The 57,671-nt window shown below is 62.9% G+C and carries 45 protein-coding genes and 2 pseudogenes (1 of these 47 running past the window's edge); 16 read left to right on the forward strand and 31 right to left on the reverse strand.

The annotated features are described in order from the left end of the window. The 3 genes from AWC14_RS00265 to AWC14_RS00275 form a co-directional block, all read right to left on the reverse strand. A partial coding sequence (locus tag AWC14_RS00265; protein ID WP_249026292.1) for a condensation domain-containing protein occupies positions 1-1,310 on the reverse strand: 1,310 nt, incomplete at its 3' end. A 23-nt stretch (positions 1,311-1,333) separates the two neighbouring features. Continuing rightward, positions 1,334-1,564, reverse strand: a complete 231-nt coding sequence (locus tag AWC14_RS00270; RefSeq protein ID WP_045384039.1) for an MbtH family protein — start codon at positions 1,562-1,564, stop codon at positions 1,334-1,336. Between the two features lie 487 nt (positions 1,565-2,051). Then, the gene (locus AWC14_RS00275) at positions 2,052-3,152 is read right to left on the reverse strand and encodes a class I SAM-dependent methyltransferase (RefSeq protein WP_045383994.1); all 1,101 of its coding nucleotides are present in this window, start codon (positions 3,150-3,152) and stop codon (positions 2,052-2,054) included. Positions 3,153-3,755: 603 nt separating this feature from the next. Between AWC14_RS00275 and AWC14_RS00280 the strand changes: the two genes are divergently transcribed. After that, complete coding sequence (locus AWC14_RS00280; RefSeq protein ID WP_045384041.1) at positions 3,756-5,933, forward strand: acyltransferase family protein; 2,178 nt, start codon at positions 3,756-3,758, stop codon at positions 5,931-5,933. Between the two features lie 45 nt (positions 5,934-5,978). Here AWC14_RS00280 and AWC14_RS00285 read toward each other — a convergent pair whose 3' ends face one another. Beyond that, positions 5,979-7,139 (reverse strand): acyltransferase family protein, encoded by a 1,161-nt coding sequence (locus tag AWC14_RS00285; RefSeq protein ID WP_045384043.1) that lies wholly within the window; start codon positions 7,137-7,139, stop codon positions 5,979-5,981. A gap of 293 nt (positions 7,140-7,432) precedes the next feature. On the opposite strand from AWC14_RS00285, the gene AWC14_RS00290 reads away from it, so the two are divergent. Next, entirely contained in the window at positions 7,433-8,515 is a 1,083-nt protein-coding gene (locus AWC14_RS00290) for an NAD-dependent epimerase/dehydratase family protein (protein ID WP_045383997.1), read from the forward strand. 36 nt (positions 8,516-8,551) lie between these two features. On the opposite strand, the gene AWC14_RS00295 is transcribed toward AWC14_RS00290, so the two are convergent. The 5 genes from AWC14_RS00295 to AWC14_RS00315 all read right to left on the reverse strand — a co-directional run bounded on the left by AWC14_RS00295 (position 8,552) and on the right by AWC14_RS00315 (position 14,765). Then, the gene (locus tag AWC14_RS00295; RefSeq protein WP_057003297.1) at positions 8,552-9,820 is read right to left on the reverse strand and encodes a glycosyltransferase; all 1,269 of its coding nucleotides are present in this window, start codon (positions 9,818-9,820) and stop codon (positions 8,552-8,554) included. A 16-nt stretch (positions 9,821-9,836) separates the two neighbouring features. Then, positions 9,837-11,096 carry a glycosyltransferase gene (locus tag AWC14_RS00300; RefSeq protein ID WP_045383999.1) on the reverse strand — a complete coding sequence of 420 codons (1,260 nt, stop codon included), beginning with the start codon at positions 11,094-11,096 and terminating at the stop codon, positions 9,837-9,839. Positions 11,097-11,183: 87 nt separating this feature from the next. Next, positions 11,184-11,894, reverse strand: coding sequence for a class I SAM-dependent methyltransferase (locus AWC14_RS00305; RefSeq protein WP_045384002.1), 711 nt, complete (start codon positions 11,892-11,894; stop codon positions 11,184-11,186). 103 nt (positions 11,895-11,997) lie between these two features. Next, positions 11,998-13,266: a glycosyltransferase gene (locus AWC14_RS00310; RefSeq protein ID WP_045384044.1), complete on the reverse strand. Its 1,269-nt coding sequence runs from the start codon at positions 13,264-13,266 to the stop codon at positions 11,998-12,000. 185 nt (positions 13,267-13,451) lie between these two features. Next, positions 13,452-14,765 (reverse strand): condensation domain-containing protein, encoded by a 1,314-nt coding sequence (locus AWC14_RS00315; RefSeq protein WP_045384005.1) that lies wholly within the window; start codon positions 14,763-14,765, stop codon positions 13,452-13,454. A 459-nt stretch (positions 14,766-15,224) separates the two neighbouring features. Here AWC14_RS00315 and AWC14_RS00320 point away from each other — a divergent pair, with 459 nt between their 5' ends. Further along, positions 15,225-16,040 carry a GAP family protein gene (locus tag AWC14_RS00320; protein ID WP_045384008.1) on the forward strand — a complete coding sequence of 272 codons (816 nt, stop codon included), beginning with the start codon at positions 15,225-15,227 and terminating at the stop codon, positions 16,038-16,040. Positions 16,041-16,059: 19 nt separating this feature from the next. Here AWC14_RS00320 and AWC14_RS00325 read toward each other — a convergent pair whose 3' ends face one another. The 9 genes and pseudogenes from AWC14_RS00325 to AWC14_RS00370 all read right to left on the reverse strand — a co-directional run bounded on the left by AWC14_RS00325 (position 16,060) and on the right by AWC14_RS00370 (position 25,371). After that, positions 16,060-16,929, reverse strand: coding sequence for a glycosyltransferase family 2 protein (locus AWC14_RS00325; RefSeq protein ID WP_272947980.1), 870 nt, complete (start codon positions 16,927-16,929; stop codon positions 16,060-16,062). Positions 16,930-16,982: 53 nt separating this feature from the next. After that, the gene (locus AWC14_RS00330; protein WP_045384013.1) at positions 16,983-17,714 is read right to left on the reverse strand and encodes an FkbM family methyltransferase; all 732 of its coding nucleotides are present in this window, start codon (positions 17,712-17,714) and stop codon (positions 16,983-16,985) included. Positions 17,715-17,802: 88 nt separating this feature from the next. Continuing rightward, positions 17,803-18,351: a class I SAM-dependent methyltransferase gene (locus AWC14_RS00335; protein WP_045384016.1), complete on the reverse strand. Its 549-nt coding sequence runs from the start codon at positions 18,349-18,351 to the stop codon at positions 17,803-17,805. A 101-nt stretch (positions 18,352-18,452) separates the two neighbouring features. Then, positions 18,453-19,415 carry a GDP-L-fucose synthase family protein gene (locus AWC14_RS00340; protein WP_045384019.1) on the reverse strand — a complete coding sequence of 321 codons (963 nt, stop codon included), beginning with the start codon at positions 19,413-19,415 and terminating at the stop codon, positions 18,453-18,455. A gap of 6 nt (positions 19,416-19,421) precedes the next feature. Further along, on the reverse strand, positions 19,422-20,444 hold the full coding sequence (gmd, locus tag AWC14_RS00345; protein WP_045384022.1) for a GDP-mannose 4,6-dehydratase: 1,023 nt from the start codon (positions 20,442-20,444) through the stop codon (positions 19,422-19,424). A gap of 229 nt (positions 20,445-20,673) precedes the next feature. Beyond that, positions 20,674-21,945 (reverse strand): glycosyltransferase, encoded by a 1,272-nt coding sequence (locus AWC14_RS00350; protein WP_057003299.1) that lies wholly within the window; start codon positions 21,943-21,945, stop codon positions 20,674-20,676. Between the two features lie 119 nt (positions 21,946-22,064). Continuing rightward, positions 22,065-23,177 (reverse strand): annotated as a pseudogene (locus AWC14_RS00355) (DegT/DnrJ/EryC1/StrS family aminotransferase); the annotation flags it as partial. Positions 23,178-23,680: 503 nt separating this feature from the next. After that, the gene (locus AWC14_RS00365; protein WP_235216027.1) at positions 23,681-24,406 is read right to left on the reverse strand and encodes a class I SAM-dependent methyltransferase; all 726 of its coding nucleotides are present in this window, start codon (positions 24,404-24,406) and stop codon (positions 23,681-23,683) included. 122 nt (positions 24,407-24,528) lie between these two features. Next, positions 24,529-25,371, reverse strand: coding sequence for a phthiotriol/phenolphthiotriol dimycocerosates methyltransferase (locus AWC14_RS00370; protein ID WP_081968313.1), 843 nt, complete (start codon positions 25,369-25,371; stop codon positions 24,529-24,531). Between the two features lie 282 nt (positions 25,372-25,653). Here AWC14_RS00370 and AWC14_RS00375 point away from each other — a divergent pair, with 282 nt between their 5' ends. Next, a complete protein-coding gene (locus tag AWC14_RS00375; protein WP_045384027.1) occupies positions 25,654-27,057 on the forward strand; it encodes a hypothetical protein in 1,404 nt (467 codons plus the stop codon). 21 nt (positions 27,058-27,078) lie between these two features. Here the strand turns inward: AWC14_RS00375 and AWC14_RS00380 are convergent, their stop codons facing one another. After that, entirely contained in the window at positions 27,079-28,347 is a 1,269-nt protein-coding gene (locus AWC14_RS00380) for a glycosyltransferase (protein ID WP_057003300.1), read from the reverse strand. A gap of 868 nt (positions 28,348-29,215) precedes the next feature. On the opposite strand from AWC14_RS00380, the gene AWC14_RS00385 reads away from it, so the two are divergent. From AWC14_RS00385 to AWC14_RS00400, 4 genes are all read left to right on the forward strand, one after another. Continuing rightward, a complete protein-coding gene (locus tag AWC14_RS00385) occupies positions 29,216-29,635 on the forward strand; it encodes an MmpS family transport accessory protein (RefSeq protein ID WP_045384029.1) in 420 nt (139 codons plus the stop codon). Then, a complete protein-coding gene (locus AWC14_RS00390; protein WP_045384030.1) occupies positions 29,632-32,517 on the forward strand; it encodes an MMPL/RND family transporter in 2,886 nt (961 codons plus the stop codon). Before AWC14_RS00385 ends, AWC14_RS00390 begins: the two co-directional genes overlap by 4 nt. A gap of 22 nt (positions 32,518-32,539) precedes the next feature. Continuing rightward, the gene (locus tag AWC14_RS00395; RefSeq protein WP_057003301.1) at positions 32,540-35,455 is read left to right on the forward strand and encodes an MMPL/RND family transporter; all 2,916 of its coding nucleotides are present in this window, start codon (positions 32,540-32,542) and stop codon (positions 35,453-35,455) included. 286 nt (positions 35,456-35,741) lie between these two features. Further along, positions 35,742-36,068, forward strand: coding sequence for a hemophore-related protein (locus AWC14_RS00400; protein ID WP_045384032.1), 327 nt, complete (start codon positions 35,742-35,744; stop codon positions 36,066-36,068). A gap of 40 nt (positions 36,069-36,108) precedes the next feature. Here the strand turns inward: AWC14_RS00400 and AWC14_RS00405 are convergent, their stop codons facing one another. Further along, positions 36,109-37,659: an MFS transporter gene (locus tag AWC14_RS00405; protein WP_081968314.1), complete on the reverse strand. Its 1,551-nt coding sequence runs from the start codon at positions 37,657-37,659 to the stop codon at positions 36,109-36,111. Between the two features lie 128 nt (positions 37,660-37,787). Between AWC14_RS00405 and AWC14_RS00410 the strand changes: the two genes are divergently transcribed. From AWC14_RS00410 to AWC14_RS00420, 3 genes are all read left to right on the forward strand, one after another. Next, positions 37,788-38,480: a rhamnosyl O-methyltransferase gene (locus AWC14_RS00410; protein WP_045384034.1), complete on the forward strand. Its 693-nt coding sequence runs from the start codon at positions 37,788-37,790 to the stop codon at positions 38,478-38,480. A 77-nt stretch (positions 38,481-38,557) separates the two neighbouring features. Further along, positions 38,558-39,571 carry a hotdog fold thioesterase gene (locus AWC14_RS00415; RefSeq protein WP_045384036.1) on the forward strand — a complete coding sequence of 338 codons (1,014 nt, stop codon included), beginning with the start codon at positions 38,558-38,560 and terminating at the stop codon, positions 39,569-39,571. A gap of 83 nt (positions 39,572-39,654) precedes the next feature. Beyond that, a complete protein-coding gene (locus tag AWC14_RS00420; protein WP_045384037.1) occupies positions 39,655-40,848 on the forward strand; it encodes an amidohydrolase family protein in 1,194 nt (397 codons plus the stop codon). A gap of 22 nt (positions 40,849-40,870) precedes the next feature. On the opposite strand, the gene AWC14_RS00425 is transcribed toward AWC14_RS00420, so the two are convergent. The 4 genes from AWC14_RS00425 to AWC14_RS00440 form a co-directional block, all read right to left on the reverse strand. After that, positions 40,871-41,695 (reverse strand): class I SAM-dependent methyltransferase, encoded by an 825-nt coding sequence (locus tag AWC14_RS00425; protein WP_057003305.1) that lies wholly within the window; start codon positions 41,693-41,695, stop codon positions 40,871-40,873. Positions 41,696-42,054: 359 nt separating this feature from the next. Continuing rightward, complete coding sequence (locus AWC14_RS00430; RefSeq protein ID WP_045376504.1) at positions 42,055-43,296, reverse strand: acyl-CoA dehydrogenase family protein; 1,242 nt, start codon at positions 43,294-43,296, stop codon at positions 42,055-42,057. After that, positions 43,296-44,429 carry an acyl-CoA dehydrogenase family protein gene (locus tag AWC14_RS00435; protein ID WP_045376501.1) on the reverse strand — a complete coding sequence of 378 codons (1,134 nt, stop codon included), beginning with the start codon at positions 44,427-44,429 and terminating at the stop codon, positions 43,296-43,298. The genes AWC14_RS00430 and AWC14_RS00435 overlap by 1 nt, the downstream gene beginning before the upstream one ends. Positions 44,430-44,593: 164 nt before the next feature. Beyond that, positions 44,594-45,526 (reverse strand): RNA-guided endonuclease InsQ/TnpB family protein, encoded by a 933-nt coding sequence (locus AWC14_RS00440; protein WP_081968057.1) that lies wholly within the window; start codon positions 45,524-45,526, stop codon positions 44,594-44,596. A 139-nt stretch (positions 45,527-45,665) separates the two neighbouring features. On the opposite strand from AWC14_RS00440, the pseudogene AWC14_RS00445 reads away from it, so the two are divergent. From AWC14_RS00445 to AWC14_RS00460, 4 genes and pseudogenes are all read left to right on the forward strand, one after another. Then, positions 45,666-46,454: pseudogene (locus tag AWC14_RS00445) on the forward strand (hypothetical protein). Further along, complete coding sequence (locus AWC14_RS00450; RefSeq protein WP_142281482.1) at positions 46,451-47,077, forward strand: hypothetical protein; 627 nt, start codon at positions 46,451-46,453, stop codon at positions 47,075-47,077. Before AWC14_RS00445 ends, AWC14_RS00450 begins: the two are co-directional and overlap by 4 nt. 142 nt (positions 47,078-47,219) lie before the next feature. Beyond that, on the forward strand, positions 47,220-48,419 hold the full coding sequence (locus tag AWC14_RS00455) for a cytochrome P450 (protein ID WP_045376495.1): 1,200 nt from the start codon (positions 47,220-47,222) through the stop codon (positions 48,417-48,419). Then, entirely contained in the window at positions 48,416-49,573 is a 1,158-nt protein-coding gene (locus AWC14_RS00460) for a Zn-dependent alcohol dehydrogenase (protein WP_045376492.1), read from the forward strand. The genes AWC14_RS00455 and AWC14_RS00460 overlap by 4 nt, the downstream gene beginning before the upstream one ends. 7 nt (positions 49,574-49,580) lie before the next feature. Here the strand turns inward: AWC14_RS00460 and AWC14_RS00465 are convergent, their stop codons facing one another. The 5 genes from AWC14_RS00465 to AWC14_RS00485 form a co-directional block, all read right to left on the reverse strand. Continuing rightward, on the reverse strand, positions 49,581-50,060 hold the full coding sequence (locus AWC14_RS00465) for a PIN domain-containing protein (protein ID WP_283016178.1): 480 nt from the start codon (positions 50,058-50,060) through the stop codon (positions 49,581-49,583). Next, on the reverse strand, positions 49,994-50,200 hold the full coding sequence (locus tag AWC14_RS00470) for a hypothetical protein (protein WP_045376522.1): 207 nt from the start codon (positions 50,198-50,200) through the stop codon (positions 49,994-49,996). Before AWC14_RS00470 ends, AWC14_RS00465 begins: the two co-directional genes overlap by 67 nt. A gap of 69 nt (positions 50,201-50,269) precedes the next feature. Continuing rightward, a complete protein-coding gene (locus tag AWC14_RS00475) occupies positions 50,270-52,582 on the reverse strand; it encodes an FdhF/YdeP family oxidoreductase (protein WP_045376489.1) in 2,313 nt (770 codons plus the stop codon). 12 nt (positions 52,583-52,594) lie between these two features. Next, positions 52,595-53,815: a cytochrome P450 gene (locus tag AWC14_RS00480; protein ID WP_057003302.1), complete on the reverse strand. Its 1,221-nt coding sequence runs from the start codon at positions 53,813-53,815 to the stop codon at positions 52,595-52,597. An 11-nt stretch (positions 53,816-53,826) separates the two neighbouring features. Further along, complete coding sequence (locus AWC14_RS00485) at positions 53,827-54,816, reverse strand: LLM class F420-dependent oxidoreductase (RefSeq protein ID WP_045376486.1); 990 nt, start codon at positions 54,814-54,816, stop codon at positions 53,827-53,829. A 56-nt stretch (positions 54,817-54,872) separates the two neighbouring features. On the opposite strand from AWC14_RS00485, the gene AWC14_RS00490 reads away from it, so the two are divergent. Next, the gene (locus tag AWC14_RS00490) at positions 54,873-56,369 is read left to right on the forward strand and encodes an acyl-CoA carboxylase subunit beta (protein WP_045376483.1); all 1,497 of its coding nucleotides are present in this window, start codon (positions 54,873-54,875) and stop codon (positions 56,367-56,369) included. A 69-nt stretch (positions 56,370-56,438) separates the two neighbouring features. Here the strand turns inward: AWC14_RS00490 and AWC14_RS00495 are convergent, their stop codons facing one another. Beyond that, positions 56,439-57,275 carry an SDR family oxidoreductase gene (locus AWC14_RS00495; protein ID WP_045376481.1) on the reverse strand — a complete coding sequence of 279 codons (837 nt, stop codon included), beginning with the start codon at positions 57,273-57,275 and terminating at the stop codon, positions 56,439-56,441. Between the two features lie 14 nt (positions 57,276-57,289). Next, on the reverse strand, positions 57,290-57,671 hold the final stretch of the coding sequence (locus tag AWC14_RS00500) for a maleylpyruvate isomerase family mycothiol-dependent enzyme (protein ID WP_045376479.1). Its footprint extends 410 nt past the window's final position; the window shows 382 of its 792 coding nt (coding positions 411-792); the start codon falls outside the window, past its right edge; the stop codon is at positions 57,290-57,292.

Below are 57,671 nucleotides of genomic sequence, written 5' to 3' on the forward strand. Positions count from 1 at the left end.
ACCCCGTCAACCACACCCACCGACGAGATTGCCTGTGTCGGATCGGAGGTCATCGCCACCAACACCCGCTCCAAACGCGCAGCCAGGTCGGGGACATCGAAGCTCGACCATGGCTGCGCGGCGCCCGCGGTGCTCAAGGACAGTTGGCCGTCGGCGCTCAAAAAGAACAATTCGAAGTGGTCCACACGGCCGAAACGAGTAACCGCCCCTGTTGCCGGTGAATCAGCGAAGGGCAAAACATTTATCGACGGCACGAAATTAACGCCGACCCTATCGCGCGGCCGCCCTGGGCCTCGGTGATGAGCTTTGCGTTCAAGGGCGGGCACCGGGAACCGCTGATGCGCCAGTGCCTCGCGTATCCGTGCGTCGACATGGTCGCAAAACTCGGCAACGGTCGATTGCGGGGAAACCGTCAACACCAGTGGGACAACGCCGGAAACCATCCCGGGAAACGTTCCCGACTCTGGACTTGTTCGCCTACTCACTGGAAAGTCGAGAACCACCTGTGGGCCGTCGGCACACCACCCTCGCACCAGCAGCGCGCAGGCGGCCGTGATCACCGATGACCGCCGCATCCCCAAAAGGTCAGACAACTCGTGGACGCGGCTGACAACCCGCGGATCCAGCCGAACCGAATCAGAAACCGAGGATGAGTCGCGTTCGTCCGCCGATTGCGACAGGCCAGAATGTGGCGCGCTTTCCGGCGGAAGGTTCTCACTCCAATACGCTAAGTCCTCGGCGTACTGCTCAGATTCCTGGTACTCGGTCTCCCACGTGACCAGATCCTTCAGCGAGCCGAAAAAGGCGGGAGGCTCGGGCGCCTCTGCAATCAGGGCAGAATAGACGGCCGCCACCCGGTTAGCGAAAAGCACGGTGCCGAATCCGTCGGTCACCAGATGGTGGAAGCACAAAAACCAATAGGATTGGTTCGCCCGGGTCTGAAATAACGCAAATTTGAATAGCGGCCCAGAAGGCGGCATTGGAGTGCGCCGGATTGATTCGGCTATCCGGTGGAACTCCTGCACCGGATCCGATAGGTGGGTGAGATCGTAGAGTGGGAGCTCGACATCGGGATCGTCAATCGGCCGTTGAAAAACCTGGCCATCCACCTCGAAAAAGGCAGCCCTGATCGGCTCGGCCTCTGCCATCACGCGACGGATTGCTTGTTCAAGCAGATTCCGTTCTACGGCACCCTCGATTATGGCATGCGCGACTATATGCCATTCTTCATCAAAGCTACCCGTCTCCTGAGCAAGCCAGATGTCGAGCTGCCCGCGCGACAGCGGAAGTGCCTCGTCATCAAATTCCATCGGACTCACCGAACCCGGACAGGTTAGCTATCAGATTCCTGGCTTTTCGCTAACCTTTCGCGTAGACTCTTCGGCCTTATGTCGGGCCAGTTTTGCTCGATGTATTCTAGGCACGCGGCGCGGTCGGCCTCGCCGTAAACCACCCGCCAACCTGCGGGAACATCGGCGAAGGTCGGCCACAGGCTGTGTTGCTCCTCATCGTTGACCAACACAAAAAAACTTCCATTTTCATCGTCAAAGGGATTGACGCTCACAAGGTCCCCCTGCTGTCTAATCGACACGAGCACAACAGGTCCAAACTCTACTGGAGCCAACAGAGTGGGTCCAGTTTTCGGCAAAGTTCCTCAGGTCATACCAAGGCTCCTGACGCAGCTCGGTGTTTTGCTTTCGGCACGGGATCGCTGCGACCGCTGTGCCGGCGCTGTGACCAGCAGCGATGGACTTGACAACGCGGTTCCTCTCCGGGGACCCGCAGGCCGCGAGAGAACCATCCGGTCCTTCGGCCGAAAGTGGAGTAGTCGATTACTCGGTAGAGGCGGTTTCTGTGCACGGTAGCGCGGCACCCAAACGAACCGCCCGCGCGCTGCTCCCGCTGATCCGATGGCACATCTCGAAGTTGGTTTCCTGCCGCTCGCTTCGAATCGTCACCGAGCTCGAATCTCTTGCGCAGCAATTTGTCGAAGTTCAACTACGCGACCGCTATATTCGTCAGGCGCGAGCCAGCTATCCTTCTCATGCCCTTTACTGCGAAGTGGGACGAAGTTTACCCAGACCAGTGATTTCGAGGCTCACCGACTTTCGCTGGCCGGCCGCACCCAGCATAAAACAGATGTCAGCTAGTGGTGCGCCTAACCAAAATCGCCAAAACCGCCTGCCAAAACATGCCCATATATAGCGACCCTCTCCTACCAGCCAATACGACGCGATCCAGAGCAGAGAATACAACGCGCGCTTCCAAGGCGCCCGGATCATCTCGACATTCATTTCCATGATCTCAAGGCCCCAGGCTCGGTAACGCCATTCCAGCTGGTAACGGTCCTGAAATTCGTAGAAAGCCCGCATTTCGCCGCTGGTGACAAGATACTCATCAAAGACAAGTATGGAGCCTTCGACAAAGCGGTCCTTACAGGTTTCTAGTGCATGGAGACAACTTTCATAGGTGTCCAAATCCATGTGGAACAGCCGGATCGACGCGCCGGGTCGGCCAGCTAGGAATGGTGCCAACGTGTCATAGGTGCTTCCCTTGATGAATTGGACGTTGCGGCCGAGCGCGGCGGGTACACCGTCTTGCAAGCTGACACCTGTTTCGCGCATCGCGCGTTGTGCTAATGGGTCCGATAGCGAAAAGGTTCCACGCTTCAGGACCTGGTTTTCCAGTTGCCAGTCCTCGACAAGACCCGTAAAGGTATCGAAGCCGTACACCGGGCGGCCGGAGGCATCCGATGTGAGCCGCGTCGACCAGCCAATCCAAACGCCGAGATCGAGCAGAAGTTCGTCGGAATTGTTGCCGACCGGTTCCGGCAGGCGGGATGCTTCCCACAACAGTGTGTGGCCTCGAATCCTGCACCGCCGCAAATCCGAAAGCGCGCGGCCGATAAACGTACGATATGCGTCGTCGTAGGCCTTGGTGTCCCGGGCATAGAGGTTGGGAATGTAGCGGTCGCGATCCCGGTAGAAAAAGCGTGCGCATAGCCCGACCAGTACAAGCAGGCCGGTAGTGACGGCGAGGACCGGTACGAAGTAACACGCGGCGGCCAAGATAAGCGCGATACCGACGAGAATCGCTTTCCATATGCGGTGGAGGTTCGTCCGATCCACTGTCCGCCTGACGACTATACCCATCGGTTCGCCTCCAAGTGGCGGGCCAGGTCGTACTGGATGCGCGTCTCGTGGCTGGCGTATCGTTCGCCGCATGGCGCGGCCGACCGCAATTGCAGCATTCGCTCTCGCAAAGCGTCCATACCGAGGTATTCGGCGCAGTCTGCAAAGCTCTTGATAGAGCGGACTTTACACTACTGTCACCGTAGCGGTCTCTGGATCCGACTGTCGTCGCGCGCTTGCCGCGCGCTAGCGGCGGCGGTTGCCAGGCAGCTGCTTGTCGTCCGGGGGGTGGCGAGCCGCTCGCCCATTCTCCGCGGAGCCGTTCTGTGGCGCGCTCGGACGGTGCCCGATGAAACGAGTCAGGGGAAGCCACAACGAGATCCGCTGGACGACGCACCCGCGAGTTCGAGATCGCCTGCGCGACTTCATACTTGAGAGTCCAAGTACGACCAACCGTCGCATGGATCATTCGTTGCAGCTCACTGGGACAGCTGGCCAGGAGACCGTCACCAGCGCGGATCCGCCAAAATATCCGATTCGAATCCGCGCCTTCGGCGCCGCCGGAATGCAACAATGCCGCCATCAGTAGAACGCTTCTTCTTATCAAGTTGGTGAGCCGTGCGGCTGGATGACACCGTTAGCCCTGTCGAGGGGGTGCAGGCTGGGCGCTCGCCCGAGAAGGGTTTTCGGCGAGACATCGAGGGCCTGCGCGCAGTCGCGGTGTTGGCCGTTGTCCTCTTTCACGCCGAGGTGCCCGGTGTCGGTGGTGGGTACGTCGGCGTGGACGTTTTCTTCGTTATCTCGGGCTTCCTCATCACCGGGCTGCTTTTGCGTGAGGTGCGCACCGCGGGCACGGTCCGGCTGCGCAGGTTTTACGGAGCGCGGGCCCGTCGGTTGCTGCCGGCGTCGGCGGCGGTAGGCGTCATCACCGCGATCGGCGCGGCAATTCTGTTGCCGCCGTTGCAGGCTCGGACCGTCTTCGGTGACGGCATCGCCAGCGCGTTATACGTCGGCAACTACCGGTTTCTCGCGCAAGGCGCCGACTACTTCTTCACTGAGATGCCGCCGTCGCCGTTTCTGCACTATTGGTCTTTGGGTGTAGAAGAGCAGTTCTACCTGGTGTGGCCGCCCTTGATCATCGGTACGGCTTGGTTTATCCGACGCGTGCGTCGACGCCGCGCGGTGCACGGCACGTCCTCGGAAACTCCGTATCTGATAGTCCTGGCGCTGGTCGGGGCGGTGTCGTTCGCGTTGTCGCTGGCGGCCACTTACTGGATGCCCTTTGTGGCGTTCTATTCGTTGCCGACCCGAGCCTGGCAGTTGGCCGCCGGCGGACTGGTGGCACTCACGGCCGGCTATTGGCGCCGACTACCGCCAATATCCGCCGCCATCGCGGGCTGGGCGGGGCTAGGCCTGATCTTGCTGGCCTGCACCGTGTTGCACACGAGCACCCTTTATCCGGGCACCGCAGCACTGTTGCCCGTACTGGGCACCGCGCTGGTGATCGGCGCCGGCTGTGCCTCGGCGTCTCGGGGATGCGGGCGCCTCTTGTCGTTGTCGCCGATGCGGGCGATCGGCCGAGTGTCGTACTCGTGGTATCTGTGGCACTGGCCCGTGCTGCTGCTCGCACCGCCACTGCTGGGCCATCCGCTGGGACTGCCCGGCAGGCTAACTGCTGCCCTCCTCTCTGCCGGGTTGGCCGTTGTCACACTGCATTTGATCGAGAATCCGTTGCGGTTCGCCGCCCCGGTGCGCCGCTCTCCTGCGCGCAGCCTGGCGCTTGGCGGTGTTGCCACCGCGATGGCGGTCTGCGTGGGCGTGGCGCTGCTGGTGGTCGTGCCCGCCCCGGTCGGCCGTGGAGCACCAGCCAAGACACCGAGCATCACTGCGGCGCCCGCACCGGCAGGCCACAACTCGGACGCCTACAACGCGGCGGTGCAGCACGCGTTCGCGCAAGTGCAGGCCGACGTCGCCGCGTCTGCCGACCTGAAAGCCGTACCGTCCAACCTCGATCCACCGCTCGCCGACGTGGCGGCGAGAAAAATGGCTACCTTCCGCAAGAGCTGCATGCGCCAGTTTTTCCAAGTCGCCCAGCCGCAGTGCGTGACAGGCGACACCACCTCGCCGACCACCGTGGCCCTGGTCGGCGACTCGAATGCCGCCATGTGGAACCCCGCATTCCAGCAACTCGCCACCCAGCAGCACTGGCGGCTAGAAACGTTGAGCAAGGGGGGATGCCCATTGATGGACGTGCCCATCATCAACCCGTTGCTTCACCGGGAGTACACCGAGTGCGGCCGGTGGCGAACCCACGTCATCGACCGGCTACGCGCCGAGCACCCGCGTCTCGTCGTGCTTGGCCTGTGGCGACGCTACGGCGCCGCCCATGGCTTCCCGTCGGGTTTGACGTCATACGACCCGGCCTGGATCGCCGGCCTGACCCGCCTCGTGCGGCAACTGCGCGGCACCGGCGCCGGGGTGCTGGTGCTCGGGCCCATCCCGGATCCGCAATCAACAGTGCCGATTTGCCTGTCCGGACACCTCGATGACGCGACGGCCTGCTCCCCGCCGCGGTCGATGGCGGTCACCGAAGCCGGCATCGCGGCTGAGTCCGCTGCCACCACAGCCGGCGAAGGACAATACGCCGACCTCACTGAACTGTTCTGCACCGCCGAACGCTGCCCGGTCATCGTCGGCAACACCTTGGTGTACTTCGACAGGAATCACGTCGCGGCCGACTACTCACGACTCGTGGCCCCGGCAATCGGAGCGCTTGCCGAGCGCGTCCTGGCGTCGAAGTAGCGCTGCGAGAATGCAATCGCGATCCAACAGACAGTTTCCGGTGGTTTAACCCACAACGGTCTGTCCGGACTGAGCTTTCTCGGCCGGGGCCACGCTTCTTCGCTTAAACCGGGATTTCAAAGACAGAGCCCGCTTTTCGACTAAGAACCAGCTCATTGCAGCCAGTGGCAGGGTAGCGATCGCTGCAAAGACCGCGAACAAGATCGGATTCAGAATGCCGAGCCCACATATGACGAGCAACTGCTGAATCGGAAACGCGTAAATGTAGACGCCGTAGGACAGGTCTGTCCGCAGCCTCAAGCGCTTGTTGTGGACAAGGGCACCCGAAACGATGATCAGGTAAGCCAGTGGAATGGCGCCGAGCACGCGGTAATTGGGCAGCAGGCTCGCCGCCAGCACGATGACCAGGCTCCCCGCGACGAGCGACCATCGAGCAGGAATCAGCTTTCGGAATCGGTAGAGGAGCGCACCAGCCAGAAACATCACGGCGAAACGTGCGGCGACCGACTGCATTACCAGCGCGATGGTTGTGGGGTCTTTCGCTGCGTCGGTGTGTCGCTGGGTGTCGGCTGGTTCTTCCAACAAAGACAAAACCCACGAAGGTAGCAGCGCCGACCACGTCAGCGTCAGTGCCAACGCAGTAGGAATAAACCACCGGCGATTCAGGAGTCCGACAACGCCGAAAACAGCAACAGCGATGTAGCACAACACCTCCCATAGGAGGGTCCAGAGGGAACCGTTCCACTCGTGTGGCCAGGGGATCCCGCTCGGTGTTCCGCCGATATCGAACTGAAGCATCGCCACCGCGCTGTTTTTCAGGACGTACTCGATCGGTGCGGTGGACAGCAGTAGCTTTGCGGCCGAACCACCCTGAATCGCCACGGCGATAGGGGCGATCACGAATGCGGTGACGATCAGGCAGACCCATAACCCGGGCAGGATGCGAAGGCCGCGCGCGATGAAGTAGGTGCGGATCTGCGGCTTGTTGAACCAACTCCATGTGATGAGAAATCCCGAGATCGCGAAGAACCCGTCGACCCATACGTCTCTGAGAAGTTGGTTAGCCGGCTGGTCGAACGCAGGGTGGCCGGTGAGCCCGTGGCCGGTTAGTCCGAAGGAGTGCGAGAGGATAACGCCGGTCGCCAGCGTTAACCGCCAGGCGTTGAGTGCGTTGTTTCGCGGGTCGAACTCCTGCCCGAGTTTCATGCTCTCCATCCACATCCGCTTTGCCCAGCAATCGACGCTTCATCGACGCAGCAAGTTTAGAGTTCGCGATCCTCCCACACGCTTCGTCCGCAGCCGGCTCAACTGATCCTGAAGGTACCGGCCGAGGCGCGCTGATGCGCAGTGCCAGCACAATGGGATTTCTTCACTGCCGCGGTGACCGCCATGCTGGCCGGTCATTGCCGGATATGATCGGATCCGACCGCGCTCTAGGCACCCCTGCCGGTCACTAATGCTGACAGACGAACCGGAGGCTGCGACTCTTGTCAACGTCCGTGCTCGTCACCGGTGGGGCAGGATTCATTGGTTCCGCGCTGTCGCGCCGTCTCATCAAAGCCGGTTACGACGTCGCCGTGATGGATGTCTTGCATCCGCAAGTGCACGCCGGACACGGCCCGATCGACCTGCTGCCATCGGTGCGGTTGTTCACCGGCGACGTCACCCATGCGCCCGACTGGGATGCGGTGCTGCGGCTGTTTCGTCCTTCGCAGATCGTGCATTTGGCGGCCGAGACCGGAACGGCGCAGTCGCTTACGGAGGCGACGCGTCATGCCTCGGTAAACGTTGTAGGCACGGCTCAGCTTCTTGATGGCCTCAGCCGCGCCGGCCATGTACCCGACCAGTTTGTGCTGGCGTCGTCGCGGGCGGTGTATGGCGAGGGCGCCTGGCAATCCGGTGAAGAGGTCTTCTATCCGCGTCCTCGTAGTCACGCTCAGCTGCTTGCCGGCATCTGGGATCCGCAAGGGCCCACTGGCGAAGCGGCCGTGCCGCTTCCGAGTTGCGCAAACCGAACGGAGCCACGACCTACCAACATCTACGCCGCGACCAAGCTCGCCCAGGAGCACATGCTCACGGCGTGGACGACCGCACACGACGCCAGTCTGAGTGTGCTACGGCTGCAGAATGTTTACGGGCCGGGCCAGTCGTTGACCAATTCGTATACCGGGATAGTGGCTCTCTTCGCACGGTTGGCGCGTGTCCAGAGCCCGTTGGAGGTCTACGAAGACGGTCGCATCGTGCGCGATTTCGTGTTTATCGACGATGTGGTCGACGCGCTGCTCACGACGCTGCAAAGGCCTGCGGCGCAGCCGCGCTGCCTAGACATTGGATCGGGCAGCGCGACCACCATCCACGAGCTTGCTCGCAAGGTCGCCGCTATGTGCGATGCCCCCGACCCGGTTGTCGTCCCGAAGTTTCGGGACGGTGACGTACGGGCCGCTAGCTGCAGCATCGAGCCGGCCAAGAAGGAGCTCGACTGGCGCCCGAAATGGGCCCTTGAAGGCGGTCTGCGTGCACTGCTCGACTGGATCGGTCGGCAAGACGAATTGCCTTCCGTCCCAAGCGATCCTGCAACCTAGTCAGCGCCTCCGGCGGCCCGTCGCTATGTCTGACGGCTACCGACACGGCCCCTGCCGAGCGACCTTCTCGACGAGATCGGTGGCGGCCAAAACACTTTCGGCGGGTGTGGCTATCCGGCCCGCGATTTCGCGGGCCCGCGCGGCGCATTGCGGAGCAAGGATGGTACGCAGATCCGCGATCAGCGATTCCTGCGTGGTGGTCGAAAAGCGCCGGGCGGTGCCTACCTTCAATCGTTTGACCGCCTTTCCCCGCAGCGACTGGTCGGGCCAGGTCCAGAGGATCAACGTTGGCATACCGGCACCCAGGCCCACGGCCGTGGTGGCCGCGCCACCATGGTGCACCACCGCGCGGCAGGCTGGAAATATCGCCACGTAATTCACCGCGCCCACGACCTTGACGTGTTCGAACTCCGCGAGGTCGCTGAAGTCACTCCAGCCGGCGCACACCAACGCCCGCTCACCGAGTTGCGCGCAGGCCGCGCTGATCATGGCGAGCGTGTCCGCCGGAGAGCCGACCGGGATGCTGCCAAAGCCGAAGAGAATCGGCGGTTTTCCCGCCGCGATCCATGCGGCGACCTCGTCGTCGGCCGCGGTCGGCGTCTCCATCGTCAGCGCACCGACAAACGGCCGCTGGCCACCGAATTTCGCCCATTCGGCTGCCAGCCCGGGAAAGCAAACCTCGTCGTAGGCCTGGATTTCCAGCAATCCGCGTTCGGCGATCCGCCGGGGCGAGGGGCGTGTCGCCTTTGGCAGGCCGAGTTCACGGCGCTGCGTGTTCTCGACCTTTCTTGTCATGCGCCAATGCACCCATTCGAGTGCTGTCATCGCGGAGCGGCCCAGTCGCGCCGGCAGAATCGGGAGGAACTGGCCGTGGGCCCGCATGGGGAATGTGTGCAGAGTGACCAACGGAATGTTGCGGTACTCCGCAACGTTGGCCGCGCCCTCCTGGAAACTGATGCCGGTGAGTAGCAGGTCGGCCCCCTCCGTCAGCGATGTAAGAGCCGCGCTCATTTCTTGCCACGACTCGATACCCGGCTCCCAGATTTCGCGCCAGAGCCGGACCACCTCCCGGATCTTCCAGAAGTTGCGGAAAAGATTCGTCCAAAAGTCGCGGTGCGTGTCGATCACGGCCTGCGAATCCATCCCGTAAGCGACCGCCGGAAGCCCGGCCGCCTCGACGTCGCCAACCAGGTTGGGCGCGACTGCCACGCGCACTTCGTGCCCTCTACGCACCAGCTCCCGGCCGACAACGATGAAGGGCTCGACATCGCCGCGCGTCCCATAGGCCGCCAGCACAAATTTCATCGCAGCTCCAAGCCCTTCACCTCCCGCGCGCAAGATTCTCCACGAGATCGGTCGCGGCTGCGACACTTTCGGCGGGTTTGGTCATCTGAGTCGCGATCTCGCGGGCCCGGGTGACGCACTCCGGTGCGAGAACAGTGCGCAAGTCATCAACCAACGTTCGCTGGTTAGTGGCCGAAAAGCGCCGGGCGGTACCCACCTTCAATCTTTTGACCCGGACTCCCCAAAGCGTCTGATCGAGGTCCGTCGAGAGAATCAACGTGGGGACTCCGGCGCGCAGACCGGCGGCCGTGGTGCCAGCGCCGCCGTGATGAACTACCGCGCGGCAGGCCGGGAAAATACTTGCGTAGTTGACTGCGTTCACCACCTTGACATGGCCCGAATTGGGGATGCCGCTGAAATCAGTTCCGCCGGAACACACCAGCGCCCGTTCACCCAACTGCGCGCACGCCTCGCTGATCATGCTGAGCGTGGCGGACGGAGATTCCACCGCAATGCTGCCAAAGCCGAAGAGAACAGGCGGCGTTCCCGCGGCAATCCACGACGCCACCTCGTCGTCGGCCTCTGTCGGCAACTCCATCGTCAGCGCGCCGACAAACGGCCGCTGGCGACCGAATTTCGCCCATTCGGCTGCCAGCCCGGGAAAGCAGACCTCGTCGTAGGCCTGGATTTCCAGCGATCCGCGTTCGGTAATGCGACGCGGCGACGGGCCTGTTGCCTTGGGTAGGCCGAGTTCGCGTCGCTGCGCATCCTCGACCTTCTTCGTACCCCGCCACGACAGCCACCAGAATGCCTTCATTGCGGAGCGGCCCAGCGGCGCCGGCAGGAATGACAGCAGTTGGCCGTTGGGTCGCAGCGGGAAGTAATGCAGCGTGGCTAACGGGATGTCGTAATATTCCGCGACGTTGGCGGCCGCGTCCTCGAAATTCAGGCCGGTGAAAAGTAGGTCCACCCCGTCCGCCAGCGACCGCAACGTCCTGCTCATCTCTTCCCAGCACTCGATGATGGGCTCCCCGACACCCCGCCGGAATGCGATCAGGTCCCGAACCCTCCACGGGGTGCGGAATAGACAAGTCCAGAACTTGCGGTGCGCCTCCAGAACGGCCCGCATATCAGGTCCGCAAGCGACCGCGCAAAGCCCCGCCGCCTCGGCGAATCCGACCAGGTCAGGCGGCACGACCATGCGGGCTTCGTGCCCTCGACGTAGCAACTCACGCCCGACCGCCACGCAAGGCTCGACATCGCCACGAGATCCGTAGCATGCCACCACAAATTTCATTGCGGAGATCCTAGCCCTTCACATGGCGTGCGCGTTCGGCGAAACGAAGCGGCGGCCCCGCGCCGCGGGCCGAGCTGCCCGCAGCAGCTACGACTCAAGAAATTTGCCGAGGTAATCGGACGGCTTCAGGTTAAGCAAGCGTTCGCGGTCGGCGGCGAGATCCTCGTAACCCAGCGCCTCGATCTGCGCCGCCGTGTAGGGCAGTTGTGACTCTGGCGATCCCTTCCGTACCAGGCCGATGCCACTATCGCAATCGAGAACTGCCACTCGCAGGTCGCGCCGCGCGCTGCGCAGATGGACGATTGCCTTCCAGACATCACCGCTCCAGGGAGGCGTCGTGACGAGCATGTGCCAGAGCAGGTTCCGCCAGCGGTGATGCGCACGATAATCGGCGTACGACGCCGCCGGATAGGCGATCGAGGCGTTTGCGGGGTTGCAGTCGTGCAGGATGACGATGCCGTCGTCCCGCAGATAACGCAGGGTGTTCTCCACGTCGCGCAGGGCCTGCCGATAGGTGTGCAGCCCGTCGATTAAGGCGACATCGATGCCGTGTTGCTCCAGGAAGGCCGTCTCGCTCGCGAAAAAGGCATCGCTGGTTGTCTCGAAGTAGTGGGTGGCCCGCGCTTTCGCGTCGGCGAGCCTGCGGGAACGCGCCGAGAGGTTGAACGCCGGATCAACCGCGATCTTCTCGTCGGCGACAATGCGGCGGAACGCAACCCCGTACGAAACGCCGATCTCGAGGTAGACGCGTTTTTCCCGCCCGTCGAGGGCCTCCTGCACGGCATTGATTCGGTTCACGCACCCCCCCTCGTGTTTCCGTTCCGCCTGTTACTTGCGCAACGTCCTCAGATCCTTCGGCGGTGCGGCAACGCTTACCCTAAGTCCGCGCCGACAAAACCGATCAACCAACACGGCCGACGCGGGCGAACTTTTCCACGAGATCGGCTGCGGTCAGCACGCTTTCGGCTGGTTTGGTCATCTGGGAGGCAATCTCACGCGCCCGGGCGGCGTACCGCGGGGCCAGGATGGTTCGAAGGTCGTCGACCAGCGTTTCCTGCGTGGCGGTCGAAAAGTGCCGAGCGGTGCCCACCTTCAATCGTTTGATCGCAGCCCCCCACAGCGTCTGATCGAGGTCCGTCGGAAGGCTCAACGTCGGGAGTCCGGCGCGCAGCCCCGCGGCCGTAGTACCTGGGGCACCGTGATGCACGACAGCACGGCACGCCGGGAAGACAGCCGCGTAATTCAGCGTGTCCACCACCTTGACGTGCTCGAAATGGGGGACGTGGCTGAAGTCGCTCGAACCGGCGCATACCAGCGCCCGCTCACCTAACTGCGCACACGCCTTGCTGATCATGGCGACCTTCTCGGCGGGAGACACCACCGGGATGCTGCCAAAGCCGAAGAAAATCGGCGGAGTTCCCGCCTCGATCCACAACGCAACCTCATCGTCGACATCTGTCGGCAACTCGATCGTCAGCGAACCGACGAAGGGCCGTTGGCCATTCCATTTGGCCCATTCAGCTGCCAGCCCGGGAAAGCAAACCTCGTCGTAGGCCTGGATTTCCAGCGATCCGCGCTCGGTGATCCGTCGCGGCGCCGACCCTTTTGTCTTCGACAGGCCCAGGTTGCTGCGCTGCGTGTCCTCGAGCTTCTTACTCCCAAGCCAAGACATCCACCAGAACACTGAAATTGCACCGCGGCCCAACGGCGCCGGCAAGGAAGGGAGGAGTTGACCGTTAGGCCGCAACGGGAAGAAATGCAGTGTGGCCAGTGGAATGTCGTGGTATTCGGCGACGTTGGCAGCGGCATTCTCGAAATTCAGGCCGGTGAATAGCAGGTCGGCACCATCCGCCAGGGATGTCAGCGTCGAGCTCATCTCCTCCCAGCGCTCAGCGACGGGCTCCCAAACTGCGCTCCGCAGTCTGTTCAAATCCCCGAGCTTCCAGAAGTGGCGGAAGAAACACGTCCAGTAGTCGCGGTGGGCATCCGCGATGCCACGCAAATCAGGTCCGTAGCCGACCGCCGTAATACCAGCCGCCTCGACGAAACCAACCAAATCCGGCGGGACAGCGATGCACACTTCGTGTCCGCGGCGCTGCAGTTCACGACCGACAGCCGCGAAGGGCTCGACGTCGCCACGACTTCCCCAGCTTGCCAGCACAAACTTCATCGCGCGGTCCTGACCTTTCACTTCACGTGGGGCGTGGTCGGCGTCAGGGCGTCGGTTATTATTCCGAATTCTTGGATCTTCGGTAAGGGTTTTCGGCTTTTGGGCGCGATAGCAGTGCGACTGCGGTTGGACTATCTACTAGCCTGGTGGGTTGCGCTGCGGGGCAGAGCATCCCGCGCGGACGTTCAGAGATGCGTGCCGGTAAGCGAGAAGTCTTTCAAGACGCTTGCAAGGTCATATCGCAACGCGTCATTCGAGTTGGGACGGCCCGGCTGATAAGCAAGGGCTGAGACAAAGACCTGTTCATGCGCTCTCCCCGCCCCCATAATCTGCAGTCCACCGAACCGGTGCACCATCGCCTCGGTCACGGCCGGGTAGTGCATCCGCATGCCGAGATAATCGGCGTCCGTGCCGTCCGGCCGGGTGGCCGCAGGGTTGATCACACCGAGGTTGGTTGAGACGACGCCGATCCCATTACCGCTGATCCCTCTGATGAGCCGCTTAGGCACCAGAGGAACGGCAGAAAACATTGCCCGCTCGTCGTCGGGCACCTCCCGGTGGCGCATCAGCGCTTCCCTGATTGCGGCGCGGATCTGGCGCAGGTCGGTCGCCGCAGGAGACGGATCGATCATGATGTCGACATTGCTGACCGCGTTGGCGCGGGTGTCGCCGGCGGTGCGCTCGTTAAATGGGATCCTCAGGTCGACCAAGCCGTCTGCGCTGACCCGTCCCCTTCGTTCGGCGAGCCGAGCCGCCAATCCCGCAAGCAGCGTCGCGCTGCTGCCGCCGAGTGAGTTTGCGCGACCCTCCCACTCGTCGGCATCAACGAACATTGTCGCAATTGGGACGGTGATGCACCGGTCGGCTGCGCCGGCGGGCAGCGCAGGTAGTGGGGCGGCAGGTCCAACTCCGCCACGACTGCGGCGAGCCACGCGCACTGCGGCGGCTACGCCGCGGCCGATCGCGCGGGCATCGCGGGCAGTTTGTCGAGCATCCTCGCGCACGGCCTGCCACCGCGTGCGCGACCCAGCAACCGGCCACCTGATCGGGTCGTCTCGGCCAAGCGCGGCATCGGCCAGCGCCTCGAACAGCCCAAGACCGTCAGTGATGGAGTGCGGGACGAGAAGGCTCACCCCGGCCCCGCCGTCGGTGAACGGCAGCACCGCCAGATGCCATCCGGGTCCCTGCTCGCAATCCAGCGGGGTCCTGGCCTGCTCGTTGAGCCAATTGTCGAATTCTTCGCGCGGTCGCGGGGATGCGACGATCTCAAGCTTTGGTGAGCCGTTGGGCGCTACCCAGCGGTGCCGGCCGAACGGCAATGGTGAGCGTTCGATACGGCGGGACAACCGCCCCCGCTGAAGATGGTCGTGAAACTTCCGCAGACCCTCGATATCGACCGCACCGTTGTACACCCAGACAGCCTGGATGACGACAGTAACTCCTGTCGCTCGTCCGAACTCAAACATCGCCTGGTCGAGCGGATCGAGCAGGTTGTCCATTTGCGTACCGTACTTTCTCACCGTTAGCCGTAGTTGCAGTTTTACTTTCAGTAGCGACCAAACCACCGCACGTCACTTCGGATATGGACCGAACTGGGGTGGCGCCCAACAAACGATCGTGACCCATACGGCCCCGTAGACGATCTGGTCAATCCGGCATCAGCAGCATGTCTTCAATAGCCGTGCGAAATTCATGGCTCGCCCTTTCCCGGCCACTATAGGACGGGTCAACGCTGGGCTCCGAGCGGCGGTCGTTCGATCATGCGCGAACGCCGTGTCCCACATACATTTTGACGGTTGCCACTATCTGACGTCTTCACTGTCAGTCCGCCGGCGAGACGCCTTAGCCGCGCGACCGGAGCTATCAAAGCTGGCTACGGCGTGTGCATCAGCGACCCCGACAACGGGGGAGCTTCAGAAGAACCAACGGACTACAGCGGCCAAGGTAGTGTTCCGGCCATGTGGAGCTCACTGGTGCTGGTGGGGTTGAGTTCCGGGCTTCTGACGGGGTTCGATCCGATGCGCCTTGGCCTCGCCCTTCTCGTTATCTCCCGACCCAGGCCTGTACAAAACCTGCTCGCATACGGGGCCGGAAACCTGATCGCATGCATTTTCACCGTGGTGCTTCCGCTGACGATGCTGCACAACACACCCATGCTCAAATCTTTTGCGGACAATTTGGCCACAAACCCGACTGTCAAGCACATTCAACTCGCGATGGGCGTGGTGGCGCTATCGATCGGTGCCCTGCTGACAGTGCATTCGGTGACGCGTTGGCGTCAGCGGGCGCACTCGTCGGCAACGAGCGGCAGTACGTCGACCCAGGTGCTGGAGTCGAATAAACCAAGTGCAATCACGCGACTGTTGGGCCGCCCGCAGGGCACGCCGCCGGAGGGTTTGTCTGCTTTCCGGCGGTTACTCCACCGGGCCCACAACGCGTGGGAAAACGGATCCTTGTGGGTTGCGGGCGCCCTCGGCCTCGGAACGGGGCCGCCCCTCGACGGGGTTCTCTTTCTCCTCGCCTTCATCGTCGCATCGGGAGCTGCGACGGGCACGCAGGCGGTCGCCGCCGTCGCATTCGTCATCGGGATGCTTGCGGTTATCGAATTCACCCTCGCCAGCTATGTGGCCGCGCCAGCGAAAACCCAGGCGATAGTGCAGCGGCTGCACGATTGGGCGCGGACCCACCGTCGGAAGATCCTGATAGCTATGTGCGCCATAGGCGGGCTCGCCCTGGTGGGCACTGGCATGGGCAGTGCCGCAGCTGGTAGCTAAGAGCCAGGCAGCCTTGTCATCAGTGCGTCGAAGAGCTCGATCTAGCTTTCCGTGCAGCCCTGGTCCTGATCAGCTGCTGACGCACGGCCAGCGGCGCCTGCCGCCAGGCCTCCTTTCGCCTCAAGAGCGCCAGCTGCCGTCGGCACGTCTCCACGGCAGACCACCAAAAGAAGACGGGCAGCCGCTTTCTGAACTCCTTGTCCGCGCCCTTGTCGGCACATACCCCGGTCATGTCGTTGTAGTGCGCGACCACGATGTCCATGTACCTGGTGACCAGTGCGGGGTTGGAGAAGCAGCGGATGTTGAAGTCCCAGTCGGCCCAGACTGGGTAGCGCAGGTTGTAGGGTCCGATGCCCGCGAATAGGTCTCGGCGGTAAAAGATCGACTGATGGCAGATGTTCGTCTCGAACAACAGGCGGTCAAGGTCGAAGGCGCCGCCCCAGCGGGACCAGGTTGAACGAATGATCACGTCGCCGTAGACCAGATCGCTGGGCTGGTGTTGGTCGATAAAGGCGGCCACGTGCGCCAGAGTGTCCGCCTCGTGCAGAGCGTCATCGGCGCCCAGGAAGAGCAACCACTCCCCACTCGCCATGCGGACACCGCGATTCATGGCGTCGTAGACGCCGTCGTCCGAGCCGGAATGGTGGACCAGGCGCGTACCGACACGGGCGCCGAAGTCATGCGCGATATCGATGGTCCCGTCCGTCGAGCCGCCGTCGACCAGGACGAGCTCAAAGTTGCTGCATGTCTGGCAGATGAGGCTGTCAAGGCAAGTAGGCAGAGTTGCCGCCGCGTTCAATGTGGGGACGATTATCGAAAACATTGGTGCGGTCATACCACTGGCCAGGTTAGCAGCGATCAGCCCGGCGTACCGCCCTGTCAGAAAAATTTCGACTCAAGGACTCGGTCCTAATTTTCTGACGAAGCTCGCGAAATTTCCGGTCAATCGTCTTCGCGGAAGAAGATCCCATCGGCCTGCAGCATTCGGCCGTTGCGGAGATCGGTGAAACAGGGCAGCAATCCCGTCAGCGTGAAACCCAAAGAATGTACGAGTTCGAGCGCCTCACGAGCGAGCATGCCGCCTTCGTACAAAGGCAGGAACGACAGTTCGAGTTGCAAGCCGACACAATGGTTGCCCACGGTTGATTTGCCACCGGCGAGCACCTGCTGTTCAAATCCCTGAACGTCAATCTTAAGAAAGGTTACATCATTCGGCCTGAGAATTTCCGACACAACGGAATCAAGTCGATGTATTGGCACATCTTCGACTCCGATATAATTTGCTGGCGGATAGATATCTTGATGACTCTTCAGCATAGGTAGGACGGAACTGCTCTGCCCAGCATTGCCTGCGACATTTATGGAGATCGTTCCATCAACATCGCCCAGTGCATGGCGTCGGCACTCCCAAAGCGGATCTTTCGATGTCCTGCTCTCCAAAATGGAAAATGGGTCCGACAGAGGTTCGAATGAGATTATACGACCCTCGTAGCCCGCCTTGCGGAGGTTGGAGGCGTATTGTCCTGAGTTGGCACCTACATCCAAAACGGCATTTACGCGATGCGTTTCTAGCTGCTGGGCAATCTGACGCTTCCAGTTCCGCTCAGAATAGCGCCGCGATACCTCGAAAGCAGCGCCACGGGCGATCAATCGAGCACGGTCCAACAAATGCATTGCATAACACTAACACCCGAATATCGCGTCGGGGAGATCGACGCGAGGGTTCGCCGGCTGACTCGAGATTCGCCGCCGGGCGCTGAATTCAATCGTTTTGTCCAGGGATCTCGACGACGATCGAGTCCAGGCCGGCACGTATCACTGCGGTGGGGAATGCCGAGCGTGCGGCTGCCGTGATCGCGTCGAGCTGGGGAAATCCAGCGAGTCCGGAGCCAAAGAGTCGTAGGTCATCAATCACGATGGTGCTGCCTGCCGGAGTTACGTCGGCGAGGCGCCGCAGCGTCGACTCCGCAGGCTCCGTCTCCTGGCCTTCGGCTGTTCCGGGGCCCGAGAAATGCCCGTCTAGGTAGACCAGCGGAGGGGTCGAGCAGTTCGCGACGATCTTCGGAATCTCGATGAGCGAATCACCGTGGATGACTGTGACATTGGGGTGACCGGCGAACCGCTGCCGGGCCGCGGCGTAGAGCTCGTCATGGAGTTCGATTGAGAACACCTGATCCGTATGCGGTATGAAAAATGCGGTGGTTTCACCTTTGTACGTGCCGGCCTCGACGAAGATCCTGTGCCCTCGCGCTTTCAGCGTGTTGAGCAGGTGACGTCGCTTGGCAATTGCGGGCGGTGAAACCAGGTGCATGCCGCGGAACCAGCCGTGTGCAGCGGCGAGGCGGTTGGGTTCTAGCGAGTTCCTACTGCGGACCAACTTCAGTGCGATACCGATGAGCCTTTGCCTCATCCTCATTGCCTCGACGCACCGATGTTCGCGCGGTACCAAGCCACCGTTGCCTCGATGCCAGCGCGCAGCGGGATTCTGGGTTGCCATCCCGCTTCCCGCAAAACCGTAACATCCAACAGTTTGCGTGGAGTTCCGTCTGGTTTGGTTGGGTCCCAGCGGGTTTCGCCGTTGTAGCCGACTGCTTTGGCCACCATGTCGGCGATCTCGCTTATGGTGTGGTCGATCCCGGTCCCTACGTTGACCTGGTTCGGTCCGTCGAAGTGTTCCAAAAGGTGCAGACAGGCGCTGGCCAGATCATCGACGTGCAGCAGCTCTCGCCGTGGAGTCCCGGTGCCCCAGTTGGTCACCTCCGGCGCGCCGCTGGCTTTGGCTTCTTCATAACGGCGAATAAGCGCCGGTAAGAGATGCGACGTGGACGCGGAAAAATTGTCGCCAGGTCCATACAGGTTGGTTGGCATCGCCGAGATCCATGCAAGCCCGTACTGACGTCTGACCGCCCGCACCTGGAGTAGTCCGGCAATCTTGGCAATCGCGTATGCGTCGTTCGTCGCCTCCAGCGGGCCGGTAAGCAGTGCGGTCTCCTTGATCGGCTGCGGGGCGAACTTCGGGTATATGCAAGAAGATCCGAGGAAAAGTAGCCTCGGTACGCGCGCGGCGACCGCAGCATCGAGCAGGTTGACCTGGATCTGCAGGTTTTCCGACAGGAAATCGACCGGATAGGTGTCATTGGCCATTATGCCGCCGACCTTGGCCGCAGCATCGATGATGACTTGGGGTTTCGCCTGGAGAACGAAGTCAAACGTCGCGTCGCGATCCGTCAAGTCGAGTTCACGATGTGATCGCACAACGAGATTGGTGAATCCCTCGGCGTGGAACTTGCGCATCAGCGCGGATCCGACCAGCCCGCAGTGCCCAGCGATATACACCGGAGATGCACGGTCGAGGACGCCGAATGACCTATCCATCTCGTGCTAGCTCCAACCGGGAAGCGAAGGCTCGTCAACCCGTGGCTTGCGGTCGGACTCGAGTGCCGCAATGTCCGCATCCACCATGATCCGCGCCAGTTCGTCGGTGTGCACGGCCGCCTTCCACCCGAGCGATTGGGCCGCCTTAGTGGCGTCACCGATCAACGAGTGGACTTCTGCCGGCCGTAGATAGCGCTCATCGAACATCACGTGCTTCTGCCAGTCGAGCCCAGCATGCTCAAATGCGGCCTGAGCGAACTCACGCACGCTGTAGCCGCGTCCCGTAGCCAGCACGAAGTCGTCCGGCTCGGGGGCTTGCAGCATCCGCCACATCCCTTCGACGTATTCGGGCGCGTACCCCCAGTCGCGAACGGCGTCGAGATTGCCCAGGTAGACGTGTGACTCGACGCCGGCTTTGATCCGAGCGACAGCTCGGGTGATCTTGCGCGTCACGAATGTCTCGCCGCGGCGGGGTGACTCGTGATTGAACAAGATGCCGTTCACCGCGAACAATCCGTACGCCTCTCGATAGTTGCGCGTTGCCCAGTAGGAGTAGACCTTGGCGGCGCCATACGGCGATCTCGGGTAGAAGGGAGTCTGCTCGCTTTGTGGTGGTGGAGACGCGCCAAACATCTCAGACGACGATGCCTGATAAAAGCGGCATTGCACCCTCGACAGGCGAACGGCTTCCAGCAGTCGCATGGATCCTATGCCGGTGGTGTCGCCGGTTTGTACGGGTTCATCAAAACTCACGCGCACATGCGACTGCGCCGCAAGGTTATACACTTCGTCGGGCTCGATGGTACTGAGCAACGTCACCAACCGGGTGCCGTCACTGAGGTCCCCATAATGCAGGAACAATCGTGCGCCGGGATCGTGCGGATCAACGTAGAGGTGATCGATCCGCGAGGTGTTGAATGTCGAAGCTCGCCGGATGAGTCCGTGGACTTCATATCCTTTGCTGAGCAGCAGTTCGGCAAGGTAGGAGCCGTCCTGCCCGGTGATCCCAGTTATGAGCGCTCGCTTCATCGGATTTCCCCTTGTTCAAGCTGCATGCTCGCCGCGGGTTTTCCGGTACCCAAAATACTGGTGACTTACGCCCCTGCGCCGCACGACGGCGAGCAATCTCGCCGGTATCGACCGCTCAGCTTTTCAGCGTGCGGGCTCTCGCTAATTCAAAGCCCATGTCGCAGCGAGCTTCGCCAAACATTTTGGCGGCCGCCTGGCACCGGTCGGCGCGCTGAGCCACCTTCGCCGATCAGCCGACCTGCCGCAAGCGTGCGAAGTTTTCCAGATGATCGGCGGCGGCCACGACGCTTTCGGCTGATTTGGTCATCCGCCTGGCGAATTCGCGGGACCGGGCAACGTAATCCGGGGCGAGGATCGTCCGCAGGTCAGCGACCAACGATTCGCGAGTAGTGGTCGAAAAGCGCCGCGCCCTGCCTATTCTCAGCCGTTTGACCATCGCACCTGTGAGCGTCTGGTTGAGATCGGTCGACAGGATCAATGTTGGCACCCCAGCGCGCAGGCCCGCATCGGTGATACCTGAGCTGCCGCGATGCACGACCGCACGGCAGGCAGGAAAGATCGCCGCGTAATTCAGCTCGCCCACCACCTTGACGTGCTCCCAATGAGGGACGTCGCTGAAGTCACTCCAGCCGGCGCCAACCAACGCCCGCTCGCCCAACTCCTCGCAAGCGCCGCTGATCATGGCCAACGTGTCTGCAGCAGACGCAACCGGGATGCTGCCGAACCCGAAGAAAATCGGCGGTATCCCCGCGGCAATCCACGACAAAGCCTCGTCATCCGCATCTGTGGGCAACTCCAGCGTCAGAGTGCCGACAAAAGGCCGCTGGCCGTCGAATTTCGCCCATTCGGCGGCCAGTCCCGGAAAGCAAACATCGTCGTAGGCCTGGATTTCCAGTGATCCACGTTCGATCATCCGTCGCGGGGCGGGGGTCGTCGCCTTCGGCAAACCGAGTTCACGACGCTGCGCGTCCTCGAGCTTTCTGGTCGTCATGCGCCACGTCAGCCATTCGTACATTTTCATCGCGGAGCGGCCCAAGCCCGCTGGTAGGAATGGTAGGAGTTGGCCGTTGGGCCGCAGCGGAAACCAGTGCAGCGTGGCCAACGGAATGTCGTGGTACTCCGCGACATTGGCTGCGGCGTCCTCGAAAGACAGGGTGGTGAACAGCAGGTCGGCCCCGTCCGCCAGCGACGTTAAGGTCCTGCTCATGTCCTCCCAGCACCGCTTACCGGGTTCCACCACCTCGCGTCCCAACCTGATGACATCCCGAATCTTCCAGAAGCTGTGAAACAAGCTCGTCCAGAAGTCGCGGTATGCGTCAATCACCGCTTGCATCTCAAGCCCATACGGGACCGCCGCAATCCCGGCCACCTCGGCAATGCCGGCCAAGTCAGGCGGGACGGCCATGCACACCTCGTGGCCTCTGCGCAGCAGCTCACGACCGACGGCCGCGCAAGGCTCGATCTCGCCGCGACTTCCCCAGGCCGCCAACACAAATTTCATCGCGGCTGCGATCCCTCCACTTCCTGTGCGCGTTGACAAGCACCGGAGTATCGGTCGTTGCCTCTGATACTTCGACCGGTTCGCAGACCAACGGACACGCGGACGAGCGGCGAGCCTCGCCGCACCGCGGCAACGACACGTGCGACGTCGTCCGGGGCCATGTAATGGTGAACCGGCAGGGAGACGATCCGTGAGCAGACATCCGCCGTGACGGTGAGGTCGGCTGACCTCACCATCTGGGGGTTGGCCATGAAGTATGGATGCAGGTGCTGCGGGGGGTTGTAGTAGTCGTGGGCACGGATCGCATATCGCCGCAGTTTGGCGAGCACCGCGGCCTTGTGGTCCGCGGACTCGCAGCACGCGCTGGCGAAGCAGACCGAGGAAGCATCCGCGTTGGGCTGGAACTGCAGACCGACGGAAGTCAGTTCGGCGCGATAGCGGTCGAAGACGGCGCGGCGGCTAGCCAAACGATCGTCGAGCCCAGGGAGTTGGCGCAGGCCGATGGCCGCGCTGAGTTCCGGCAGCTTTCCGTTCATCCCGAGCTGCGTGGATTGCCGCCCGGTGAAGCCGAAGTCGGCGAACGTGCGCGCTTGCTCGACCAGCCGGGGGTCACGAGAGACCAGCGCGCCGCCCTCACCCACCGCGAACGGCTTGGTGGCATGGAAAGAGAAGATCTCGCAGGCACCGCGTCCGCCGAGGCGCCGCCCGTCGGTGTAGGCAGAACCGAAGCCGGCGGCCGAGTCGAGCACGATCGGCAGGTCCCACTCGGCGGCGAAAGCCTCCCAGGCATCGATGTCCGGGTTGCCGACGCCAAATACATTGGGGAGCACGATCCCGGCAATGAGGTCGCGGGAGCACTCCAGGACGGCCCGCGCCGAGGGCGCACTCGGCTGCCAGGTGTCGGCGTCGATGTCGATGAACCACGGCCGGTAACCGGCCCACAGAGCAGCTTGCGCCACAGCGACGAACGTAAAGGACGGCATCAGCAGATAGCGTTCACGCGTCCCTGGGCCGACGGTGGCATGGAGCGCCGCGATGAGCGCCAGCGTGCCGTTTGCGAAGGTGGCGACGTGCAGGTCGGGCCCGAGATACTCGCCGAGCGCCGAGACGAATCGCCGTTCCTTCGGCCCGAAGTTCGTGTACCAGTTGGCGTTGACGATTTCGTCGAACTCCTCGGCAAGTTCGGCCGGCGTGGGAAAACTCGGACGGATAAAGGGGATCTCAGCGGGCATCGAGCCACCGGTTCCGAATCTGCACGAGCCACGCAGGGATACCCGTGCAGACCCTGCGGCGAGGTATCAATGCGCCGAGCCCGCTAGCGCCCCTGGGCGTCGTGCCGATCAGGGCGGCGCGGTCATTGAACGCCGTCGACGCAGGCCAAAACTTGTCAACGCGGGCCATCAGCCGCTCCAACCCGCTCCCCCCTTTTTGCCAGTGTCCTCGTAGCTCCCAGGTGGGGGCCTTGCGCAGAAGGTACGCCAAGTTGATCGAGGGTTCGCGTCAGATGACAAAACTCAGCAAATTATTTTTCGATAGCCCTAATTCGACTGAGTTCAATAAACCCACTGGTCTTGCGGCCTTTTGCACACGTGGCGAATATGCAGTCCGCCGCGCTGGCGAACCCCACCGATGGCGGGGGTTATTTTTCGTCATGCAGGCAACGTTGGGCTGGGGCGGCGACGTCGCGGTAGCGCCCGTTGTCTTCAGCACGTACTCGTCTGTTGCGCGCGTGCAATCATTGCCACTGAACGGCGGTGAGGTCAGCAGTCACGCGATCCGCAAACTTTGTTTTCTTCTGCAAGATAATTTGGTCGTACGCAGCCAGGACTTTGTATTCGCCGGCATGGTATGTCAAAAACTGATCGATTGCCCACCAGGGGTTGGCCCGCGCGCGGGGATAGCAAGGCCACAAAAAGTCGTCAAAGATCATTACCCCGCCCTGCTTCAACAGGCGCCACGCGGTGATCCCATCCATTAAAACATCGTCGGCAAAGTGGGATCCATCTACGTAAATCAGATCGAATTCGTGCTGTTCATCCAGCAGTTGCGGCAACACCTGCAGCGATGATCCCTTACGCTTCGTCAGGCGATCTGCGCACAGGGAAAGATTGCCGTCGAATCGAGCTTCCAGGTCCCGCGCGTCTGGGGTTGCGTTATACAAGTAATAGTCGATACCGGCCCATGTGTCTACCGCGGTTAGGTGCCCTTGGGTGAAGTAGGTCAAAAGAAACAGGCTTGAGCGGCCCTCCCAGGAACCAATTTCGAGGATCCGCACGGGATCTACGCGATCGAAAGTTCTGGAAAAGACAGCACACCATTGAATAACGATCACGTCATTCATATCAAACCATCGTTCTTTGAACTGACCCTTCGCAGCTCGCTCCTCAAATGCAGCGCGAACCTCCGCAACGCGGCTTGCCACACCGGACAGAACGCCAAGTTTAACCAGAAGATAGCGCACGTTGCATGTGAGAAAGTGCCACAGAACAGACGGGTGTCTACTCCCGATACGCAATAGAAAAGCGACATATCGGATGGACCAACGAATCTTGGTTGTGGTTGTCAGTCCGGCCATGTTCCTCGTCACTCACTTTGGCGGTTCGTCGCCTTAGTCAGACAGTACATCCGATATGAGTCTCGTCCGCTCTGGATGTTCCGATAGATTGCCGAGCCGTGCACCGGGAGCATGTCGCGCACCCAACGCCGCAGGAAGTGCGGTGCCACGTTTTCCATCGACTCCTGCATTCGCTCCGAGTTCAGTGTCATTCCTCGGAGCACCTCGGCGTCGATGATCCGCGACGACACCACGTACAGGCCGGGCGCGCTATTCAGGTCCGCCTCCCATTGGTCGCACACAAGTCGCTGCCGTAGATCGGTGTAAAGAAACGCCCCGCCGGGGCGCAACACGCGGGAAACCTCGGCGAGGAATCGGTCGAAATGCGGGTAGCAGTGCGATGACTCGACATTGATGACCGCGTCGAACGATTCGGCAGGAAAGGGAATATCTTCGGCGTCGCCGTGCACGAAATCCAGTCCGGGCACCTGGTGGCGGCGCCGGCAGAACTCGATACCGCCGGCGTTGACATCCATCCCGACATAGGATGCCGGCGCCAGCGCACGCGTCAGATAGGACGCGCCGCCGCCATGGCCGCAGCCTACTTCCAGCACGCGCTGGCCTGCGAGTCCCCCGGCCTGGGTGGCGGTGGCGTGATACAGCTGGATGGGGTAGCGCTCGGGTTCGTCGGCGGCGTCCAGTGGCAGGCCCATCGGCGGGTCTTGCTCGTAGCCGTAGTTGAGGAACACCGCATCGTCACCGACCCGGCGAGTCAGGTAGCGATATAGCCGTCTCTGCGCGGAATAAATGACTGCCCTCGTGACGGGCTCAAGCACGCCGTCGCGTAATGCGCGTGCGATGGTGGTGGCCATCAACGCTCCCCCTTCTGTAACGACGCCATGCGCCAACTACCCGTCAACCGGAATGTAGACCCCCGCAGCGAGTGCCGGACTCGATTATCTAAAGCGCTCGCGCGGGCTGACCGATACCGATCGGCGCTCGCTCTGCCAGCACAGCGAATCAGATACTCTCAGCTCATGAATCGGTCGGACCCCACTAAGGGCCACGCCGTCTCTCCCAGAGGCACTTTTCACGACCACGTGTACACCCCGCTGGGCGTCACGCGCGAATCCCGTGTCCTCGGAGGCTGATCGGTGCCAATTCGGTTACGTCCTGCACGCGCATCCTTAAGCAGCCGCACGCCCAAGAGCATTGCGCGACCGGACAATCGGCTCGCCTTGGTGGACCAAGCGTTGTTCGCGGGACATCGGGCTGCAGGCCAGAAGGTAGTCATCGAAGTCGTCTGGGTTTATGAGCACGCCATCGACCTCGACGGGGTAAGGCGTTTTCACCGCAACCTCGGTTACGGGTTGTTGGGGCGGCGCATCGAGCGTTCGCCGCTCCCATTCGGCCGCCATCGGTGGGTTGCAGATCGGGGACCGTCAGACATCGACGTCGTTCAACGCGCCCGGCCCCGGGCGGAACTCAGCGACTGGGCTGATGAACGTTCACAGCTACCGGTTGATCCAGAGCGGGGCCCTGGTTGGCATCTCGGTGTGCTCCCACTTACGGACGGTTCGACCGCGGTCAGCTTGGTGCTTGCCCACTACTTGATTGATGGCCTTGGGCTTGCCCTCGTGCTTGCCGACGCGATCTTGGGCAACACTCACGACCTCGGCTACCCGCCGCCTCGTTCGCGCAGTCGACTGCGCGCGGTCGTCCAGGATGCTCGCCAAACAGCGCAGGACATACCCGAGGTTGTCCGGGCGGTTGCCAGCGCGGCAAAACTGGCCCGTCGTGGCCGGCTTGAGGTTGCGCGGTCACCGGCACCCCGACCTGTCGCACTCCACAGAAGCGAGGGAGATGACGTAGTCGTCGTACCTACCATCACCATCTACATCGACCTGGATGAATGGGACTCCCGCGCGAAAGTGCTTGGCGGAACGAGTAACACGCTGGCGGCGGGGCTGGCCGTGAAGCTCGGAGAGCGCGTCGGGCGTCGACGCGCCAGCGACGGCGTTGTCACATTGCAACTGCCCATAAGCGAGCGAGTCGAGGGTGACACGCGCGCGTTCGCATTGTCGTATGCGCGCGTCAGTGTCGACCCGACCCACATAACAACGGATTTGGGTGACGCCCGTGCCGCCATCAAGGAGGCGCTGGAATCTGTGCGGGAGACGGCAGACGAGTCGTCGCAAGTGCTGTGGCTCACGCCCTTCACACCAAAACGAGCGATGAAAAGGATGGTCGATGCCGGGTTCACCGACCCCGATCGCCCGGTCTTCTGTTCTACTCTCGGCGACCTCGGCTCGGTGCTGTCACGCCTCGATGGCAGCAACGCGGAGTACGCCGCCGCACGCGTAACCGGGCAACGCATAACACGACAGTGGCTTGAGCGAATTGGCGGCCAACTGACTGTGTTGTCCGGGCGCCTAAGCGGCAAGGTCTTCATCACCGTCGTCGCATACCAACCAGGCGCCGAGAACACAAAGCCCGCACTGCGTGAGCTGGCTGCGCAGACTCTGGCGGAGTTCGGGCTCACGGGCGAGATCGACTAGCGAACATTCCACCCTCGCCCATCAGCGAACTTGCTTGAGGCGGACGAAATTTTCCACGAGATCGGCGGCGGCCGCGACGCTTTCGGCAGGTTTGCTCAGCTGACTGGCGATCTCGCGCGCCCGAGCGCTGTATTCGGGGGCGAGTATCCGGCGGAGGTCTGCGATCAGCGACCGCCGGGTAGTACTGGAAAACCGCCGGGCGGTACCCACCTTCAGCCGTTTGACCGCAGCGGCCCAGTACGGCTGATCAGCCGCCATCCACCGGATCAACTGGGGAACTCCGGCGCGCAGGGCCGCGGCGGTAGTCCCTGCGCCACCATGGTGGACGATCGCACGACAGGCCGGAAAGATCGCGGCGTAATTCACCGTGTCGACCACTTTGACATGCTCCACTGGCGGGGCGCTGCCGAAGTCTGCCCCGGCGGCGCACACCAATGCGCGCTCACCCAACTTCGCGCAGACAGCGCTGATCATGCCGATCATGTCCGCGGGAGATTCAAACGGTATGCTGCCAAACCCGAAGAAAATAGGCGGTGTCCCCGCGGCGATCCATGACAAAACCTCCTCGTCGGAATCCGTCGGCAACTCCACCGTCAGCGCGCCGACGAAGGGCCGTTGACCATTCCAATCTGACCATTCGGCCGCCAAACCCGGAAAGCAGATCTCGTCGTAGGCCTGGATTTCCAGGGATCGGCGTTCGCTAATCCGTCGCGCCGCCGGGCGGGTTGCTTTCGGCAGATTCAGTTGCCGGCGTTGTGCGTCTTCAAGCTTTTTGCTTGCGCGCCAAATCATCCACTCGCTCGCCGTCGCTACCAAGCGGTTCAAGCGGGCCGGCAAATACGGAAGTAGCTGGCCGTTGACCCGCTTCGGGTAGTAATGGAGCGTTACCAACGGCATGTCGTAGTACTCCGCGACGTTGGCAGCGGGCTGCTCGAGAACCAGGCCGGTGAAGAGCAGGTCAGTTCCGTCGGCCAGCGCCGTCAGCGTGGTGCTCGCCTCCTCCCAGCACCGGGTCGCAAGCTCCCTCGCTTTGCGCCACAATCGAACCAGATCCGGGACCCTCCAAGGCCTGCGGAAAAAACCTGTCCAGAAGTCGCGGTACACGTCTAGCGGCGCCTGGGTGTCTACCCCGTAGGTGACCGCCGCGAGCCCCGCCGACTCGGCGAAGCCAAGCAGGTCGGGCGGGACAGCCATGCGCACGTCATGCCCCCTGCGCAGCAGTTCACGGCCGAGAGCGACGCTGGGCTCGATATCGCCGCGCGTTCCATAACTTGCCAACACAAGTTTCATTCGCGGAAATCCTGGCCTTTCACTTCCCTTGCCCGTGCTGCGAAATGAAGGTGGAACGTTGTGTCGCCCGGTTCAGCCGCCCGGCAGCATAGCCCAATACCCGCGCTATTGGCATGAAACCCAGAAGTTTTGGGTAAGTGCCCGCACGCCATTGTCTTGACCGGCGGTTTCGCTGACATTACCTAATCGGAGACATATCGCAAGCTTGGCGCCGTCGCTGGACCCGCTTGACCCGTCGCATGATCAATGGGTAGACGTCGTCACCGCCATACCTTCCAGACCGCAAAAGCACTGCCGTCTGGGAATCACTGATCGGCTCGGTTTTCTCCTCGACGTTCATGGTGGGCGACAATGCCAAGCTGCGTGCCAAGCTGCACACCGCCAGGCAGGGCGGCAGCGACCGCGCATGGATCCAGCGGCGAAGGCAGCTACAGCATCGAGATCCCCGAGGATACCGCGCAGGAGAGGTGGGTGGCGCTGCCCCTCAAGCGCGAAGCCGCCCAGAACGGAACTCCATGCCCGGCCTATCCGCGCGCTGGTCAAGCACTAAAAAAGTGCGGCAGATCAACCCCAAGACAGCCGCGTAACGCCGTACTGCTCCGTTACGCACGTGCCATGCATTACGATCCCATATAGCGTTGAGAACAAGCCGTTATGGAGGCCGCCAGCATGGTTTACTCACCAAGATCTGGTCGCGCTCCCGCGGGGGCCGCTCGTTTGAAGTGATCGCCGCAGGCTGGTCTGCGACGCTCACCGCACTCGAGATGCCGGTCTGGCGTGTCGTGGCCGATGTGTAGTTGCATGGGCGGCCAGCTGACATGACGTCGGGTATGGAAACGGGTGGAGAGGATTCGCGATTTTCAGCGTTTTGAGACGGGTGTGGATTCCGCTGGTCATACTTGTAGTCATCGCAGGCGGAGGTTTCACCGTGACACGACTCCACAATATATTCGGCAACGAGAAGCGGGCCTCGTATGCCGACACCAAAGTCAACGACACCAAACCGTTCAACCCCAAGCACCTGAAGTACGAAATTTTCGGGCCGCCGGGAACCACGGCCGACATCAGCTATTTCGACGTTAATGCCGACCCGCAACGAATCGAGGGGGCGCATTTGCCGTGGACGTTGGACATGGCAACAACCGAGGCGACGGCGGTGGGTAGCGTTGTGGCGCAGGGCGACAGCAACAGCATCGGCTGCCGCATCACCGTCGACGGTGAAGTCAAAGCCGAACGCATTTCGCACGAAGTGAACGCCTTTACCTTCTGCCTGCTGAAGGCCGCATGAGCGACATCTACCAGGGCAACCAGCACACCGCGCCGCCATTTGCAGCGCGGACAATCCATCGATTTTCGGTGCCGATCATCTTGGGGTGGGTTGCGCTGATCCTGCTCGTGGGCGCCACTGTCCCGTCACTGGAGGAAGTCGAAAAAGAGCACACGGTGTCGCTGAGTCCTCCGGACGCGCCGTCATTCAAGGCGGCGAACCGCGTAGTGGAAGACTTCAAGGAAGCTACTTCCGGCAGTGTGGCGATGATCGTCTTGGAAAGCCAGCAATCCCTGGGCGATGAGGCGCATCAGTACTACAGCCACTTGATTCGTCAACTCAAGGACGATCCAAAGCATGTACAGCACATTCAAGATTTCTGGGGGGACCCCCTTACGGCGGGCGCCGCGGAAAGCGCTGACGGCAAGGCCGTGTATGTCCAATTGGACCTCGCCGGTGAGTTGGGCCAAACCCTAGGCAACGAATCGACCGAAGCCGTCCGAAACATCGTGGCGCGCACGCCGCCACCGCCCGGGCTCAAGGTGTATGTCACCGGCCCGGCGGCAATCGCGGCGGATATGGGCCACAGCGGCGATCGAACCGTCGTCACAATCACCGTGGTAAGCCTCGTCGTCATTTTCACGACATTGCTCCTCGTCTACCGCTCGGTTGTCACCGTCATTGTTCTATTGCTCATGGTCGGGATAGAACTGCAGGTAGCCCGTGGTGTAGTCGCATTTCTCGGTCATCATCAGCTTATTGGTGGCCTCACTACCTACGTGGTTAATCTGCTGACGTCCCTCGCAATCGCGGCTGGAACCGACTACGGCATATTCTTCTTCGGTCGCTATCAAGAGGCGCGTCAAGCCGGCGAAGACCGGATAACTGCTTTTTACACCACATACCACGGGGTCGCGCGCGTTGTTCTGGCCTCCGGCCTGACAATCGCCGGCGCCCTTTTCTGCCTGAGCTTTACCCGGCTGTCTGCTTTCCAAGCCATCGGTGTCCCGTGCGCGGTGGGCATGGTCGTCGCAGTTGCGGTTGCGCTCACTCTGGTTCCGGCAGTTATCGCACTCGGCAGCCGGTTTAAGCTGTTCGAGCCTAAGCGCAATGTCAGGGGCCATGGATGGCGACGGATAGGGACGGCGATCGTTCGCTGGCCCGCGCCCATTTTCGCCGCGACAATGGCAGTCGCGCTCATCGGGTTGCTGGCGCTGCCCGGATACAAACCCAACTACGACGACCAGCAGTACATTCCCAAAGACATTCCCGGCAATCTCGGATACGCCGCTGCCCAGCGGCATTTCCCCCAGGCCCGCATGATGACGCCGGAGATCCTGTTGATCGAAGCCGATCATGACATGCGCAATCCGGCAGATATGTTGGTTTTGAACAAACTGGCGAAGGGCGTCTTTGCCGTTCCGGGCATTTCCAGTGTGCAGGCCATAACCCGGCCAACTGGCGAACCGATCCAACACACGTCGATACCCTTCATGATGAGCATGGGACAGGCGAGCCAGCTGCAGAATATGCAATTCCAGAAAGCCCGCATGAATGACATGCTCAAGCAGGCCGATGATTTGGCGACAACGATCAGTCTAATGCAGCGCATGTACGCGTTGATGCAACAACTTACCGCCACCACTCATCACATGGTCGGCGAGACGCACGAAATGGTCGCCATCACCGAAGAACTGCGGGATCACATTGCGGATTTCGAGGACTTCTGGCGGCCGATCCGCAGCTACTTCTACTGGGAGAAGCACTGCTACGACATCCCCATCTGCTGGTCGTTCAGATCCATCTTCGATTCCATCGACGGGATTGACGAGGTGAGCGACAAGCTCGAGGACCTTGTCAAGGACCTCGATCAGCTTGATCTGCTCATGCCGCAGCTGCTGACCCAGTTCCCGCCCATGATCGCCACTATGCAGAGCACGCGGACCATGATGCTGACGATGCACAGCACGATGTCCGGGATCTTCAACCAAATGGAAGACTCGAGCGACAACGCGACGGCGATGGGTAAGGCGTTCGACGCCGCTAAGAACGACGATTCGTTCTATTTACCAGCGGAAGTCTTGAAGAACAAAGACGTCCAACGAATCTTGAAAGTCTTCGTGTCGCCGGACGGGAAGGCGACCCGGATGCTCATTTCCCAGCGCGGCGACCCCGCGACGGTTGAGGGTGTTTCACGGGTTGACGCGATAAAAACCGCGGCCGAGGAGGCACTCAAGGGAACACCGCTGGAAGACGCCAAGATTTACCTCACCGGCACGGCGGCGATGGTGAAAGACATCATCGACGGCTCCAAATACGATCTGTTGATCGCGGCCGTCGCGGCGCTCTGCTTGATTTTCATCATCATGCTGATCATGACGCGAAGCTTCATTGCCGCCCTGGTGATCGTGGGCACCGTGGCGCTCTCACTTGGAGCATCGTTCGGGCTGTCGGTGCTCGTCTGGCAGTACCTTCTCGGCGTCCAAATACACTGGGTCGTGCTGGCGATGTCGGTGATCGTCCTTTTGGCGGTGGGTTCTGACTACAACCTGCTGCTGGTGTCCCGCATGAAAGAGGAAATAGCGGCCGGGATAAATACAGGCATCATCCGCGCCATGGCGGGTACGGGCAAGGTCGTCACGAACGCCGGCCTGGTGTTCGCCTTCACCATGATGTCCATGGTGGTCAGCGACCTCCGCATCGTCGGCCAACTCGGTACCACCATCGGCCTCGGTCTGCTTTTCGACACGCTGGTCGTGCGCGCGTTCATGACGCCGTCCGTCGCCGCATTGTTGGGACGCTGGTTCTGGTGGCCGCAACAAGTGCGCCCCCGACCCGCCAGTGCATTACTTCGACCAGCCGGACCCCGTCCGTTGGTCCGTTCCCTGTTGCTCAAGGACTAAGCGGGTGCTTGGTGAACACCGCATGAGCACGGGACACGCCCGGCCCCCCTTGATAGGCCGGACAATCCACCGGTTTTCGGTGCTAGTCATCCTGGGTTGGGTAGCTCTGACATTGCTCGTGACTTTCGCGGTTCCATCGCTCGAGCGAGTCGGACAAGAGCATTCCGTCTCAATGAGTCCCCAAGACGCGCCGTCGGTCCAGGCCATGGTGCGAATGGGCAAGGACTTCCAAGAGTCCGATTCGGACAGCTTCGCGATGATCGTGCTGGAGGGGCAACAGCCGCTCGGCGAAGACGCTCACAAGTACTACGCCGAGTTGGTTCGCAAATTACGCGACGACTCCAAGCATGTTCAGCACGTACAGGATTTGTGGGGAGATCGACTCACGCAGGCGGGCGCCCAGAGCCCCGACGGCAAGGCCGCATATGTGCAGTTGAACCTGGCCGGAAACCAGGGCACGCCCTTAGGCGAAGAATCCGTCGCGGCCGTCCGCGATCTCGTCAATAGCACGCCGCCACCTCCCGGGGTGAAGGCCTACGTGACCGGCGCGGCGCCGCTTATCACCGATATGCAGCACAGCGGCAACAAATCCATCTTGAAGATCACCGCGGTAACCGTCGCGATGATCTTCACGATGCTGCTCCTGGTCTACCGCTCGGTCATTACCGTGGTTCTGCTATTGGTCACGGTCGGGATCGAATTGGGTGCGGCCCGCGGAATCGTCGCGTTTCTTGGTCATAACAATATTCTTGTCCTCTCGACGTTTGCTATTAACCTGCTGGTGTCCCTCGGCATCGCGGCCGGAACCGACTACGCGATATTCTTCTTCGGGCGATATCAAGAGGCGCGACAGGCCGGCGAGGACCCGGAAACCGCCTTCTACACCACCTATGGCAGCGTCGCCAAGGTAGTCTTGGCTTCCGGCCTGACCATCGCGGGGGCACTGTTCTGTCTGAGCTTCACGCGCATGCCCTACTTCCAAACCATGGGCGTCCCCTGCGCCATCGGCATGTTTGTTGCCGTCGCCGTTGCGCTGACGCTGGTCCCGGCAGTTATCGGCCTGGGCAGCCGCTTTGGGCTATTCGACCCCAAGCGCATGATCGGGGTCCGTCGCTGGCGCCGGGTCGGCACCGCGATTGTCCGCTGGCCTGCGCCCATCCTGACAGCCACTTGCGCGATTGCGCTGATCGGTCTAGTGACGCTGCCAGGCTATAAGACGAGCTACAACGACCGACTCTACATACCTCAAGACCTTCCCGCAAACATGGGATACGCGGCCGCTGACCGGCATTTTTCCCAGTCGCGAATGATGCCAGATATTTTGATGATCGAGTCCGATCACGATATGCGTAATCCGGCGGACTTTCTGGTACTGAATAAACTAGCCAAGGGCGTCTTTCGGGTGCCGGGAATCTCCCGGGTACAGGGCATAACCCGGCCCGAGGGAACACCGATCGGCCACACGTCGATCCCGTTCCTGCTAAGTCTGCAAAATGCAACCCAGCTAGAAGTTATGCAGTATGTGAAGGCGCGCACCAGCGACATGCTCAAGCAGGCCGACGACATGGCGAAGATGATCGGCATCATGCAGCACATGTACGGCCTCATGCAACAGATGAACAGCATCACGCATTCCACAATCACCCAAACAAAGGAAATGAAGCTCATCACCGATGAATTGCGTGATCACGTCGCGGATTTCGAAGATTTCTGGCGGCCGATCCGCAGCTACTTCTATTGGGAAAAGCATTGCTATGACATCCCGATCTGCTGGTCGCTGAGATCCATTTTCGATGGAATCGACGGTGTTGACGAGCTCACAGATAAAATGGGCGACCTCATCAAGGACCTCGATCAAATCGATGTGCTGATGCCTCAGATGATTCAAAATTTCCCGACCATGATCGCTACCATGCAAAGCATGCGGACCATGATGCTGACGATGCACAGCACCATGTCCGGCATCTTCAACGAGATGGACGAAATGAGCGATAACGCCATGGCATTGGGCCAGGCGTTCGACGCCGCCAAGAACGACGATTCCTTCTACCTGCCCCCGGAAGTTTTCGAAAACAAAGACTTCAAACGCGCGATGAGTTCCTTCCTGTCCCCCGACGGTAGGTCTGCCCGGTTCATAATTTCACAGCGCGGCGATCCCGCGTCGGTCGAGGGCACAGCACGTATCGACAAGGTCAAGACGGCCGCCGAGGAGGCACTCAAAGGGACGCCGTTGTCCAACGCCAAAATCTATCTTGCCGGGACGGCAGCGACCTACAAGGACTGGGGAGACGGCTCCAAATACGATCTCCTGATCGCGGGAGTAGGCTCGCTCTGCCTCATTTTCATCATCATGCTCATCATCACGCGGAGCTTTATCGCCGCGCTGGCTATTGTGGGCACGGTAGCCCTCTCGTTGGGGGCGTCCTTTGGGCTTTCGGTGCTAATTTGGCAATACATTCTCGGGATAAGATTGCACTGGATGGTGCTTCCGATGTCGGTGATCATCCTGTTGGCAGTGGGGTCTGACTACAACCTGCTGCTGGTATCCCGCATGAAAGAGGAAATCGCCGCCGGGATAAACACGGGCATCATCCGCGCCATGGGCGGTACCGGGAAGGTCGTGACGAACGCGGGCCTGGTGTTCGCGTTCACGATGATGTCCATGGCAGTCAGTGACCTGACCATCATTGCTCAAGTCGGTACGACCATCGGTCTCGGTCTGTTGTTCGACACGTTGGTTGTGCGCTCGTTCATGACGCCGTCGATTGCCGCCCTGCTCGGACGCTGGTTCTGGTGGCCGCAAGTGGTGCGCCAGCGCCCGGCAAGCGCCCTGCTTCGGCCGTACGGACCGCGTCCGCTGGTTCGATCCTTATTGCTAAGGGATGAGGACGACGACGCGATCACGGCCCCCATCCCGAGACCGGTGGCACGAGGCTGACCCGCGCTCGTCGATAGCTGCCACGCGGGCGAGCGGTAGTGCTGTTTGCATCGAATTTTCAAAAGGTTTGCCTGTCAGAATGTTTGCATCGCCGCGCAAAAGGGCAAACACCACGCCGGTGACGTCTAGCTGCACAAGTGTTGCACCATGCGGTTATGCGCTGACGCCCGAAAGACCTTCGTCGCGGCGCCTTCGGCGCCGTCGGTATCTAGAGGTTGCGAAAAGGCGAGGCAAGGTTTGCGCCAAGCCGTTAGAGTCGGTGGAATCAGTTGGGAGGAGACCACAAATGACGAAACTGTCGTTGACCAGGATGGCGGTGGCGATTGGCGGTCTGGCATTGTCCTTGACCGCCGGAGCCGGAATCGCGTCCGCAGACCCCGCTCTGGACCCGATCGTCAACACAACCTGTACTTACCCGCAGGCGGTGGCGGCGTTGAACGCGGAGAACCCGGAAGCTGCAGCGCAATTCAACGCATCGCCGCCCGCGCAGTCCGCGTTGCGTCAGTTCCTCGCCGCGCCGCCGAGTCGACGTGCACAGATGGCCCAACAGATTCAGGGTTCGCCGTACTTTGGCGTTATCCAGCAGATTGCAGCCACCTGCAACAACTACTGAGTCATCCCCGCATATCCGACGAAGCAGTAGCGCCGTCGAGCTAGATTTCCCCCGCGTCGATGGCTTTCTTGACTTCTTGCGCGTGGGCAATTTGCTGCGCGGTGTAGCCGATGAGCAGCGCCACCCCGCTGACGAGGACCGCCGCGCCGGCCAGCCACAGCAACCCATAGGTGAAGCCGTGGTCCAGTGCATTCAACTGGGCGGTGTTCATCTCCTTCACCGGCCGGTTGATGCCGCCCAAGCGCAGCGTGCGCAATGTGATGGCGGCCTGGACGACGGCTAGCACCACCGGTCCGCCGAGGCACCGCAGCATCAGCGAGATCGCCGATGTGGGCCCGATCCGGTCGACGCCGACGCTGGCGATCACCGACAATGCAAGCGGGACATCGATCATCCCGATACCGAACGCGCCGACGGAGAGCGGCACCACCACGTTCGGGAAGTACGGAACGCCGCGATTGAGCGTCGAGCCGTACAGCATGGCGACAAGCACCACGATGCAGCCGGCTATCACCACCACCCGCGGCGGGAACCACGACACCAGCCGCGACGAGGTGCCCGCACCGGCGCTCACAGCAACGGCAAACGGGATGAAGGCGAAGCCCGCTCGCAGCGCGCTGTAACCCATGATCTCTTGCACATACACCGCCACCAGCACCGTCACGGTGAACAGCAGCCCACCGGCCAGGAAGATGGCGGCGAACGTGGGAAGCCGGTTGCGGTCGACGAACAGGCTGAACGGCACAATGGGGTTCTCGGCCGTGCGCTCCACTAGGACGAATGCCACAAAAGCGCCCAGTGCAACCACACCCGAACCGATGGCCGCGGGCGACAGCCACCCCTTCTCCGGTCCTATCGAAAAGCCGAAAACCGCAGCGCCACAGACCAGCGTGGCCAGTACCGATCCACTGACGTCGAGCTTCATCCGTGTGCTCTGGGTTTCGTTCAGCGTTGCGTGGGCGCGGTAGATCACCAGCAGCCCTATCGGCACGTTCATCAAAAACGCTAGCCGCCAGGACAACTCGGTGAGCGCCCCACCCACCACCAAACCTGCCACCAAACCGAAACTGGCCGTCGCGCCGAACACCGCCGTAGCGGCGTTGCGGACCGGGCCCCTCGGAAACATGGTCGCGATCAGAGCAAAACAGATCGGCGCGGAGATCCCGGCGGCCACACCCTGCAGCAACCGGGCCAACACGAGGCTGGCCTCGTCCCATGCGATGCCACACAGCGCCGAGGCGACGGTGAACACGGCAACCCCGACGATGAACGTGCGCTTGCGGCCGATGGCGTCGCCGAGGCGGCCACCGAGCAGGATCAGACCGCCGAAGGTCAGCACATAGGCGGTGATTACCCAGCTGCGTCCGGCATCGGACAGACCAAGCTCGTGCTGAATCTTAGGAAGCGCAATGATCGCAATCGAGCCGTCCATCGTCACCATCAGCTGCATGCCGCCGATGGCGATAACCACGTCGACGAATCGGCGAGACAGCAGCCGAGTCGGCGTTTCGACCGACATCGGGGTCACGCGTTCGGTGCATTCTGTCGCGCCGCGCGGTCCTGCCTGCTCTGCATCGTCGCGAGCCGCCATAGCCGGCTACCCTACTCGAACCTCGTCATAGGCGAGGACGAAATACGAACGGGTCGCGGCCCATTGGTGCGTACGACTTCTATCTGATCACCGATCTGCCTGTGGCGGGATGTGTAACGTCGACTTGCATGGGACTGGGCAGCCAGCTGATTAGCCAAATAGCGGCGGTCATCTATCGCCCTACAGACGAGGCAGCTGGGGAGTATCACAAGTGGTACTACGGGACCGCAGTGCACTTGAAAACGAAGTGGATGGGTGTCGCTTGCCTGAAGTCGGTTAGCGACATGTGGAACTACCAGGAAATCCTGTCCGATCTGAAGCCGTCGGTGGTTGTCGAATTCGGAACAGCTTTCGGCGGTTCCGCCCTGTTTTTCGCCAGCGTCATGAGACAGCTGGGCCAACCGTTCAAGGTGCTCACGGTGGATGTGACCGATAAGCATGTCGATCCCGCGGCTCGCCGCGATCCCGATATCGTATTCGTAAAATCACCATCGACGGATCCGATGGTGGCCCAAAAAATCCAACTCCTGAAAACCGAACTGCCCGGCAAGACCTTCGCGATCCTGGACAGCGACCACACCATGAAGCACGTGCTGTCTGAGATGAGACTCTTACGTCCGCTGCTTGGCACCGGCGATTACTTGGTCGTCGAAGACTCCAACATCAACGGTCACCCCGTCCTGCCGGGATGGGGTGCGGGGCCATACGAAGCCATCGAGGCGTACGAGCGTGAGTTTCCCCACGACTACAAGCATGACACGGCGCGTGAGCGCAAATTCGGCTGGACGTTCGCGCCATGCGGCTTTCTGATCCGCAACTAGCGATATCCAGATAAGCAGTACCTGCGGTAACCTCATTCTCGAAGCGTCTTTGTTGCGCGGCGGAAGAGGAGAGCGCGATGGCTGGCCCGGACCAGGAAGTCGAAGTAACGCGCGGCGAGCGCTTCATCAAGACAGCGGTGGAAATCCTCGGCGAAACCGGGCGCACCGATTTCACGGTCCAAGAAGTGGTCGCCCGCTCCAAGACGTCACTGCGGGCGTTCTACCAGCATTTCGCCAGCAAGGACGAGTTGCTGCTCGCCCTGTTCGACAGGACCATGGCTCAGACGGCGCGGGCCTGGCGCGCCGAGACCACCGGGCTGGACAGCACCGCAGCGATGAAGCTGGTGATCGACCGCATCAGCGCACAACCCGAATCGACTAGGCAGGACAGCCTCAACCGGGCGCTCAGCCTCTACAACCAGCACCTCGCCGAAACCCGCCCCCGCGACTACGCCCGGGTTCTCTTGCCGCTGCACCAGCTGATTCGCGACATCGTGCAGCGCGGCATAACCGAAGGGGTTTTCCGGCCCGGCATCGACGCCAGTGCGGCGGCTGCGATCGTCATGCAGACCGTGCTAGGGGCACAGCGATTGCATTGGCTGGGAGCCGAATTGAGCGGGGCGCCGATTGACGCCGCGCAACTCTACGACTTTTGCATTCGCGCGCTCGGCGCCGACGACGAGCGCGAGGTGACAGCGCCGACGCTAGGCAAATTGTTCGACCAGATCGGGCTGCGGGATGCCGCTACCGACGACGGATACGCGATGGAATTGCCGGTAAGCCCGCAGGTGGTCAACACCTCCGGGGCGGTTCAGGGCGGGCTGCTGGCCACGCTCGCCGACGTCGCCGGCGGACAGCTGGGGCTGAACTATCTGCCCGCCGGCGCCGGGCTGACCACCGCCGACCTGTTCATCCGTTACCTGCGGCCGATCACCGCCGGTTCGGCTCGGGCGGTGGCCCGGGTGCTGCGGGCCGGGCGGCGTGCCGTCGTCACCCAGGTGGACATCTTCGGCAACGGCGACGACGAACTCGCCGCCACCGCCACAGTGAATTTCGCGGTCGTCAACGGCCGAGAGGCCGATCGGCACTAAACCTCCGCTTGCCTATTACGCATTACAGATCAAGATGGTAATGTCATTACCACTACCCTGGATCGCCGCTGCAAGGAGTAGCCATGCCGTCTCGCGAACTGTCCTTTCCGGTGTTCGACGCTGACAATCACTTGTACGAGCCGCAGGAGGCGCTCACCAAGTTCTTGCCGGACAACCGCAAGCACGTCATCGACTACGTGCAGGTCCGCGGTCGCACCAAGATCGTGGTCCGCGGCCACATCAGCGAGTACATCCCGAACCCGACCTTCGAGGTGGTGGCCCGTCCCGGCGCCCAGGAGGAGTACTTCCGGCACGGCAGCGGCGGCAAGAGCTTCCGCGAGATCATGGGCGAGCCGATGAAGGCGATTCCCGCCTTCCGCGAGCCGGGCCCACGGCTGGAGGTCATGGACGAGCTGGGCGTCGACTACGCGCTGATGTTCCCGACGCTGGCCAGCCTGGTCGAAGAACGCATGAAGGACGACCCGGAGATGACCCACGACGTCATCCACGCGCTCAACCAATGGATGTACGAGACTTGGTCGTTCAACTACAAGGACCGCATCTTCGCCACCCCGGTGATCACACTGCCCATCGTCGAGCGGGCCCTGGAAGAACTCGAGTGGTGTTTGGAGCGCGGCGCACGCACGGTGCTGGTCCGTCCCGCGCCGGTGCCCGGATACAAGGGCACCCGCTCGTTCGGATTGGAGGAGTTCGACCCGTTCTGGCAGGCCTGCATCAAGGCCGGCATCCCCGTGTCGATGCACGCATCCGACAGTGGCTACGCCGAATTCGCCAACGCGTGGGAGCCCGGCGACGAGTTCCTGCCGTTCAGGCCGACCGCGTTCCGCATGCTGGTGATTGGCCACCGCCCGATCGAGGACGCGCTGGGCGCGTTGATCTGCCACGGTGCGTTGTCGCGCAATCCGGAGCTGCGAATCCTGTCCATCGAGAACGGCGCCGAGTGGGTGCCCCACCTGTTCAAGGCGCTCAAGGGCGTCTACAAGAAGATGCCCAACGCATTCAGCGAGGATCCCATCGAGGCCTTCAAGCGGTGCATCTACATAAGCCCGTTCTGGGAGGACAACTTCGTCGAGATCGTCAAGATGGTGGGCTCCGACCGGGTGGTGTTCGGCTCGGACTGGCCGCACCCTGAGGGGCTGGCCGACCCGCTGACGTTTGTCGACGAGCTCAAGGACCTTGACCAGGACGACGTGGAAAAGATCATGGGCGGCAACATGATGGAGTTGATGAAGGTCGCCAAACCAGTCAGCGCCTAAGCACGAGCGAGACGAAAACGAGCTAGCCGAACTCCAGTAACGTCAGCGTCGGACGCAGTGCGGCCAGGGCACGAATCCGATAGGACATTGACAGCAGTGAGTTGAACACGCGCCCGCGGCCAGGCGGACAATGCAGATCACGCGCTGAGCGGACTCCAGGCACCCTGCTGACCAGGCTCGCGGCCTCTGTGACTGACATGCTGAACGGCATCGGCGGCATCTTGTAGCGCAACGAGCTCCAATGCCCGCGTCGGGTAAACCACGAGAACGCCGCCGGAGGCAGGTCGAATAGCATTTGGCCGCCGGGAAACCTCTTGGCGCACTCCCCGATCAGCGACAGCGCCTCCTCGGGCTGCAGGTACATCAGCAGGCCCTCGGCGGTGACGAACACTCCGCTTGACGGGTCCACACGGTCTGCCCAGCTGAAGTCCAGCGCCGACTGGGCGCACACCGAGATTCGGGGCGATTCCGGCAGCAGCCGGGTGCGAAGGTCGACCACCGACGGCAAATCGACTGTCAGCCAACGGAATTGCCCATCCGGGATCGCAGCCTCCAACCGCCAGAAACTGGTTTGCAGGCCCTCGGCCAGCGCGACCACCGTCGCCGACGGATGCTTGTTCAGATAGCTGCGGGTGTGGATGTCGAAGGCCAATGCTCGCAGCGCGATGCCCTGGTGCGGCCGGCCGAACTTTGCGAAATCGAAGTCGATCGAGTCCGCCAGCGAAACCGCCACCGGGTCGTCGATGACAGCGTCGGCGCGGCGAGCCTCCCCGGCGCGCGCATGCAGCGTCAGAAGCGCGGTCTCGGAAACACCGTTGAGGCTAGGGGTCAGCTTGGCGAGGCTCATCGACGCTGACCCTACCTGCCGCGGGTCACCGCAAAACGGTTTTGGCCAGCGTACGCAGGTTGCGGGTGGTGGCGGCGACTCGTAGCACTTCATGCCCATCGCCTTGCCAACAGGGCTGTGCAGGGTGTCGCCGTTGGGCACCGGCCAGTAAAGGACGGCGTCACCCTGCGCGACCTTCTCGGCCACTCGGTCGGGGCGCCGCCTGCTCGTCGAGCACGTCGGTGTCAGCCGCCAGCGCGACATCGGAGTGACCCCTCCAATTCGGGGCTCGAACGGGTAGGTCATCAACGACGGCGAGCACCCGCCTGTCAACGCGGTGCACAGCCCCCGCCCGTCGACGCGAGCGGACAACCGCCCGGTTACCGTCGGACGTCTTTGAACGGCACGTCGCGGTCGGCAGCGTACTCGCGCGGGAAGTTCAGCACCCGTTCGCCAATTACGTTGCGCGCCATCTCCGTTGTGCCGCCACCCATGCAGACCGTCTGCCGCGCGAGATACCGCAGCCCGGTCTCCAGGCCCTTCCCTGGCTCGCCGACCACCCCGGTCGATCCGGTGATCGCCAAACCGGTGTCCATATCCAATGTCACTGTCTCGGCGTGGAAGAGCCGAATAAGCGTGCCACCCGCGGGTGGCAGGGTGCCGTCGCGCACGCTGCAGTAGACGTGGTCGGACAACTGGTCGCTGACCGCGCGGTGGACCAGCACCCGCCCGGCCATCTCCCGCACCCGCTCGTTGCCTGCCTGCCCGGTCTTCTCGACGAGCGCGACATAATCCACCGGTGTCGACCGGCCACCCTCACTGCCTGTGCCGCTGGCGAATTCGGAGCTTTGCCCCACCGCGCGGCGCTCATGGTAGAGCTGGCGCGACGCCACCGCCCACCCCTTGTTGACCTCGCCGACGACCGCGTCGTCGCCGACGTCCACATTGTCGAGAAACTCTTCGCAGAACTCAGTCGAGCCGTTGAGTTGAGTGATGCGCCGCAACGTGATTCCGGGATGGGCGATCGGCACCAAGAACATGGTCAGCCCGTCGTGCTTGGGCACATCCCAGTTGGTGCGGGCCAAACACAGCCCGTAGTCGGCGGCAAAGGCACTGGTGCTCCACGTCTTTGCGCCGTTGATCACCCAGCGATCGCCCTTCCGGTCGGCGCGGGTCAGCACACCGGCAAGATCCGATCCACCGCTCGGTTCACTCAGCAGCTGCACCAGCACCTCGTCGCCGCGCAGCGCCGCTGAAATGTGACGCTTCTTTTGCTCCTCGCTGCCGGTGTCGAGCAGTGTCGCGCAACAGATCGTGAACGTCGGCGTGTTGAGGATCAGCGGCATCTCGTAGTTGGCGCTCTCCTCGTCGAACGCCTTCTGGTACTCGTAATCCAGCCCTAACCCGCCATATTCGCGGGGAAAGCAGATACCGGCGAAACCGCCTTCGTAGAGCCGCTTTTGCAGCTCTCGGGCCCGCCGCCAGCTGCGTTCGTCGTCGCGGTGCGCGGCCGGCGGGCACGCGGGATCGATGCGCGGCATGTTCTCGGCCAGCCAGGCCCGGGCCCGGGCGCGGAACTGGTCGACCGACTCGACGGTCGGGGTGACTTTGACGTCGGTCATCAGGCCGACCTCGACCCTTCCTTCCAGGCGTACACCGCCAGGTTGTGTTCTTCGGGTGTGCCGAACATGGAGCGGTACAACGCAACTCGACGCAGATACAGGTGCAGGTCGTGCTCCCAGGTGACGCCGATCCCGCCGTGCATCTGCACGCAGCCCTGCACGATTTGCGGCGACATCTCCCCGACGTAGGACTTGGCGATGGTGGCCGACAGCCCGGCTTCGGGTGAGCGAGCGGCGATGGATGCGACAGCCGCGCTCGTCGTCGCCCGGCACGCCTCCAACCACATCTTCATATCGGCGAAGCGATGTTTGAGCGCTTGGTAGGACGCCAGCGGACGGCCGAAGGTGTGCCGGTCCAGCGCCCACTGCACGGTGAAGTCGAACACCGTCTGCAAGATCCCCACCACTTCGGCGCACTGCAGGACCTGCGCGATCTGGCTTTGCCGCTCGATCAGTGCAGCGGTTTCGGCAGCACTGCCGACCGCGGCCTCAACATGTACCCCGTCGAATCGCACCCGGGCGTACTGCTTGACCAAATCGATCGACTGCTGCGGCTCGATGCTCACCCCGGGCGCGTTCTTTGGCACCAGGAACTGGCGCACACCGTCGTCGCTTCGCGCGACCACCAACAGCAGATCGCTCTGGGCGCCCGCCTCCACGCGGTCTTTGACACCCTCGATGCGGTAGCCGGAACCTGTGGCGGTGGCGGTCACCGACGGCAGGTGCGGGGCCCAACCCTGACCCGGCTCATAGACGGCCCAGGACGCTACGGTCTCCGCGGAAATCAGCGATTCGATCGTCGCAGCATGGGTTTCGGGCTCGGCGCACTCCACCAGCCCGGCCAGCACCACGCTCACCGGGTAGAGCGGCCCCGGAGCGACGGTCTTGCCGAGCAACTCGGCGACCATGGCCAGGTCCGCGACGCCGCTTCCCGAGACGCTGCCCCCGCCCAGTTCCTCGGGGACAAGCAATCCTGTCCAGCCCAGCTCGGCGGCGCGTCGCCACCAGCCTCGGTCGAACGAGATACCCGCGGCATGCAGCTCACGCACCCGGCTCAGCGGCACCTCTTTTTGAAGAAATGCTTGGGTGGTGGAGGCAAAGAGTATCTTTTCGGGGGAATCGACGGCAGTCATGGTCCTGGCTACGGCCTTCCTTCGCCGATCGGTCCCAGTCGGGGGTTCGCTGGTCCTCCGATGGTAGCAATGAGCAATACAACAGTAAGACATACCGGAGTTCGATCGATATTGACGTCCTCCCCAGACTGGAGTCTGCGGATTCCAACCCGGTCCCACCTAACTTATGCAGCAGGAGAGCTGAGTTGAGGTTCACAGTTCACAGACCGCCTAACGGCGAAGTCTCCCTGTGCTGGTACCGCCCGCCCAGCGGCGATGTTGCGAGCCGCGTTCACGTCGGCGTTGCACGGCCCCGCTTTGCAGGCCACGCACGCGAAGACCGCTTGGCTCTTGCGGTTTTCGGGTGCGATATGTCCGCAGGCGGAGCATCGTTGCGACGTGTGCGCGGCCGGGACCCGTTGGAGGCGTCCCGCAGCTTTGTAATCAAGCCGGGCAACCAGCCAGCCCCACCCTTGACGATGGATTGCGCAGTTGAGGCCCCGTTTCTGCGCGACGCAGACACCTGGTTGCTCAGGCGTGCCGCGCGCAGAGCGGGTCATCGCCCGCACATTGAGGTTCTCCACTCGAATGGTGTCGAACCGGCGGGCAAGGTCGGTGCTTGTCTTTTCCACCCAGTCGCGTCGCCGGTCGGTTTCGCGGGCTTTGAGTTTGGCGATCGACAGTTTGGTGCGCGCTCGGCGGTTGGAGCCGGGCTGGGCGCGCGCGAGCCGTTGCTGCAGGCGCCGCAGCCGGGCCTGTTCACCCGGCGTCAGGCTGGGGGTGTGCAGCAGCTCTCCGGTGGACAGTGCAGCCGAGACCGTTACGCCGCGGTCGATGCCGACAACGCTGCCATCGCCGGCAAAGAAGTTCTGCATGGCTTGGGCGAAGTCGCGCAGCGCTTGTTGCTGCACAGTCTGCGATCCTGCCGCCAACCATTCGTATTCGGCGCGGATCTCGGTCAGCTGTGCCGACTGCTCTTTGTACCGCGGGGCGCGCCGTCCGGGCTGCCACATTTGTTGCTGCTCGACGGCGAGGTTCCAGACGAACCGGGCATGGCGGCAATGCTCCACCAACACCACCTCTTGGGCAGGTGTGGGCAACAACCGGAATCGAGACATACCCGTAAGCTAGCCACCACCACCGACACCACTAGGGATCGCACTCCGGCGCAGACCGGGATCGGCGTTCCTCCCTGGCACAAATGCCTGGGGTTTCCCGGCCGAGGATGTCCGATGACGACGAGAAGCTGTGGCCGCGATGGCTGACACCGAAAAACAACCGGCGCAGGCTGACGACGCCAAGACGAAAGAGGACGCCCTCGCGCTGGCCGAGCAGGCCGAGGCCGAAGCCGCCGAAGCCGAAGCGCTGGCCGCCGCGGCGCGCGCCCGGGCGCGGGCCATTCGACTGCGCCGCGAGGCCGAGGCCGAAGCTAAGGCCGAGACACCGGCCGAAGCCCCAGCCGAGGACACCGAGGCCGAGACGACCGAAACCGACGACGCCGCCCCCGAGCCGGCCGAACCCGCCGAGTCGCCTACTGCTACAGCGCCGCCCCGACGGTGGGCACGCATCACAGCCAGGGCGCTGGCTGTCGCCGCGATCATTGCGATCTGCGGTCTGCTCGGCGCCAGCGGATACATGATGTGGCACCACCACACCGTCGTTGCGCAACGGCAGCGGGATGCAGCGTTTGTCGCGGCGGCCCGGCAAGGCGTGGTCAACATGATGTCGCTGGACTTCCATAAAGCCAAGGAGGACGTCCAGCGGGTCATCGACAGCTCCACCGGCGAATTCCGTGACGACTTCCAAAAGCGCGCCGCCGATTTCACCTCGGTCGTCGAGCAGTCCAAGGTCGTCACCGAAGGTACGGCAAAGACAACCGGGATCGAATCGACGGGTAAGGATTCCGCGGTCGTCCTGGTGCTGGCCAACGAACGCGTCACGAATTCCGCTGGCGCCAAAGAATAACCGCGGTCGTTCCGGTTGCGGGTCACCGTGGCCCGCGACGGCGATCAGATCAAGATGTCGAAAGTCGAGTTCGTGCTGTGAACGTGGACGACAAGACCGAGACAGAAAACGCCGACGAGACGCGCGACGTCGAGCCCACCGAAGGTGTGGAGATCGACAAAGCCGCCGAGACCGACCAGGCGTCGCAGCCGCAGACCACAAGCCGCGGCAAGATCACGCTGCGGCTCAAAGTCGTTCCGGTCGTGTTGGTCCTGTTGCTGCTGGCCTCCGGCGGGCTGGCGGCATGGCTGTATTTCAAGCAGTACCGGCCCGACGAGCAGACCGACCACGCCGCCGCGCAGGCGGCGGTCAACGCCGCAAAAGACGGCACCGTTGCGCTGCTCTCCTACAAACCAGACACCCTCGACCAGGATTTCGCGGCCGCCAAGTCACACCTCACCGGCGACTTCCTGAACTACTACGACGAATTCACCCGGCAGATCGTGACCCCGGCCGCCAAGGAGAAAGCGGTGACCACCGCCGCCCAGGTCGTGCAGGCAGCGGTGACGGAAATACACCCGAACTCGGCGGTCGTGCTGGTCTTCGTCAACCAGAGCACCGTCAGCAAGGACAGGCCCGACCCGTCGATGGCTGCCAGCAGCGTGCTGGTGTCGATGACCAAAGTCGACGGCAAGTGGCTGATCACGAAATTCGAACCAGTCTAATAAGCCAGCTCTGAATTCCCGGCCGCGGCAAGGACTTCGGCCATGCTTCGACGTGCCGCACGGCCGTCGTTGGGCTACGTTGCTATTTATACTATGATAGCGATGTTCGGTCCTGCTGGACCCCACCGGCTGCTCAGGAAGGATGCTGATGGCAATCAGCACCGTTACTCTCGACTTCACCGGCCAAACCAGCCCCTATCCGTTCTTCGAGTACAAGCGGCGCACCGAACCGGTCTGGCATGGTTCACTCACTGACCAGTCGCAGCTACCGGACGAGCTCAAGCCCACCGACGAATGGGTGTTGTTCGGCTACGACGACGTCTTCCACGCTTTCCGCGACGACCGGGTCTTCAGCTCGCACGGCTACGACCAGACCATCGGCCTGGTGATCGGGCACACGATCCTGGCAATGGGCGGCAAGGAGCATCACGATCACCGCAACTTGGTGGCCAAGGCATTTCGCGCCACCGCGCTGGAGCGCTGGGAACCGGCCGTGATCGGGCCGGTCTGCAATCAGCTGGTCGACGAGATCAAGCACGACGGCGCAGCCGATTTGGTCCAGGCCGTCACGTTCGAATTCCCCACCCGCGTGGCCGCGACGCTGCTCGGGCTGCCGCGCGAAGACCTCGACCTGTTCCGCCGGTTGTCGTTCGACCTCATCTCGATCCCGGTCGACATCGAGGCCGGGCTCAAGGCGTCGATCGACCTCTACGACTACTTCCTCGACCAGGTCGAGCAACGACGGCGCAAACTCACCGACGACATCATCGGCGACCTGGTCAGCGCCGAAATCGACGGCGAGAAGCTGACCGACGACGCCATCATCTCCTTTCTGCGGCTGCTGTTGCCCGCTGGCCTGGAAACCACCTATCGTTCGTCGGGAAACCTGCTGTATCTCTTGTTGACCCATCCCGAGCAGTTGGCGATGGTCTACCGGGACCGCAGCCTGATCCCCGCGGCGATCGAAGAGGGACTGCGGTATGAAACACCGCTGACCAATGTCCCGCGCACCACCACCGAAGACGTCGAAATCGGCGGGCAGACAATCCCTTCCGGGGCGCAGGTCGATTTGTGCATGGGATCGGCCAACCGTGACGAAAGCCGTTGGATTGATCCCAACACCTTCGACATCCTCCGGCCCCGGCAGGCGCACCTGGCTTTCGCCGGCGGTATCCACATGTGCCTCGGCATGCACCTGGCCCGGCTGGAAACCCGGATCATGTTGAACAGTTTGTTCGACCGGGTCGCGAGTCTGGAGCTGACGCCCGACGACGCCAAGATCGTCGGCCTCACGTTCCGCTCCCCCAACAAACTTCGGGTCACCTTCACACCGGTGTCATGAGAAGCCGCGCGGCGATCCTGCACGACGTCGGAGGCCCGTGGTCTGTCGAGGAATTCGAGCTCGACCCACCGCGCGCCGGTGAGGTTCTGGTCGAGATGGCCGCCGCCGGACTCTGCCATTCCGACGACCACATCCTCAAGGGCGACATGTCGGCGCCCAACGAAGTGCTGCGCTCGCTCGGGTTGCCGACCATGTTCCCGACGATCGGCGGCCACGAAGGTTCCGGAATCGTCCGCGAGGTCGGCGACGGCGTCACCGAATTCGCTCCCGGCGATCATGTGGTGACTTCGTTCGTCGCCGTGTGTGGGCAATGTCGTTGGTGCGCAACCGGCATGGAATATCTGTGTGACGCGGGCATCGGCACGCTGACGCCGGGGATGCCGACCGACGGGACGTTTCGCCACCACACTTCTGAGGGCAAGTCCTTGGGCCATATTTCCAAGATCGGCGCGTTCGCCGAACACACGGTGGTGGCGGCGGATTCACTGGTCAAGATCGAACCCGAGCTGTCGCTTGTGCCCGCCGCGCTGCTGGCATGCGCCATTCCCACCGGCTACGGGTCTGCGGTCAACCGCGGCGGGGTCCGCGGCGGCGACACCGTCGTCGTGATCGGCGCCGGCGGCATCGGCACCGGCGCGATCCAGGGCGCCCGCATCAACGGCGCCGCGCAGATCGTCGCCGTCGACCCGGTGGAATTCAAGCAGAAGTCGGCGTTGCGGTTCGGCGCGACGCACAGCGCGGCGAACGCCGCCGAAGCGCTGGATCTGGTGCGCGACTTGACCTATGGGGTGATGGCCGACGCCGTGGTGGTCTCGCCGTCGCTGATCACCCCCGATGACGTTCGCGACGCGCTGAAGCTGACCCGCAAGGGCGGCACCTGTGTGCTCACCGGTATGACGTCGCAGCTGACCCACTCGGTCAAACTGAACCTGCAGGATTTCATCCTGATGAACAAGACGTTGGCCGGCACCGTGTTCGGGTCCTGCAACCCGAGGGCCGATGTCGTCCGGCTGGCGCGGCTCTACCAGACCAGTCAGCTGATGCTCGACGAGATGATCACGCGGCGCTACCGTCTCGACGACGTCAACGACGCCTACGCCGATCTGCTCAACGGTGAGATCATCCGCGGCGTCATCGATTTCGGGATCAGCTGAACCGCGGCTAAAAGGTCCCTCGCGGTAGTACCCATTGGTGCTGGAACCTCAATACCGTTGCGGCTGTCTCGAAGTCGGCGTCGTAGTGAACAACGGTGAGCCGGTGCGCTGCGGCCAGGACGGCAGTGAGTAGGTCGGCCATGCCGACAGCTCGATGTTGGCTGGTTCGTGCCAGGACTCGCTGTGCGCCCAGTGCTGTTTGCCAATGCTCGTCGTTGGTCGGGAGATACTCGTACGCGACGCGCCGGTCCGCCCAGAGCTGTTCGTATTCGGCCGGCCCGCGTGCACTGTAGAGCGCTTCGGCATCCAGCGATGCTGTTGTCGCGACCAAGCCGCCTTCGATCAGCGGCCGCAGGCGGCGAGACACCTCTGGATGGCGCATTCTCGCTGCCGCACTGGTGTCGATCAAATACTGCGCGATCAGCGCCACACTTCGCCGCGCCCTTCTGGGCCGGCCATGCTCTCCAGCCCACCCTGCTCGAGCCATTCGATCTGGCGCGCCCGCGCGGACCGGGCTGCCGCTTGCTGCAGGGCGATTCGCACAGTGTCTGAGACACCCGTGGTGTTTAGTTCACTCTGTGCCGCGGCAAGAAGGTCGTCGTCAAGGTCAATCAATCTCTTGGTCATGGAGCCCACCCCTCCGGTGGAATATATACATGTACTCGAACCAGTATATATCGGGTGTGGTCCACCCCGTCACGCCAACTCGAGCCTGATCACGATCGCCTTGGACACCGGGGTATTCGATTTGGCCGCAACGTGATCCAATGCCACCAACCCGTTGGTCTCCGGATAGTAGGCGGCGGCGTTGCCGACCGGCGTGGAGTACTCGACCACCATGAAGTCCTTGGCCCGCCGCTCTTGGACGGCGCCGCGGCTGTCGGTGAACTCCGACACCAGATCGACGCGGTCTCCGGCTCGTAACCCGAACTTCGCGATGTCGGCCGGGTTGACGAACACCACCCGCCGGCCGCCCTTGACGCCGCGGTAGCGGTCGTCGAGGCCGTAGATGGTGGTGTTGTACTGGTCGTGGCTGCGCAGCGTTTGCAGCACCAGCCGTCCCTCCGGCACCGGCACCCACTGCAGCGGGTTGACCGCGAAGTTGGCTTTGCCTGTGCTGGTGGGGAATTCGCGGGAATCGCGCGGCGGGTGGGGCAGCTGGAACCCGTCGGGTTGGCGAACTCTGGTGTTGTAGTCTCCGCAGCCGGGCACGACGGCGGCGATCGCGTCGCGGATGGCGTCGTAGTCGTTGTTGAACCGCTCCCACGGCACCGGGTGCTGCGGGCCCAGCAGGGCGCGGGCCAGCTGGCAGATGATCGCGACCTCGCTGCGCACCTGATCGCTGGGCGGATGCAGGCTGCCCCGCGACAGGTGCACCATCGACATCGAATCCTCAACGGACACCTGCTGTTTGCGGCCGCCCTGGATGTCGCGGTCGGTGCGGCCCAGCGACGGCAGGATCAGCGCCGTGGACCCGTGCACCACGTGGCTGCGGTTGAGTTTGGTCGACACCTGCACGGTCAGCGAGCAGCTGCGCAGCGCGGCCTCGGTCACCGCGGTATCCGGTGTCGCAGAAGCGAAGTTGCCGCCCATGCCCATGAACACCTTGGCCCGCCCGTCGCGCATCGCGCGGATCGCATCGACCGTGTCCAGGCCGTGCCTGCGTGGGCTGACGATGCCGAACCGCGCGTCGAGCGCCGCCAGGAACGACTCGGGCATCTTCTCCCAGATGCCCATCGTGCGGTCGCCCTGCACGTTGGAGTGTCCGCGCACCGGACACAGGCCGGCGCCCGGCTTGCCGATCATGCCGCGCATCAACAGCACGTTGGCGATCTCCGAAATCATCGGCACCGCATGCCGATGCTGGGTCAGCCCCATCGCCCAGCACGCGACCGTGCGCCGCGAGGCCGCCAGCATGGTCGCGACGCGCTCCAGCTGCTCGCGCGAAATGCCGGTCGCTTCTAGCACGGTGTCGAGGTCGACGGCGCGGGCATGGGCCTCGTATTCGGCGAAATTCGAGCAGTGCGCGGCAATGAAGTCGCGGTCCACCACACTGCCCGGCGCGCGGTCGTCGGCCTCCAGCAGCAGCCGGCCCAACCCCGCGAACAACGCCATGTCGCCACCGAGGCGGATCTGGACGAACTCGTCGGCGATCGGCACGCCGCGCCCGATCACGCCGTGTACCTTTTGCGGGTCCTTGAACCGGATCAGCCCCGCCTCGGGCAGCGGGTTGACCGCAATGATCTTGGCGCCGTTGGCTTTTGCCTTCTCCAGCACCGACAGCATCCGTGGATGGTTGGTGCCCGGGTTCTGGCCGGCGATGATGATCAGGTCGGCCAGCGTGACGTCCTCGACGGTCACCGACCCCTTGCCCACACCGATCGCGTCGACCAGGGCGGCGCCCGAGGACTCATGGCACATGTTGGAGCAGTCCGGCAGGTTGTTAGTCCCGAAGCTGCGCACCATCAACTGGTAGACGAACGCCGCCTCGTTGCTGGTGCGCCCGGACGTGTAGAAGACCGCCTCGTCGGGGTTGTCGAGCCCGCGCAGTTCGTCGGCGATCAGCCGGTAGGCGTCGTCCCAGGCGATGGGGCGGTAATGGGTGTCGCCGGGGCGTAGGACCATCGGCTCAGCGAGCCGGCCCTGCTGGCTCAGCCAATGCTCCGGGCGCGCCTCAAGGTCGGCGATGGAATGCCGGGCGAAGAAGTCGGCGGTGACCACGCGCTTGGTGGCCTCTTCGGCGACCGCCTTGGCCCCGTTCTCGCAGAATTCGGCGAGCTTGCGGCCGCCCTGCTCCTCCGGCCAAGCGCAGCCCGGGCAGTCGAACCCGTGCCGCTGGTTCACCCGCGCCAGCGCCGCCGCCGTGCGGACGGCGCCCATCGAGGCCAGCCCGCGCTGCAGCGACACCAGCACCGCCTTGACGCCGGCGGCCCCGCGTTTTGGTCCAGCCGCCACCACCGCGTGCTCGTCGTAGCGAACCTCGACGTCGCGATCCTTCACGACGTCCATCTTGCCCGACGGCTATCGGAACGAGTAGCGCACCGGCAGGTGTTTGAGACCGCCGACGAAAGTGGTGGCGACGAATTGCGGATCACCGGTCAGCTCTATGGATTTCAGTCGCGGCAGCAGCTCGGTGAAGAAGCTGTTGACCTCCATCCGAGCCAGTGCGGCGCCCAGACAGAAGTGCACGCCGTAGCCGAACGACAGGTGCTTGTTGGGGTCGCGGCCGACGTCAAAACGGAACGGCTCGTCGAAGATGTCCTCGTCGCGGTTGGCCGAGACGTAGGATAGCAGCACCGACTCCCCCGCGGCGATAGGCACCCCGTGCACCGTGGTGTCCTCGGCGGCGGTGCGCATGAACGCTTTGACCGGGGTGACCCAGCGGATCATCTCCTCGGTGGCCAGCGGCATCAACCCGAGGTCGTCGTGCAGCCGCCGATGCTGGTCCGGGTTCTCGATCAACGCGTGCAGGCCACCGGAGATTGTCGCGCTGGTGGTGTCATGCCCGGCAGTGGCGACAATCAAGTAGTAGGAGACCGTGTCGATATCCGACAGCGGCTCGCCGTCGACCCGGGCGTTGGCTATCGCGGATGCCAGGTCCTCGGTCGGGTGTTCACGCCGCGACGCGGTGACGCCGTTGAAGTAACCGAACATATCCAGCAACGCAGGCATTTGGTCTTCGAGTGTGGTGCCGCGCTTGAACTCGGCGTCGTCGCCGCCGAACAACTCCTGGGTGAGCCGCAGCATCCGCGGGAAGTCTGCTTCAGGGATGCCCAGCAGCGACATGATCACGTAGAGCGGGAAGTTGACCGCGACCTCTTGCACGAAGTCGCATTCCGGCCCGACGGCGGCCATCTTGTCGACGTAGATCTTGGCCAGTTCGTCGACGCGAACCTTCAACGCCCGCATCGCCTTTGGCCGGAACCAGTCCGCGCCGATCGCCCGCACCACCCGATGCTGCGGGTCGTCCATGTGAATCAGCGTGCGCACCCCGATGGTGGCCTGCACCTCGTCGGCCTCCGCGGTCACCAACACCGGTCGCGGCCAGTTGGTGAACAGCATGTTCGCGCGTTCGATGTCCATGATGTCCACGTGCTTGGTAATCGCCCAGAATGGCCGATAGTTCGGCACGTCGACCCACGACACCGGGGCGTTGGCGCGCAAATGAGCCAGCGCCGCATGCAGTTTCGCCTCGTCGGTGTAGGCCATCGGATCGGCCAGCAGCTTGGCGGCGTCGTCCATGGTCGGTGTACTCACTGTCGCAACTCCTTCAACACGGCAGTAACGTTGTCCTCGGAAAACGTGGGCGGCAGGGACGGCATCACCCGATCGATCACGCCGTCGCACCGGCTGCGCAGCGCGGCTGCCAGCTTTTCGACCGGCGCGACGACGGCGAACGCGTCGAGCATCTCGTCGTCGATCAGCGAGCCCATCGCGTCCCATTTGCCTTGCAGCGAAAGCTGATGCAACTCGGTAGCCGCGTCGCCCCACCCGTGCAGCTCGAGAACCTTGCGGTAGGCGGGCGTCGAGCCGTAGAAGGCGATCTGCTTGCGGATACTGGCGGCGGTGTCATCATCGGTCGCCACAAACACCGGGCACGCAAGCTCGAAGTCGGCCCGGTCCCGGCCGGACCGCTGCATGCCGCGCTGCAGCGCGGGTATCGTCACCTCGTGCAGGTAGCGGGTGGTCGTAAAGGCATGGGCCAGTAGGCCGTCGGCGACTTCGCCGCTCATCTCTGTCATCGCCTCACCGACCGCGGCGATGAACACCTTCGGTACAGGATAGGGCTGCGGCTCGGGGGTGAACATCGGCGTCATGAGCTTGTGGGTGTAGAACTCGCCCTCGAATCGCAGCGGGGTTCCGTCCTTCCACGTCGACCAGATCGCGTGCAGCGCCAGCACGAATTCGCGCATCCGTCGCACCGGGTGACTCCACGGCATGCTGAAGCGTTTTTCGATGTGCGGCTTGATCTGGGTGCCGAGCCCGAGGATGAACCGGCCCTGGGAGTAGGTCTGCAGGTCCCAGCCGAGGTTGGCGACGGTCATCGGGTTGCGCGCGAACGCCACCGCGATGCTGGTGCCCAGCTCCAGGCGCGACGTGTGCTCGGCGGCGAGCAGCAGCGGCAGGAACGGATCATGGTTGATCTCGCCGGTCCAGCAGCCGTCGTAGCCCTGTTTTTCGAGCGTGCCCGCCAACTCCGGCACCCGAGCGAGGTCGCAGAAAAGCCCGCCGTCGACCTTCATCTCGCTGACGCTACAGTAAGCGATTCAGTAGGGTCAATGAACGTTAGGATGCGACCATGACCAAGCCCCCGGACTGGGAGGAAACGCTCGACGATCTCGATCGCCGTCGTCAGTACGCGCGGGGCATGGGCGGGGCGGAGCGGCTCGCCAAGCACCGCGGCAAGGGCAAGCTCGACGCGCGGGCACGCTTGGAGCGGCTGCTGGACCCGGGCTCGTTCCGCGAACTTGGCACGCTGGTCGGTGGCGAGGCGGCCGCCGACGCGATCATCGTGGGGTCCGGCTGCATCAACGGCTCGCCCGTCATGGTGGGCGCCGAGGACTTCACCACGCTGGCGGGCAGCATCGGGCCCGGCGGTAACTCCAAGCGGTACCGCATCGCCGAATTGGCGCTGCGCGACAAGATTCCGTTGGTGATGCTGCTGGAGGGCGCCGGCTTCCGCCCGACCGGCGGGCATTACGGGCGCAGCCCGACCGACTTGCTCGCCCAGACGCAGTGCTCGGGGCGGGTTCCCACCGTCGCCGCCGTCCTGGGTCCGTCGGCCGGGCACGGCGCGCTGGTGGCCCCGGTCTGCGATTTCCGGATCATGAGCAACCAGGGCGCCATCTTCACCGCCGGCCCACCCGTCGTGAAAGAGTCGACAGGCGAGGACATTTCGAAGGAAGACCTGGGCGGCCCGGATGTGGCCTTGCCCAGCGGGGTGATCCACAACGTCGCCGAGGACGACGAAGCCGTGCTCGACAATGTGCGTCGCTACCTGTCGTATTTCCCGCCCAGCGCGTGGTCGTATCCGCCGTCGCTACCCGCCGACGACACCAGCGAGCCGCGGCCCACGCCGGAGCTGCTCGACATCGTCTCGCGCGACAACCGCCGCGTCTACGACATGCGCGCGGTGCTCGACGTGGTGTTCGACCGGCCCGACTGGTTCGAGGTCCAGCCGCAGTTCGGGCGGGCGATCATCTGCGCGTTGGCTCATCTGGGTGGTCACCCGGTGGCGGTGGTGGCCAACCAGCCGCAGGTGTTGGCCGGCTCGATCGACGCCGACGCCGCCGACAAGGCAGCGCATTTCATCATGGTGGCCGACTCGTTCCACCTGCCGATCGTGTTCCTGGCCGACAATCCGGGGATGCTGCCCGGCAGCCGCTCCGAGCGCTCCGGAGTGCTGCGCGCCGGCGCGCGGATGTTCGCCGCGCAGACCGCGGCCACCACGATCAAGCTGCATCTGACGCTGCGCAAGGCGTACGGGTTCGGGTCGATGGTGATGTCGCTACTCGGATTCGACTCGCAGGTGGCCACATTCGCCTATCCCGGCGCAACAATGGGCGCGATGAGCGCCGCGGCGTTGAGCCGGGCGTCGCATGCCGGCGAAGACCTGTCGGCCCGGTTGCGCAACGCGGAGCTGCAGGCGTCGTACCGGTCGGCCGAGCACATGGGGTTCGATGAGCTCATCGATCCCCGCGAAACCCGCGACGCATTGCTGGCCGCGCTGCAGCGGGGTATCTACAGCCGCCAAGCCACCCCGGAGCCGGTCACCCGCACGGTCATCCTGCCGTAAGGCGCGAGCAGACGCAGAATCGCATGTTCGGGCACCGAATCATGCGATTCTGCGTCTGCTCGCCGGGCCTCAGTAGACGTAGTTCTCGCCGCTGGCCCGCACCGTGATGTCGCTGATGTTGATCCCCCACGGCTGATCGATGACATGCACGACCGCGTCAGCCAGGTCGTCGGGAGTGATCAGCCAGTACCGCATCGAGTCGATATCCGTCTGCTCCGGCGAAAGGGCTCCGTTCGTCAAATTGCCGACATTCGCTAGGAACTCGGCGGCCTTCTGCCCGACAATGCCGACCACTGCCGCTTCGTTGACGACCCAGCTGGCGAGATTGGTTCCCAGCACACCGGTCGGCTTGACGTTCGTCACTTTGATCTTGCCCTGAGCCTCCACGCGCAACGACTCCGACAGCGCATCGACCGCCGCCTTGGTCGCGCTGTAAACCCCGGACCCTTCGGTCCCGGCGTTGCCGTAGATCGACGAGATGTTGACGACGTGACCGCGGCCCTGCTCGACCATCGTGTCGTACACCGCCGAGATGCCGTTGACGACGCCCTTGATGTTGATGTCAATTGCCTTATGCCACTTCTCCCAGGCGCGTTCGTGGTCAGCGAAAAACGCCAGCGGCATCACGCCTGCGTTGTTCACGATGACGTCGATGGCGCCGTAGGTGTCGACGGCGGTTCGGGCCGCCGCTTTGAGCTGGGCCATGTCGGTGACATCGGCGACGTGGGCGGTGCCTGCAAAGCCGGCGGCCCCGATACCGTCGAAAACCTCGTTCAGGTTCTCACCGTTGACATCCACCCCGACAACCTTCGCCCCGCCGGCGGCACACTTTTCGGAGATCAGCTTGCCGAAGCCGCTGCCTGCTCCGGTGACGACAATGACCTTGCCCTTCAGGTACTTCGACATGCCTCCCCTGTCTCTCACACGATGTTCACTATGTCGAGAAACCGGGCGCCGTAATCCTCGTCGCCGCTTATCGTCACGTCCCTGGTCCGCCAGTCGGCCCGTCGGGTACCCCACTCCGGGAACTCCACGGCGACACCGGCAATCGCGGCGGCAGCATCGGTGCTCTGCCCCGGCACTGCACGGTGGGCGTCTACAACCCAACTCCCCCCGCCCGGTCCACGCAAGGTAATGCCGATCGACCGGTCGAGCCACGCCGGCCGAGCAGCCTGCAATTGGTTGCTCAGCACCGCGAACATCCACTCGAGTATCACTGTCATCCGGGTGGCATCGGCGTCGGGCGCCGGTAGGCCGAGAGCCGCGGCAATGTCGTGCCGCAGATGCGTGTGTTGGTCGAAC

Origin of the sequence: Mycobacterium kyorinense (genome assembly GCF_002101735.1) — a bacterium.
GTDB classification, from domain to species: Bacteria; Actinomycetota; Actinomycetes; order Mycobacteriales; family Mycobacteriaceae; genus Mycobacterium; species Mycobacterium kyorinense.

What these genes read in the sequence shown, in the direction of transcription:
- AWC14_RS00275 (WP_045383994.1), bottom strand. Translation starts at nt 3,152, where the DNA reads ATGGGTATAGTCGTCAGGCGGACAGTGGATCGGACGAACCTCCACCGC.
- AWC14_RS00285 (WP_045384043.1), bottom strand. Translation starts at nt 7,139, where the DNA reads ATGAAACTCGGGCAGGAGTTCGACCCGCGAAACAACGCACTCAACGCC.
- AWC14_RS00295 (WP_057003297.1), bottom strand. Translation starts at nt 9,820, where the DNA reads ATGAAATTTGTGCTGGCGGCCTATGGGACGCGCGGCGATGTCGAGCCC.
- AWC14_RS00300 (WP_045383999.1), bottom strand. Translation starts at nt 11,096, where the DNA reads ATGAAATTTGTGGTGGCATGCTACGGATCTCGTGGCGATGTCGAGCCT.
- AWC14_RS00310 (WP_045384044.1), bottom strand. Translation starts at nt 13,266, where the DNA reads ATGAAGTTTGTGCTGGCAAGCTGGGGAAGTCGTGGCGACGTCGAGCCC.
- AWC14_RS00315 (WP_045384005.1), bottom strand. Translation starts at nt 14,765, where the DNA reads ATGGACAACCTGCTCGATCCGCTCGACCAGGCGATGTTTGAGTTCGGA.
- AWC14_RS00320 (WP_045384008.1), top strand. Translation starts at nt 15,225, where the DNA reads ATGTGGAGCTCACTGGTGCTGGTGGGGTTGAGTTCCGGGCTTCTGACG.
- AWC14_RS00330 (WP_045384013.1), bottom strand. Translation starts at nt 17,714, where the DNA reads ATGCATTTGTTGGACCGTGCTCGATTGATCGCCCGTGGCGCTGCTTTC.
- AWC14_RS00335 (WP_045384016.1), bottom strand. Translation starts at nt 18,351, where the DNA reads ATGCACCTGGTTTCACCGCCCGCAATTGCCAAGCGACGTCACCTGCTC.
- AWC14_RS00340 (WP_045384019.1), bottom strand. Translation starts at nt 19,415, where the DNA reads ATGGATAGGTCATTCGGCGTCCTCGACCGTGCATCTCCGGTGTATATC.
- gmd (WP_045384022.1), bottom strand. Translation starts at nt 20,444, where the DNA reads ATGAAGCGAGCGCTCATAACTGGGATCACCGGGCAGGACGGCTCCTAC.
- AWC14_RS00350 (WP_057003299.1), bottom strand. Translation starts at nt 21,945, where the DNA reads ATGAAATTTGTGTTGGCGGCCTGGGGAAGTCGCGGCGAGATCGAGCCT.
- AWC14_RS00370 (WP_081968313.1), bottom strand. Translation starts at nt 25,371, where the DNA reads ATGGCCACCACCATCGCACGCGCATTACGCGACGGCGTGCTTGAGCCC.
- AWC14_RS00380 (WP_057003300.1), bottom strand. Translation starts at nt 28,347, where the DNA reads ATGAAACTTGTGTTGGCAAGTTATGGAACGCGCGGCGATATCGAGCCC.
- AWC14_RS00390 (WP_045384030.1), top strand. Translation starts at nt 29,632, where the DNA reads ATGAGCGACATCTACCAGGGCAACCAGCACACCGCGCCGCCATTTGCA.
- AWC14_RS00395 (WP_057003301.1), top strand. Translation starts at nt 32,540, where the DNA reads ATGAGCACGGGACACGCCCGGCCCCCCTTGATAGGCCGGACAATCCAC.
- AWC14_RS00400 (WP_045384032.1), top strand. Translation starts at nt 35,742, where the DNA reads ATGACGAAACTGTCGTTGACCAGGATGGCGGTGGCGATTGGCGGTCTG.
- AWC14_RS00405 (WP_081968314.1), bottom strand. Translation starts at nt 37,659, where the DNA reads ATGGCGGCTCGCGACGATGCAGAGCAGGCAGGACCGCGCGGCGCGACA.
- AWC14_RS00410 (WP_045384034.1), top strand. Translation starts at nt 37,788, where the DNA reads ATGGGACTGGGCAGCCAGCTGATTAGCCAAATAGCGGCGGTCATCTAT.
- AWC14_RS00415 (WP_045384036.1), top strand. Translation starts at nt 38,558, where the DNA reads ATGGCTGGCCCGGACCAGGAAGTCGAAGTAACGCGCGGCGAGCGCTTC.
- AWC14_RS00420 (WP_045384037.1), top strand. Translation starts at nt 39,655, where the DNA reads ATGCCGTCTCGCGAACTGTCCTTTCCGGTGTTCGACGCTGACAATCAC.
- AWC14_RS00425 (WP_057003305.1), bottom strand. Translation starts at nt 41,695, where the DNA reads ATGAGCCTCGCCAAGCTGACCCCTAGCCTCAACGGTGTTTCCGAGACC.
- AWC14_RS00430 (WP_045376504.1), bottom strand. Translation starts at nt 43,296, where the DNA reads ATGACCGACGTCAAAGTCACCCCGACCGTCGAGTCGGTCGACCAGTTC.
- AWC14_RS00435 (WP_045376501.1), bottom strand. Translation starts at nt 44,429, where the DNA reads ATGACTGCCGTCGATTCCCCCGAAAAGATACTCTTTGCCTCCACCACC.
- AWC14_RS00440 (WP_081968057.1), bottom strand. Translation starts at nt 45,526, where the DNA reads ATGTCTCGATTCCGGTTGTTGCCCACACCTGCCCAAGAGGTGGTGTTG.
- AWC14_RS00455 (WP_045376495.1), top strand. Translation starts at nt 47,220, where the DNA reads ATGCTGATGGCAATCAGCACCGTTACTCTCGACTTCACCGGCCAAACC.
- AWC14_RS00460 (WP_045376492.1), top strand. Translation starts at nt 48,416, where the DNA reads ATGAGAAGCCGCGCGGCGATCCTGCACGACGTCGGAGGCCCGTGGTCT.
- AWC14_RS00465 (WP_283016178.1), bottom strand. Translation starts at nt 50,060, where the DNA reads ATGGCTCGAGCAGGGTGGGCTGGAGAGCATGGCCGGCCCAGAAGGGCG.
- AWC14_RS00470 (WP_045376522.1), bottom strand. Translation starts at nt 50,200, where the DNA reads ATGACCAAGAGATTGATTGACCTTGACGACGACCTTCTTGCCGCGGCA.
- AWC14_RS00475 (WP_045376489.1), bottom strand. Translation starts at nt 52,582, where the DNA reads ATGGACGTCGTGAAGGATCGCGACGTCGAGGTTCGCTACGACGAGCAC.
- AWC14_RS00480 (WP_057003302.1), bottom strand. Translation starts at nt 53,815, where the DNA reads ATGGACGACGCCGCCAAGCTGCTGGCCGATCCGATGGCCTACACCGAC.
- AWC14_RS00485 (WP_045376486.1), bottom strand. Translation starts at nt 54,816, where the DNA reads ATGAAGGTCGACGGCGGGCTTTTCTGCGACCTCGCTCGGGTGCCGGAG.
- AWC14_RS00490 (WP_045376483.1), top strand. Translation starts at nt 54,873, where the DNA reads ATGACCAAGCCCCCGGACTGGGAGGAAACGCTCGACGATCTCGATCGC.
- AWC14_RS00495 (WP_045376481.1), bottom strand. Translation starts at nt 57,275, where the DNA reads ATGTCGAAGTACCTGAAGGGCAAGGTCATTGTCGTCACCGGAGCAGGC.